Source organism: Methanoculleus horonobensis (genome assembly GCF_001602375.1).
Classification (GTDB): domain Archaea; phylum Halobacteriota; class Methanomicrobia; order Methanomicrobiales; family Methanoculleaceae; genus Methanoculleus; species Methanoculleus horonobensis.
The window spans coordinates 1-57,363 of record NZ_BCNY01000008.1; the positions used below are offsets into that span (position 1 = coordinate 1).

Genomic DNA, 57,363 nt, shown 5'->3' on the forward strand with positions numbered 1-57,363 from the left:
GAGGGGACAGGGGAGGGGGGAGCATCCCCCCTCCCCACCTGACGGTGGTCGAACTCCGTTCCTCGAAGCCTGACGGCTTCTCGAACTCCTGTCCTGCGGACAGTCGTTCTCCGGAACGTCGTCCTCCCCGTCAGCCCCACCCCCAATCGCGATATGCGACTGGCCGAAGGGCAGGAGCATGAGCACCATAGGTGCGCATTCCACTGGAAAGCCGTGCCAGAGGGTGCGATAAGTTCAACGTCCTAGATCTAACCAGAACTCCGCGGAAGTCCGGCTCCCTCACCCCTCCCGCACAAAAGAAAAAAAATTATACGAATTTCACGCCGACGTCCCGCATCTTATTGAACCGGGCGATGTTGAGGAGGAGGGGCGTCACGCTCTCGACGATGGATGCGGCCGCAAGCGGTCCCCCGTCATAGGCGCGGAGGCTCGAGATGTTGTTGACGATCTCCATGACCTTCTGCTTCGCACCGTCGTCGTCGCAGCAGACGGCAACCGAATAGTCAAGTTCCTCGTCGAGCATCTTCCACTTGTTCGCGGCGATGTTGTTGAACGCGGCGCAGACGGTCGCGCTCTCGGGGAGCATCCCCTCGATCATCATCGCCGCCGAGCCTTCCGGCGGAGGAGCGTAGTAGAAGTAGTTCGTACGCTCGATCGGGTTGACGGGGCTGACGACGATCTTTCCCTCGAACCCGGTCAGGGTGTTCAGGGTGGGAGTCACGTGCTTGAAAGGTATCGCAAGGACGACGATATCCGCCTCATCGACCGCACGCTGGTTGGAGACGCCCGCGAGGCTGCACTCCATCCCCTGCACCTGCAGGGTCTCCCGGCAGGTCTCGCAGGTCGCGACGGCCTTTATCTCCTCACGCGATCCCACGATCACGTCGTACTTCGGCGAGAGCCGGAGTGCCATGCCCTCCCCGATGTCACCGGTTCCTCCAACGATCCCGATCTTCACTGCTCCACCAGCGGTTTTAAGATGCTTTCGAGTGTGCCGAGATCCTGAACGCCCACCAGTTTCCGAACGAGATTCCCGTCTTGCTCGATAACGAGCGTAGGTACGAACTGGATATCGTATTTGGCGGCATACTGCCGTGTCTGTTCGGAATCGACACCGACGTCGATCTTTTTGATCTCGACTTGATCTCCCATCTTTGCTTTGAGCTCATCGATGATCGGTGTCTGCTGGTGGCACGGACCGCACCACTCGGCGAAAAAGTCCATTAAAACCGGTTTTCCCATAAGGCTGTACCCCGTTCAAACATTGTGTGTGAACGGGGCAATAAAGGTTGTTGTTCTTCAGCTGACAGAGCGTTTTTGCTATTATATTCGGGCAAAAGAGGTCCTTGGGCCTTACTTTGAGTGTGTCCCAACAGGAGATAAAAGTAACCTCGCCCTGAAGGTTACATCTCAGGACTGCCCTAGACGGGTTAGAATTCCTTCTATCAAACACAGTTGGCCACGCGCGTCCTTGGTAAGGGCTGCGTCAGACCCGCCTGGTCCCTGCGTGCGGCGCCTCGGTGGCATAGTGGTATCGCGCTTCCTTGGTAAGGAAGAGTTCGCGGGTTCGATTCCCACCCGAGGCTCTCTGTTCTTTCAGTCCGACCGATACTACCATGGCTCCTCGTATTCTGTCCTGGAAACGACTTTATCTCAGCATCCCTCGGTACTAATCCACATCACCGCATAGTTGGAAAGTTCCCTGGAATGGAGATCTTGCACAGACATGTTCTATACGTAGCGGAAACAGGACACGGAGGTGGAGAAAGTATTTAAATGGCGATGCTGAAATCTATTCACCCGTACTGTTTAAAAGGCGGCCGTCGGTGTGGGATGGCAAAGGACCCCCGACCCAAGAACGGCAGCGGAAAAGGTAATGTTGCAATTGCCATTTTTTACGCATGACCATATAATGGTTATCCTTTGCGCTTTGAGCACTATATAAAGAAATGTATGAAATCATGAAAAGTAAACCTAAAAAACCATCAAACAATGCTTGGATTGGGCGTGACGAAGCCGAAATCCGGGACTTGGATAAGTATTGGTCGAAGCTCAGTTGGCGTGAGCGAGACAATATCACTAGTATTGTACTGGAATCGCTGAATACTTTGGCCTTTGCCCAAGTATCTGCCGATGAAAAAGAGCGCATCAATGCTCTCCAAGAAGCATGTAATGCGTTGTGGGATGCCAACGAGAGGCCCTCAAAGATAGCAAGAATGCTTCATATCGTGCCTGAGGTTGGTTTCAAACCGCGCTACCGCGTGTGCATTTCAATAATCATGGACTTGGGATACGAAGAACTTGTGGCACTGGGAAAAAATCTCCAGATCGAGGGCATCGAATCGTTTCAAGGCAGTGTCGACGACCTCCGACGTTATTATATAAACCTCGGTGCGCACGGTACGCTGGCCACGTTCTACGCACTTCGTAATGCCCTTGGAAAGCGAGCAGCATCCCATTAGATGGGGTTCCATCCCCACCGTTTTTCCACAGAAACCGTTGAAATCAAAATTTATACGCCCGTCGCGCAGTCTCAAGCGTGATCGGCTCCCATTCACGGTCGAGCACGGTGTCCGACCATGCGAATCCGCCGGCACGCAGGAGGTTGCGGACCTGCATGCCGATCCCGAAATGCTGTAGCATCAGCAAGTCGGGGTCTTTGTAGATATCCTCGAAGATGCGCATCAACGCTCCTTCGGGGATATTCTCGATGAGATATTGAATGGCCTGTTCCCGCTCTTCGTCACTGATGCGTGCCGACATTCTCTCTTCCTGCCCGAATAAACCGCACCAGTTCCTGCGCCTGCATTATCAGTGTCATAAAAGTTACAGCCAACAGAGCGTAGAAGATTGCCATGGCAATCGGTTCGTGCCACTCCCGTCCGATAAGCCAGACCAATGCAGCGGTGATAAAGAACCGGAAGCCCCACTCTGCAGGATAGAGAAGGTCTCGCCAGTTCTTTTGTTCACTCATGAAGATGTCCTCAGAAACCATTATTCAAGATAGGGCTATATAAACATGTATGGTTAAAAAGGCTCCCGTCTATTTGGTCTCAGTTATTTGTATCACGCTACTGCTGGCCTTCTGTCTTTCTGCTGGTTGTAACGATGTTTTAGAGAGGGTGACCATTGAAGCTGCCGCACCTACCACCGTACCGACAACGGCCAGCCCAACGCCGACCTTCGAGCAACCCACCCCTACCATAGCACCAGGATCATCAGGAGACACCATTCGGATCGGTGCATTCAACATCCAGGTATTCGGCACGTCGAAAGCCTCGAAGCCCGAAGTAATGGACGTCCTCGCCAAGGTCATCCGGACCTATGACGTCGTCGCCATTCAGGAGATCCGCGACAGTTCCGGCACCGCACTTCCCGCCTTGGTCGACGCCGCGAACGCCGACGGATCGCAGTACGCTTACGTGGTCGGGGAGCGGCTCGGTCGAACCTCCTCAAAGGAGCAGTACGCCTACATATACGATACCCGGACGATCTCCCTCTCCGACGCCCACACCTACCCGGAGCCGACCGGCACGGATCCCTTCCACCGTGAGCCTTACCTGGTGGTGATGGATGCCGGCGACTTCGATGCGGTCCTTGCCGTGATCCACACGGATCCGGACGAGGCCACCGACGAGATCAACGCCCTGAGCGATGTGATCGCCTACATGAGTGCCAAGTATCCCGGCGAGCAGCAGATCGTCGTCATGGGCGACTTCAACGCCGACGGGTCGTACTTCAACGAGGACGGCCCGTGCACCCTGAAGAACAGCGGGTTTACCTGGCTCATCGGCAACGGCGTGGACACTACGACCTCCGCGACGGACTGCACGTACGACCGGATCGTCATCACCGACGATACCGGGCAGTACTTCACCGGGGACGCTGGCGTGTACCGGTTTGATACCGTCTACGGCCTGACCCTCGAGGAGACGAAGGCCGTCTCCGACCACTATCCGGTATATGCCGTCTTCAGCACCGGAGGCGGACCGGGGCCGGTGATCATTACAGAGACCCCGACCCCGACCCCGACGACCGTCGCTCCGACGAAGACGCCCACGCCGCAGCCGACCACGAAGACCCCCACACCTACGCCAGAACCGAGCAGCGCTTCGGGGGTCTCCGTCACTGGGCTCTCGCTGTCGGACGAGTGGGTGAAGATCTCGAACGGCGGCTCGACATCGGTCTCGATGACCGGCTGGAAGGTTCAGGACGATGGGGCAAAACACACGTATACCTTCTCATCGTTCACGCTGGCGCCTGGGGCCACGGTGACGTTGCACACCGGCGACGGAACGAACTCTGCCACGGAGCTCTATTGGGGGAGCGGCAGCTCGATCTGGAACAATGATGGAGACACGGCATCCCTCTACGATGCGAGCGGAAAATTGGTCGATTCGATGAGTAAATGAGAAGACCTCGCCTGAACTGCCGTCAATCCTCCGAGGTGCTGCTGAAGGCCAGCGTGTGGGGGCCCCAGAGTAGATCGCCCGGGCCTGGGCCAGTGCGAAGGCCGCGGTCGCCCGTGCGCACTCCCGGGCGAACCGCAGCAGCACCCACACCTGCAGCACAGACGCCACGAACACGCCGGTCGTCAGCACGCAGTAGACCGCCAGGCCGAGCGGGTGAGGGTACATCCACGTAGCCAGCCAGACCACCACGGCACCGATGAAAAACCTGAGCACTCGCTCGCCCGGGTAGGGCAGGGTTCGCTAGGTAGCTAAATCGACCATAGGAGGCATTTCGACCTCCTGGATGAAAAAGAGCGTAGTTTAAGAGGAGGGGGATTACGCCGTCGCGCGCGGAGCGAACTTCTGCAAAAGGTGCTCCCACTACTCCGGCTCTTCCTCGCGAACCCGGGCGAGCGCCTCAAACACCTCTCGATCCTCGTCGAGGATCCGATCTAGGATCCCCTTTAACTTCGGGTTGAGGTCCGGAGGGGTCTTTTCCCCCTTCCTCTCAGATGGCATACTTTTATAGTGGGGTGGGAAGGGCAAAATTGTTCCGCCCCCCTCACTCCCCTCCCCACCCTGCCGTAAATTGTTTGATCTCTTGCCGGGCTTCCGCGGGCCATCCGAGACCCGCATAATGCCTAAGCATCGTCTTGATGTCATGTCCAAGGGAGAGGCTGATTGACCCCTCCCGGTGCGAATGGCTCGCTATCAACCAAGATGCCCACGTCTTCCTCGTCATTTTCGGGGCTATTCCATCACAGTTTGCGAGCTGCCCCTCTGCGACCGCCCTCCCCGCCGCCCGGGCGAGAGTCTCGGTCCAGGCCTGGCGGCTTATCGGCCGCAGGTCTTCGGGGTTCTGCCGGCGGTACGCGAGTAAAGTCTCAACGGCTTGAACCCCCGCGGTGCTCAGGAGCACCGTCCTCTCAGCCTGTTTCACGCGCCTTTTCAATACGCTTCCCCTAGGGAGATCAATGGCCCTTCGGCTCGGTTTGTACCAACTAGGGTGATCCAAGAACCTATCAAATTCGACTCCTCGCATCCCAGTATATAAAAGACCATCAAGGCGCAGTTGATCTTTAAACGAGAGATACGAACGGATTGCTCTGTACTCAGATGGGTAAAGGACCCTGGTCTCCTGTTTGATAATCGGATCTGGAAGCATTAGATAGTGATCGAAGCATGATCCGATAAACAATGTCTGTGGTTGTCATGCTATGATAAGATGACAGGGAGGTGAACAGAATGGAAACCCCCGAGGGGGGATCCGGGGTGTGGAGATCGGAGCAAGTGGGGTAGTTGCCTGTCATAATGCCTATCGTGACAGGTAGGGAAAAAGATGCATGTGCAGATTTTCTAGCAATCATCCTCCAGAGGCAGCATATATTCCCTCATTGGTTGACCCCCCAGCATCCAAAGAGGGGGAGGTCTGAGAATTAATGGTGCTCCCATCCTAACTCTGAGGGGGCCAGCCCATCACCACGGATGCCCTCTGCGCCGCCTGGCCCTATGGTTCTGTGCTCAAGTAACAAACCGTTACTGCGCACTCCCTGCCCACGGGTTGTCCTGCAACCCCTCCAGCGGGTGACCCGACCCCCTCTTGACCATCACATCTCAACCTCGCCCCACGCTGTGGGACCCTCCCCCTTTTGGATATCGTCACCGAGGGGTTGTAGAGTCTATAAGTATAAGTCTACTTATACAAAATACGCATATTAGACGCAGGAAAACCAGGTAGACAAAAAGAGTGAGTTGGAAAGTCGTGCCCGGCAACCCCCTGGATAGCCCCTGGATAAAAGAACGGTATGAGCGCCTCTACGGGACGTTCAGGAATTCACAGTTCACAACAAAGGATGCAGCCCGAGAACTGGGAGGAGAGGATGAACGGACCGTGAGGGTCTTCTTCTCTGAAATGAACCGGGCGGGGCTGATTGAGAAAGAGAAGGATCCTGAAGACAGACGGCGAGTCCGTTATCGGTTCCTTCCGGCAGCGGAGTCTCTCAACTACGAAGTATCACTCCCGGGCGGCCCTAGATGCCGGCGCATCAGGCCGCCTGCATCCACAGGCCGAACACCCGCCAGCGACCTTCTTGATAACTTCGATGAGTTCATTGATGCTCTCACCCATCAGGCCGAGATCTTTGACCTGATGGCTGCATTCCGGGTCAGGACACTCGAGGACCTTCACGACTTCTTCTTCCTTCTGACCCTCGGGAAGATCATGAACCTCGTCGAGGGTTCCGGCTACGAGGTGGATATCACCGCTGATGATCTCCTGGAGGGAGGATCCGATCCGCTGGAGGAACTGATCGAGGTTGCGACAGAGGAGAGGCTGCTCACCGGGTTCCGGTCTGCCTGGAACCGTGAGGAACTCCAGGCGTTCAGTTCCCGGATGCGTCAGCGGCTTGCCAGCCGGGCCGGGCCAGAGTTTGCTCCGGATTCATTTCTGGAAGATGATCTCCCCGCCTTCATGGATCTGTTTCTCTCAACCGGGAGATATGATCTGGATGAATACTTCGATGTTGACCTGTTCCTGCATCTCTATGCTACCTGCTACCCCATCATCCGGGATGCCCTGCCGCATGCCCCTCCTGAAGTCCTGGATCTTCTCGTCCGGCTGGTCAATCCCCGGCCCGGGGAGAATGTCTGTGATCCTGCGGGGTGTGACTTTATTCCGCTGCTCCGGGCTTACCAGCATGTGGAGGAGCTGGAGGGGGAAGATCCGGCAGCATCGCTGTTTTACGGGCAGATCTTTGCCAGTGACCCGGAACTCCCGCCGGGAAGATCGCTATGGTACAGGCTGTATGCCTGCTGTCGGGTCCTCTGCAGCACCCCGGACGCCACCGTAGGCGTGACGACCGGGAATACTCTGCTCACCGCACCATTCAGGAGATTAACCGACCTTCAAGAGACGGCGTTTGACTGTGTCATCTCGACACCGCCGTGGGATCTTGGCGGTTACGGGAAGGAACGACTGAAGAAGACGGATGCCTGGTGGAGGCGGTTCCCATGGGGTGTTCCGTCGGGGAGAAGTGCTGACTGGGCGTTTGTGCAGGTTGCCGTCTCGATGGCAGGAGACGGGGGGCGAGTGGGTGTGGTCGTCGACCGGTCCGCACTGAACCGCGAGGGCGAGGACGAGAGGATTCGATCTGCGCTCATCGAGGAGAACCTTATTGAATGCGCTGTTCTCCTTCCAGAGCAGATCTATACAAAGACGCAGTTCCAGACCTGCAATGATCAGTGCGCCATCCTCCTCCTGCGAAAGGGACAGCGGCTGCAGGCTGATCCTCCCGAACCGGGAACAATCCTCTTCATCAATGCACAGGCACTGCATGAGAACCGGGTTGACGGATCACCGCTGCAGAAGTTGACGGAGAACGCCATCGACGAGATCCTGTTGGTATATGAACGATCCGTCGAGGGGGAACATTTCAGCCGACGGGTGGCGCACGATGAGATCCGTGCCAACGGGAGTTCGCTTGATCCGGAACGCTACGTTCCTGCCGAGGATGGTCTGGACTATGAATGTGCAATGCTCCGGAACCTCGTCCTGGACGCTGCATGGGGCATCAGTAGCGGTTCGGTGACCGGGCAACGGGTGCGGGTGGTTCGTGCACGGGATATCGATCCCGACGGGGAGATCCTCTCTTCCTCCATATCCCGGGAAACCATCGACCCCGCCACGCCCGACGGGGCACGCCTCGAAAAGGGTGATGTTCTGATATCATTCTGGGGTGCCGTGCCCACAAAGATCGCGATGTATGAAGGGATCCCCACCACCATCTACCCCCACCGCGAACTTCTGCGGCTCAGGCCCGATCCCCGGAGGGTGCTGGCTCCTTATCTTCTCAGCCTGCTCAGGATTCTCAAAGACACCCGGCACTTCCGGAGCAACGACAGAGATTCTCTCTTAGAGGAGGTTCTTGACCTGGCGATCGTCGTCCCGCCGCACTCGCGGCAGGCAGAGATCCGGAAGACCCTGGCGAATAACCCGGGCATGCAGTCGTTCATCGCCGGACTTCTGACGGCGGCAAACCGTGAGAGCGAGTAGGCTGGCTCTCTAAAAAAGAGGGTGCGTCAGGCCTCGTCTGGCCGGGCTCTACGTCCAGCTGGAGAGGAGTTGCATCCTCTGCCGGCATCTATCCCGCTACAGACCCGTGTCTCCCGGACGACCCGCCACATGGCGGCCTGAAGGGTTGAGGCAGAGCCGGTGGGTTCGCTGGCTGCCTGGAGAAATGACATGACGAGCGCACCCGGGACAAGCGCGTTGAGTGCAACGTTATGTGGCGGCAGGTATGACTCCTCCCAGGTGCTCTGTGCAAAGACACCGAGGAACACCAGTACACCCTCCGCGTCACGCATGTAGAGCGCCATGACGGCCTTTGCCTCGCAGAATATCTCCAGTTCATCCATTCTCTGCCGCAGAGCACCCTCTGCATCCACAAGCGTGATCCCGGGGGAATCGAGAAGTTCGATCTCCGGTTCGGGGGCGTACGGGACGACGAAGTATTCGTGGCAGGCCCCTGGTGCCTCCCCTAGGTGACTGCGGAGCACCGGCCCCGCTTCGGTCACGGTGAGGATGCCCGTAACCTCAGTGTACTGCTTGGTATACTGATGGATCTCCTCCGCTTCCTGCTGCTCAGTGCAGTACTGCACCATCTGCGCCAGAGAGGGGAATGTCCTGAACCTCCACCGGGTTACTGAGGAATTGATCAGCCTCATACGGTACCTCCGATGAGGGAGTCCGCCTGTGCATAGGCCCGGGCCGGGATCTGCGTATGCGTATGTTTCATCTGCTCACTCCCGTTCAGACAGGTCCTTCTTCATCACCGAGAGGCGATGGATCTTCCAGACGAGGTCATGCATCTCCCCCTCGAGCAGTTTGACGGGCAGGCCGAGCTCGCGTGCTTCATTGTAGTGAATGCAGAACCCATGGTCTATATACCCGTAGACCAGTTTCTCCGCAATCGCATTCACCTCCTCGGGAGTACGCTCTGCCTTCTGCATCCGTAAGGTGCGAACCAGGTACTCTTTAGAAATCTTCGGGGCGGCGATGATTCTTCCCAGGCTCAGGGGGAAGTGAAGGCGCTCTAGCAGGCCTTCGGCAAGATGCTCGTCACCATACTGGAACTCGCTCCGGATCAGCTGGAACGTCTCGATGATGTTGAGACACGAGAGCCGCTTGCCATCATCCGCAAATGGGTTGTCCAGAATCTGCGGATCCAGCGGGCCGAGTTCGGCCACCGGTGTCATGGAGATCGTGTCGGCAGCGCAGGCAATGAGCATTGCAGCGCTCTTCGCCCACCGGGGAACGATGACATTGAGCGATTCGTGGCCGATTGACCGGAAGAGGCAGGCGAGGTTGAACGCTGCCTCGCTGTACCCTCCGCTGGAGAAGAGGATCACGTTGAATCGGCCGTCGCAGTCATCCCCGATCGCCCGGAGTTCGTCGTAGACATCGTCGACTGTTCTCGTGTCGAGCACTTTTGTATAGAGGACATAGTACGTCTGGCCGCCGGAAAGGGTCTTCAGGGCCTGCAGTGTATCCTGGATCTCCGCATCCAGTTTCTCGGCGATTCTGTCGGCTTTCTGTCGCTCCCGTTCCCTCCATGCCGTTCTGCTCGACTCTCTCAGCGAGGCCGTGTCTTCCCCGCCATCGGTGGAGAGCAGCCCCATCATCTGCAGAACGCTCCCCGTACATCTCCCCTTTGTGCCGGTCACAGGCTGTTCGGTCATCAAGTCTCCTCCGCCCCCCTGTTACCTGAAGAACTCCTCGATATTCCGTGCAACCTTTGCCGCCCCGCGGGACTGTCCGGTGAGAGCCCGGTCGTAGGTTTCGGCAATCTCTGCCGATGAGCGGAGGGGCGATGTGGGGTACCTGATGCTCCCTGTGGTTATGTTCCGACAGTTCTCTGCGATCCGGCTGCACCCTTCTCTGTCGACGATTTTCATCGGTTTCTTTAACTCCTGCCCCGGGTGGGGCGTGGATATCGTCAGTGCCGGCGGCTTATGGGGGTGATGTGTAAGTGGGTTTATGGAAATGGGTGCAGAGTATGCGAAGAGGAGGGATGCCCTGTACCCTTGGGGATGGGGATCCGATCTTAACTTGAGAACATCTGTCAAAAAGGTGAGTAAATTTGAAACTAAATTATTCGTGATCCCTTCTTCCTATTGGCTTCAGGACGATTGCTAGGTTATCATAATACTCCTCGTCAATAGGGTAATCAATATCATCTTCTCCTGTAAACGTAAACGTTCGGTACTCATCCTCAGTTTCCGGCAAAATGAAGATCTTACTGAATTGCTTTCTAATTTCTTCATCGTCCTCGTCAATATCGCTAACTTCTTTAATTGTAGTATTAATTAGGTTCAGATTATTAAATTTGGAGAGCCTTGCCTCAAGCTCTTCAATATCACATGTATCCCACATTTCGAGGATACTATCAAGTTCTGCAGAATTGTCATATATTTCGAATTCATATGTTTCCTCGCGATAGACCGGCGTCCAGATCCTCACTATTGCTTTTGCCATTATATCACGAATGAGATTAACTCCTTCGCACTAGATAATGGTATGTTTTCTTATCTGGATAAGTCAATTTGAGTAAAAGGAAGTATTAATGCGATATAATGTTCCATAAATTTTTGATACACATATCTGGGAGATTTAGTGTTAAAATCCTCTTTATGCAACAAGCGGTTTATTTAAGGTTATTTCCTTTTGACCCACTGGAATCGTAATGGACAATTTGAAAACTGTGGCTGATTTTGAACCCTCAGTCCCAGATTACATTATAAAATATGGATATATTCCTCATTTGATGTTTTATCCTAGATCGCTTTAGAGCCGCCCTATGTTTTTAAGTATTTTATAATCTTCACTGCAGATTGGTTTCCTAACAGTTATTGGCCAGTCTGATCTGCATGATTCTGGCCACTTTTCACCACCAAAATGACAATATTTTTCTGGATCATTTGAACCCCCTGGGTGACTGCGGTGACAACTGGAGCAGAGTGGCCTGAAATAGTTAAAGGGTATCTGAGTTCCACACCGAATGCAAAATCCCTCGCCTGTTTTATCATTTGGAACATCGTCATCAGAGTCGTCATTACCGGATTCTCGACAGTAAATTGCCCAAATGTCTTTAGCGACGGGGATTTGTCTTTCACTTAAATCATTTCCGTTTCTTTTACGCTTGCCAAAACCATATGCAAATTGCTTGTGTCCCGAACTAAGATAACCCATTTGGGATATTTCAAACCATTGATCTGCTGTAATCTGCTGGACATCATCTTCGTCCACTAACATCACCTCATAGATTAACTGATTAAAGGCCCTGAATGAGGCATTGTCAATAGGGGGCATATATATATGTCGGTTTTATTCCATTAATGTGCGAATATCCATAATTTAATGGAAACCTTTAAGGCCTAGTGATGTGGCAAATGAGGCTCTCCCCGAAGAGACATTCAAACTACAGGCTTATCTGGTGTATTGAGAAAAGAAGAAAAACCCCAACAGATGGATAAGCCCATCCTGACAGTTTTGAGCCGTCTCAATCTACGAAATCATATCTGCCTGTTTGAGTGCATCATTCAATCGTGTAAGGAGCACTAAAGTGGCGTTTTTGTCAACCTCACTCTCGTCTGTGTAACTGTTCGTGTAGATGCATGCTGGACATCCAGTTTCACAACGGCAGTCTTTGATCAAGCGGTAGGACATCGTGAGGATCTCACAGAGTAACTCAGCAACCTTCTCCGATAGACCAATGCCCCCCTCATAGTTGTCATATATAAACACTGTTGGCTTTCCAGTTACTGCCGCCTGGTATTCAGCGTGGACGCTGACATCATGTGCATCACAGAGGATAAAATATGGTAATACGGTCGGAATCACGTTTTCCAACCCTCGCAGGCCTTTTTCGAATTCTTCAACACTGGTAAGACCCATTTCTGGGACAGAGAATGGAATTGTAAACCAAGTCGCTTTAGTTTCAAACTGAAGTGGCGGGAGATCTAACGGTTCTTCACCTATAACCTTCTCATGCCTAATGATTCGGTAGCAGGTGTACGTCTCACTGATCCTGACAGTACCAGTACAAAGATCAATGGAATTGAGTTGAGCCTGAGAGCCAGGATGAATCACACTGAGATTGACCCCTTTAACCGCCTTGGTATAGTAATCGACGTCTTCCTGCCGGATTTTAATTATCATGTTCTTAAGGTCAAAGTCTTCAACGAGATGGGGTTGGCTATTGTGAAGGAAAACTGCGCCCGGATGGGCCTCACGAAATGCCTGAGTGAAATCGAGCCTTTCAAGCAGTCGGTTGCCGTACATAAGCCGGAAAGAGTCCGACGATATTGCGTTCAACTTGATAGCGCCATGGATCCGGGTTTCACCATCTGCGTAAACCCATCCAGACTCAGTACTCGCAAGGTCGCCCTGTGCATTTAATTCTTCAAGCACCTCTTCAAGATTGCCCTCAAAAAATTGATTGTCATGATGTACGTCAAGAGCGATCTCCTGTGCAGCACAGAGGAGATGGTTCGCTCGAATATACTTGTTTTCAAGGTCCAAGACGGCATTTTCGTGTGGACGCGTAAAGAAGTCTTCTGGGTGACGAATGAAGTGCTGCTCGAGCGGATTGCTGAAGGCAACCATGATGGCGACAGACTCAGTTGCTCGCCTCCCCGCCCGGCCTGCCTGCTGCCAAGTAGACATCATTGTGCCAGGGTAGCCTGAAAGGATGACGCAGTCAAGTGACCCAATGTCAATGCCAAGCTCAAGAGCGTTCGTTGAGACAATCCCAAGGAGATCGCCATCCTTGATCTCCTGCTCTATTTGCAGTCGATCCTCGGGAAGATACCCCCCTCGATATGACTTCACTCGCAGAGCTAAACGAGGATAGTCATCTTGAAGCGCTTCTCTTGTCCACAGTGCAATAAGTTCAACCAGCTGACGTGAACGAGTGAAACATAGTGTTTGTACCTCCATTGTGACACACGCCGTGAGGATTTTTGCCGTCTCGTTATGCGTGGACAGCGTAACCGTGTCTCCTTTCGCAGTTTCATTTTCAGGGTTATAGAGGACAAAAAACTTTGAACCTCGGGGTGATCCGTCACGACTGATATGCACAACTGGATGACCAATGAGCTTCTCAGCAAACTCCTCTGGATTTGCAATGGTAGCAGACGATAGGATGAACTGTGGCTTTGCACCGTAAAGGGCACAGATCCTGCGCAGCCTTCGGACAATAAGGGCGACATTCGATCCAAAAACACCGCGATAGGTATGTGCCTCATCGATGACGATGCACTTAAGATGCGTAAAGAAGGAGGCCCATTTGTCATGGCTCCCTAACATGTAGTGCAGCATATAAGGGTTCGTCAGGATTATTTTCGAACTACAACGAATACGACCGCGCTCATCACCTGGCGTATCCCCGTCATAGCGACTGGCACTTACAACAATCCGTGTCGCCTGTTCAAATTCCTTTAGTGTTTTGTATTGATCATTAGCCAGCGCTTTGATAGGATAGATATAGAGGGCAGTCGCGCGCGGATGTTTCAGTAGCATTTCAAAGATTGGGATATTGAATGCCAGTGTTTTCCCACTCGCAGTAGGCGTCGTGAGGATGATGTGCTCCCCCTCACGGATTCGTTGGATTGCATCACATTGATGGGTGTAAAGTCGGATGTTCTGCTGTCGCAGGTACACTGTAAGGGGTTCAGGAAGTGGAGGAGATACATCTCCATAGAGAGGCTCGTGTGGAGGGATCTTTTCAATGTGGGCGATCTTATCTTTGAACTGCTTATTATTCAGAAGATACCGCAATACCTTCTCTGCTTTTTTTAGGCGTGGATTAAGTGGCGACGAGAAGGATGTGGGAGCAGTTGCATCCTCCGGCTTCTCCAATTCAGTAATCCGCTTGGAAGGGTCTTCACAGGGATAACAACGTTTGGGTAACTTGGAAACCATTCCAGATTCCAGTAGCACCTCATCCCGTTTCAAAACGGCTTCGGAGAACGTTGGATCAAGTTGAAGAGCACATTCAAAGCAACGAAGAGCTGCATCGACTTCCCCCGCCTTGAGTTTTTCCAGCCCAAACCTGTACCAGGTGTCGCTCTCCTCATGTGTATCACGGATCTTCATCCATTCACTTCCTCAAACGATCAGTAATGGTCAAAATGAGTTATGCAGAGTTATCTGCCTCGTTTTCGCATGCGGGGTGTCAATCATCGGAATAGACCAATATCTGCTGGTATGACACACTCTTCAGTTCATCCTCAAGGCCGGCATCGAACGCAACCTTCGGTTTACTCTTGTAGATGAAAGTGAGTTCATTTGTGGCTCGGAGATGTTCGAGAATAGTTCGCATCTCTTCATACATTGGATACCGGCCCGATCCTGTGAGAGTCACCCATGCCCGGGCTCGGGTCAACGCGACGAAGAGGCTGTTTCGCAAGGGAATGCTCTCATCATTTCGGGCAATGGTATCAAGTCCGAGGATATAGACCATGTTCCCTTCATTTCCCTTTACCCTATTGATGCCCGACACCGTGACGCAGTTTGTCTCAGAGAATGTGTCCGGGTTTCGACCGAGATCAAGTTTGTTTTTCCCGGAAGCTGACGAGATATATGTGTCAATATCACGATCCATGAGCTCTTTTGCGATGCTGCGTACGTCATTGTTCGACCTGCTGTTCAGGGATACCACCAGAATATCTTCAGGACAGAGCCCATAGAGGGTTAGATCACGGTGTATTGAGCGCGCTATGAAAGAAAATTCTTCCTCCCGCCTATCAAAGAGTTGGAGATCAACGAGAGGCCCCTCCCAGAGATCAGGAATGATATTTGCCGCATACTCTTTTGGACGGGAGATCGTTACTCGATGGTTACTCTTAAACTCCCCTTGCACATCGTAACCGAGTGCGTTCCACTCGCCCTTCGTGGTCGGACCGGCAAGCATGCCTTCACGGAAATAGAGACCCATCCCTATTGCATGTGCAGCCATGAGGATAGGGGCGGGCGTCCGGTAGCATTTGCGCATGATAACACTCTTACGAAGAGTGAAATCCTCTCCAAATATCTCTTTTGATGACGGGATCTTGACGCTACTGGTATTCTGGTATTCATCGTATGCCCAAATTAACCGCCTCTTCTTCGGGTTTTCACAGTCAACTGGGCGCAGGGATTGATATGCCATCCAGAAGAAAGGCTGTTTCCCCTGATAAAGAAGGTCTTCTTGGTCGATAACGAAGTCTTGGCCTTCATCAATGAGTATAGCATCGAAGAGGGGGTCTACAGGGAAGTTTTTACTCTCGTGTAACTGTAGAAAACTTTTGCATGCCTTTGCAAACACTTCATTTGGGAGTAAGCGCTGATTTTGATCCTCCTTGAGCTGATCGGGAGAAAAGAAGTCGATATCATAATGGTTACAGAGGGTTCGATAGAAGCCCATCTTGCCAGCGCTCCCCCATGCGTGAAGTACCTTTAGCGTGCTATTGGGGTCATGCGGATCAAAATCACCACCATTCATCCGGCAGTAAAACCGCACCCAATACTCGATGTATTCGTAGAGAGAACGCGTGAAAAAGGTATATACGATCTGGAGGTCCGGCCACTGACAATGCATGTACGCTGCCTTCTGGCAGAGGATGTGGGTCTTCCCTGAACCTGCTATGCCGCGAAACCTCTGTGGCTCGGATACTGCTTCTTTGGCTAATTGTTCAACTTCAAGGTCGCCTTGAATAAATTGTGTTTTTAATTTTTTCAATGCCTCTGTTCGAGATACACTGTTTTGTTCTTCAATGTTCACTCTCAACCTCCAGTGCTCTCTCCTTCGAGGGCGAGGCATACTCTCTCAGGAAAGACTCTCTGAAATATACTGATCTTAGTCCTAAGGTATTTTAGCCATTCGTTTGCTCCCTGATAGCCCCTCACAAGGCGATGTTCGGCAGCGCTCACACTCACCCAAACAAGCGTACCATGAGTTTTACGCCATCACTATGCAGGGAATAGTTCTTACTCTCGGAGCTCACAGAAGACCATGTATGAGCCCTTCTCTAATTACAATAGCGGAAGATCGAAGGGGGTTACATCACTTCTAGCCAACACACAGACCGGCAGATTTTTTCCTCAACGATCTACTGAGCAGTGCTGCGTGTATCCGCAGTTCCCTGCCTGTCAGTGAGGCCATATAGGCACCCAAGGATTCACAACCCCGGGGTGCCAATTGGACAAACGAAGTGAAACGACTATAAACAGCCAGTAAGGCAGTATACTGTGTTTTAGGCAAAAACACATGTGGGTACCTAAAATACCCAACTATTTATCCCTTCTTCAATTACTTAATTTTTTAGTTTCAACGAACTAGATGAATTCTATAGAAGAGTCATAACCCCAGCACCAATTCCAAGACCAAGAAGCATACTTACAATGGCGGCTATGATTACCATCCGGTTCGATCCGCTCTCTGCCACCTGTCCCCGCAGTTCGTTCAAGGTTGCAGTCTGCTCTTCCACAACCCGTTGGCTCTCGGTGTGCTTTTGCTCAGCAGCACTGAGCCGGTCTCTATAGATACTCTCAACATCCTGCCGGATATCCGCTGTACTCTTCCCCGCTACTTCGATCTGTCGCTGGAGTTCTAGGATCGTTTTGGATGACTGTTCGCTCGCTCTTTGCATCAGATCTAACTGTTGCTTGAGGTCCGTGACCCTACCCTCATAACCCTTCTCGATGTCCTTCCGAAGATCGTCAGTACTCTTGTTGGAACTTTCCATCTGCTTCTGAAGGTCCTTGATCAACTCAGCCTGCCGCTCCTCGGTCTTCTGTGCATCGGTGCGCTGCTGCTCAACTGCTTTATTACCATTTTCAACCTGCTGTTGCAGGTCTTTGAGGCGCTCCTCGTAGGTCTTCTCAAGATCCTTCCGAACCTCTTCTGCACTTCTGCCAGCCTCTTTGATCTGTCCCTGGAGGTCTTTAATAATCTCGACTTGTTGTCCCTCGGCTTTCTTCGCATCTTCAAGCTGCTGCTCGAGGCGTTTGACCATCTCATTGTACTGCTTCTGGACCTCATTGAGTGCTGCCGCTTTCGACCGCGACAGCTCCTCGAACGTCTCCTCCACCATCGCTTTGAGCCAGGTACCAAAGGCAGTAGGCGTGGTGAATGCATGGCAGGCAACCCGCTCGAGGAAGGGGTGGTCAACCTCGTGTCCAAGAGCGGTTAAAACAGGCGTCTGCATCGCCACTACTGTAGCAGCCAGATTGAGATCGTCAAAGACTTCCAGACCCGACCCCCCACCGCGGATCAGGGCAATATAATCGTAGCCTTCTGAATCGAGCTGGCATAACAGGGTTATGATGGCCCCAGGTGAAGAGAACTTCCCGCGATGTGTGGTCACATCGTAGTGATCCAGTGCAGTGCCAACTGCTGAGGTAACATCTTGATCAACAATCCCCGTCTCTCCATAGATGGCTGCAATCTTTGGCTCAGTTCCTTGAACAATGTGAGATTTTATATTCCAGCGAGGATCGGGCAACGCCTTCTGCTGGTGCTGTTCAAGCACTTCCTGTCGTCGGAGGACTTCTGGATCAACCGTCCGCTCCTCCTGGCAGACCACTCCCGTGGCAACAAATGTGACCTGAATACCGCCGTACTTGTTGATCTTCCTTGTGAGGTATCCCTTCAGCGTACAGATCCCATCCGGAGTGAGTTGATCGCGAATCGAGGGAGTCACTTTGAGAGTTAAACTCTGATCGCCGATTTCGTCCTTCAGCTCATCGTAGTAGTATCCGCTGTATATCTTGGGCCCCTTCATTCCAAAGATGCCCCGGACGGCGACTGTTTTAAGCTCTTGAGGGAAAACGATAGCTGCATTATAGGCATTAATCAGTCCTCCCGGGCTGAACGGAAGGCTTCCCACTTCAGAACGAAGCACATTCATTCCAGTCTCATTCGATGTGCCATTCGTCGTGGTTGATGCGGGCAGGAGAGAGGTCTCGGTTTTGGTCTCAGGAGAAGGAGTTGCGCCCATCACCATCGCTTTGGCAGGGGGCACACCCACAGATACATTAATGCCCTGTTTCGGGCGGATTGGTGGAGGGAGTATTCCTTTAGTTTGACAGTATTCCTGAATAACTTCCGTGAATGCCGGCCCATACTTCCTCTGCTTATATGGACCGACGCCAAAGATGTGAATAAAATCATCCAGTGTTTGAGGATAGTACATCGCCATCTGGATGAGGCTCTCTTCTTTGAAGATCTGATATGGTTCTTTTCTGAATTTGCGTGCCAGTGTTTCGCGGACCCCAAGGAGTCGATCAAAGAGTTCGAGGTCATGTGTGGCTCTGCTGTCAGTTTTGCCGGGGTCTGTTGATAATGAGTCCATGATGTTGCACCTGCAGTAAATAAGCCTTGTATGGCGTTATTTGTGAGAGCGGATTGATAACAGGTTCATTTTAAACATTTAAGCAACAAAAAGATGTCGAAATTTCTCCCCAATTCCCTTGAATATTTCAATGATCTCGAAGACCTCCATAGTCCCTTTAGGAAGTCCTCATTTTTTTGCTGCACATAACATTATATGCCGCACAGGGTCTGATGCGCGTATAATCTGTCACGATCCGCTGGCCTAGGGCGGCGGCTCGGCCCTCAATTTTGGCCTTCCGTCCTTGGCGTACGGAGGGGGAGGGGTGCCGGCTCCGGTCCCAAAAAACATCCTAACAATAAATCTGCATATGCAGAAAATACGGAGATAACTGCCTGGGAGCGGGGGCAAGTCCCCCTGAAGAACTAAGAGCCGCAAAAACTAAGATCTGGGCCCTTTCAGCCTATTCCCCTATTTTTCCCACCCCCATATTTGCGATTTAAGGTGAGGTATTTTTGGGACGATGAATCACACGGGCCCATGCAAGATCCCCCGCCACAGCGACGACACGGGGGTGCGTGTGAGTCCATCCGCCCCATCACCATCATCATAGTGCGTCTTCCCGGGAGGGTATAGAGGGCGAGGATCACGAAGAGACCTTGGAAACCAATGAGATCGAGCACCACGACCCAGAGCGCCCCGTGACCGACTGCAAGGCCGAAGAGGTAGGAGCCGAGCGTCATCTCGATGGCGCTGACTAGGACGACTCGGGCCGGATCCCGTATCACGATGCAGAGGATAGCGAGGATGACCTTGAGGCGACCCGGAGCAAGTTCCGAGCCTCGATACCTATTCCAAAATGGCGCAGATTTAGCCAGTCTGGATCTTTCGAGATCTCATTGTATATTTTCAACAGCACCTATTCAGGAACATTTTCGATAATGCGTTGAACGCTCTCGTCCGCTCTTCATCACTGAGGATGAGGTACATTTTCTCGCCTCCGTGAGGTGTAGAACTTCACCACGAGCCAGATCTGGATCACCAATGCTCCAGCCCCCGCGATGACAAACACATAATACGTGGCCTCAAATGGGAAGGCATCGGACCAATAGGGACTTATGGTACGTATCAGCAGGGCCACGATAAAAAACCGGAACGTCCATTCAGCGGGGTAGAGGAGATCTCTGGCGATCATTTTTGGCTCCTATGGGGCTTACGTCACACGGGGTTAAAAAAATAACTTTCTGATGTTCGAGCATTTCAAAGGAGATCTTGCCATATCAGTGGTTTGTAGATATGGAAGAGAGATACCAGCCCGGCTACAGGGCTATTTCGAAGCATTAATCCCGGCTTGGACATACAGGTAGTTTCAGGATACCAAACTTGGGCCTACAGATCATTTAGGGCACGGAAGTCGCCGATCAGAGGCAATAGTTCATGCTACGACTGGAAGATATTAAGAAAGATGCGGCCGTCAACGGTATCGAGCCGGGGCAAGTCGTGCAGATCGTCACGACCGAACCTGTTGGTGAGAACGCGCTGACGGTCTATTACAGGACTGTCAATGGTCAGTTGAAAGAGCAGATGCTTTTCCGCTCCAGCGAAGCCTCTCTCTCCCTCGCGGAGGCGGGTAGGCCGTGGGCGTTCGACGCACCCGGGGAAGAGTTCAAACTTGCCGCCGAGGCCTACCGGATCGACCTCGCCTACCTCTTCGACCCGATGATGGCGGTGCATACCTCAAACGTCGAACCGCTCCCTCACCAGATCACGGCGGTCTATCAGTCAATGCTCCCCAGGCAGCCGTTGCGGTTTGTTCTGGCCGACGATCCCGGTGCCGGTAAGACGATCATGGCCGGGCTTCTGATCCGCGAACTCCTGATGCGGGCAGATGCCGAACGGATCCTGATCGTTGCTCCGGGGAGTCTCGTGGAGCAGTGGCAGGACGAGATGTATGAAAAGTTCGGCCTTGAGTTCACTATCTTCTCCCGCGACCTCGCGGAACAATCGCTCGGCGGCAACCCGTTCGACGACCACCCTCTCTTAATTGCCCGGCTCGATCAGCTCTCGCGGAACGAGGAACTGCAGGAGAAACTCGCACACACCCAATGGGACCTTGTGGTGGTGGACGAGGCCCACAAGATGTCGGCGACGTACTACGGGTCGAAGGTGAACCGGACACAGCGGTTCAGGCTCGGAGAACTGCTCGGCGCTCATACCCGCCACCTCCTTCTGATGACGGCGACGCCGCACAACGGAAAGGAGGAGGACTTCCAGCTCTTCCTCTCCCTGCTGGACTCAGACCGGTTCTATGGTAAGTTCAGGGACGGCGCTCACAAGGTGGATGTCTCGGACCTGATGCGCCGGATGGTGAAGGAGGACCTCCTGAAGTTCGACGGGACACCCCTCTTCCCCGAGCGGATCGCGGAATCGGTCACATATACACTCTCCGATGCAGAGGCCGCCCTCTACCAGCAGGTCACCCAGTACGTCCGGGAGGAGATGAACAAGGCCGACCGGATCGAGAACAACCAGCGGAAAGGTGCGGTCGGGTTTGCCCTCACCGGGCTGCAGCGGCGACTGGCCTCGAGCCCGGAGGCGATCTATCAGTCATTGAAACGCCGGCGCGAGCGGCTGAAGCGCCGCGTGGAGGAGATGAAGATCGACTCACGCGGCCAGGCGCTCGCCGAGACGCTCTTTGACGTCCGGACGAACGGCGACGTGTGGGACGCCGACGAAGAGATGGCGGCCGACGAGTACGAGGAGTACGAGGAGGAAGTCGTCGACCAGGCTACCGCCTCGCGGACAATCCACGAACTGGAGGCCGAGATTCGGATCCTCGAAGGGCTGGAGGAACGGGCACGACAGGTTGTTCGGTCAGGTCACGACCGGAAGTGGGAGGAACTCTCCCGGCTCCTGCAGGACACGCCCCAGATGCATGAGGAGAGCGGGCGGCAGCGGAAGCTGATCATCTTCACCGAGTACAAGGACACCCTCCGGTATCTGGCAGCGCGGATCCGCGGGCTACTCGGGTCAGAGGTGGCGGTGGTCACCATCGATGGAAGCGACCGGCGGGAGGAGCAGCGGAAGAAGCAGGAGATGTTCAGGAGCGACCCGGTGGTGCGGATCCTGATCGCCACGGATGCGGCCGGGGAGGGCGTGAACCTCCAGAATGCCCACCTGATGGTGAACTATGACCTGCCGTGGAACCCCAACCGGCTGGAGCAGCGGTTCGGCCGGATCCATCGTATCGGGCAGACCGAGGTCTGCCGCCTCTGGAACCTGGTGGCGGCCGAGACAAGGGAGGGCGATGTTTACCAGCGGCTGCTCCAGAAGCTGGAGACCGAGCGGAAGGCCCTCGGTGGGCGGATCTTCGACATCCTCGGGGAGGTCTTTGATGAGCGGAGCCTGCGGGATCTGTTGATCGAAGCGATCCGATATGGCGACGACCCCGAGGTGCGGGCGCGGCTCCTGCGACGGGTCGAGGGCGCCCTCGATACCGAACGCCTGCAAGAACTCATGCGGCAGAACGCTCTCTGTGAGGTGGTGATGGACGAGGGGAGGCTGTTCGCGCTCAAGGCCGATATGGAGAAGGCGGAGGCGAGGAAACTGCAGCCCTACTTCATCAGGGCGTTCTTCACCCGGGCGTTTGAGGAGGTGGGGGGCGAACTGCGGGCGCGTGAGCCGGGAAGGTGGGAGATCACCCATGTGCCTGCGGCGATCCGCGAGCGTGACCGGCAGATCTCGGGGCGTGACCGCCGGTACATGCAACCGGTGCTGAACCGCTACGAGCGGGTCTGCTTCGAGAAGGAGTACGTCCGGCTGCTCGATCGCGTGGGGGCGCCGATGGCGGCGCTGATCCACCCTGGCCACCCTCTGATGCAGGCGGCGACCGATCTCGTGCTGGAGAGGCACCAGCCGAAGCTCCGGCAAGGTGCGGTGCTGGTTGACCCAAACGATCCAGGGACGACGCCGCGGGTACTCTTCATCATCGATCACTCGGTACGAGATGGGAATGATGGGAGTCGCACGGTCTCGCGGCGGATGCAGTTCGTGGCGATCGATGACGGAGGAAGGGCGGAGAACGCTGGCTGGGCTCCTCATCTCGACCTTCAACCGATCGGCGAGGAGGAGCGGGAGCTGGTTGCCGACGTCCTCACTTCACCGTGGATCAACACCGACCTCGAACGACTGGCCCTCGCCCATGCGACCGAACGGATCGTGCCGGAGCACTTTGCCGAGGTGAAGGAGCGGCGGGAACAGACGGCCGACCGGACGATGGCGGCGGTGCAGGCCCGGCTGGTGAAGGAGATCAACTTCTGGCAGGACCGTGTCATCAGGCTGCAGGACGACCAACGGGCCGGAAAAGATGTACGGATGAACCTCGAGAACGTCCGCCGGACTGTGGACGATCTTACGACACGGCTCGCGCGACGGCAGCGCGAGCTGGCGGCGATGCGGCACGTCATCTCGGCGACGCCGGTGATCGCCGGTGGTGCACTGGTGATCCCGGCGGGGCTGCTTGCGGCTCGCCGGGGTGAGGAGACGGGTGTTGATGCCGCGGCCCGGAAGCACGTCGAGGTGGTGGCGATGCGGGCGGTGATGGATGCCGAGCGTGCCCTCGGCCACGAGGTGATCGATGTCTCGGCGGAGAAGTGCGGCTGGGACGTCACCGCACATGCCCCTGCGGGGGACGGGCGAGCGCCAATGACACGCCACATCGAGGTGAAAGGCCGGGCGAAGGGCCAGACCACTATCACAGTCTCTCGTAACGAGATCCTCTATGGGCTCAATCAGGCAGACAAGTTCGTGCTCGCGGTGGTGCTGGTGGACGGTGAGGAGTACGAAGGGCCGTTCTACATCCGGGAACCGTTCGACCGCGAACCGGGCTGGGCGGTGACGAGCATGAACCTCGATCTCGCCGCTCTCCTTAATCGGGCGGAACAACCACAGTAATATAGGAGCTTCTATGGCTGTCAGGATACCAAAAAAACTGATCGAGGTGGCGTTGCCGCTTGACGAGATCAACGCCGCATCGGTGCGGGAGAAGTCAATCCGCCACGGCCACCCGTCGACCCTCCACCTCTGGTGGGCACGGCGACCGCTTGCGGCGGCACGGGCGGTGCTGTTTGCACAACTCGTGAATGATCCGGGCTACGAGCGGGAGCTCGGCCGGGGCGTGAACAGGGAGAAGGCCGAGGCGGAGCGGAAACGGCTTTTTGAACTGATAAAGAAACTCGTCCTCTGGGAGAACACCACGAACGAGGCGGTGCTCGCGGAGGCGCGGGAGGAGATCTGGAAGAGCTGGCGGGAAACCTGCGCTCTGAACAAGAACCACCCGCAGGCGAAGGAGCTCTTCAATCCAGATAAGTTGCCGGCCTTTCATGATCCGTTCGCCGGCGGCGGGGCGATCCCGCTTGAAGCCCAGAGGCTCGGCCTCGAGGCCTGGGCGTCCGACCTGAACCCGGTGGCGGTGCTGATCAACAAGGCGATGATCGAGATCCCACCGAAGTTTGCGGGGAGACCGCCGGTGAACCCGGAGAGCCGGAAGCAGAAGCGGGTCGGCACCGAGTGGAAGGGCGCTGCGGGGCTCGCGGAGGATGTCCGGTATTATGGGAAGTGGATGCGCGACGAGGCCGAGAAACGGATCGGCCACCTCTACCCGAAGGTGCGGGTCACAGCGGAGATGGCAGAGGAGCGGCCGGATTTGAGGGAATACATCGGGGAGGATCTGACGGTGATCGCGTGGCTCTGGGCGCGGACGGTGAAGAGCCCAAATCCGGCGTATAAGGAGGTGGAGGTGCCGCTCGCTTCGACGTTCTGGCTCTCGACGAAGAAGGGGAAGGAAGCATATATTGAGCCAATAGTTGAAGGAAAATCCTACCGGTTCTCAGTGAGAGTCGGAAAACCGAAGAATTCAGATCAGATCGGAAATGGGACAAAATTGTCCCGAGGAAGTTTTGGATGTCTCCTCTCGAGCACTCCGATGAGTTACTCTTACATCAATGATGAGGCGAACGCGGGTAGAATGGGTGCCCATATGATGGCCATCGTCGCAGAGGGGAGAAGGGGCCGGATCTATCTCTCCCCAACAGTTGAGATGGAGAACATTGCCAGAACGTCGATGACGTCATGGAAGCCGGAAACACCGTGTAGGGGGACGTTTGCGAGCAACGCACAGGGGCGGCGCTATGGATTCCATACATTCGGAGACTACTTCACCCCCCGCCAGCTCGTCGCCCTCACCATCTTCTCCGACCTTGTGGGTGAGGCGCAGGCGCAGGTTCTCCGCGACGCCCTCGCCGCTGGGATACCCGACGATGGCCGAGGGCTGGAGACGGGGGGCGACAGGGCCACGGCATATGCGGATGCGGTGGCGGTGTATCTGGGATTAGGAGTAAGTCGTCTCAGCGATATTTGCAATGCGCTATGTAGATGGGAGGTGTCAAAAACCCAAGTCCGCAACCTCTTTGGCCGACAAGCGATTCCCATGGTTTGGGATTTTGCTGAACCAAACTTATTTGCGGACGCTGCAGGAGATTATGGTGTCAGTCTAAAAACACTATCAAAAGTGATTGACCGCTTTTCCTGCAACAATCAGGGATTTGGCCTCCAATCAGATGCTTCGAATCAAAAGGTATCCCAAAATAATATCGTCTCCACAGATCCCCCGTACTACGACAACATCTGCTATTCTGACCTCTCTGACTTCTTCTATGTCTGGCTCCGCCGATCCTTAAAATCAATTCTACCTTCCATTTTCGTCACGATGGCCGTCCCAAAGGCCGAGGAACTGGTAGCGACACCTTACCGCCATGGATCGGAAGAATTAGCTGAGGCCTTCTTCATGAACGGGATGACCGAGGCCATGCGCCGCCTTGCTGAACAGGTTCATCCTGCCCTCCCGGTCACGATCTACTACGCCTTCAAGCAGTCCGAGACAGCTGGGAACGACACCACTTCCCCCGGTTGGGAATCCTTCCTTGAAGCAGTGTTGAAGGCTGGCTTCGCCGTCACCGGAACATGGCCGATGCGTACCGAACTCGGAAACCGCATGGTAGGGATGGACGCAAATGCCCTCGCCTCTTCAGTCGTCCTCGTCTGCCGCCGGCGCGACCCCGCCGCCCCCACCGTCTCCCGCAAAGAGTTCCTCCGCGAACTGAAGCGGGCACTCCCCGAGGCGCTCGACGAGATGACCGCCTCCTCGATCGCCCCCGTCGACCTTGCCCAGGCCTCGATCGGTCCCGGGATGGGAATCTTCTCAAAGTACTCCGCTGTCCTTGAGGCAGACGGGACGCCGATGTCGGTCCACGACGCCCTTGTCCTCATCAACCGCGAACTCGACGAATACTTCTCCGACGCCGGAGGCGACGTCGACGCCGACACCCGCTTCTGCCTCGGCTGGTTCCAGGAGAACGGCTGGCAAGAGGGGAAGTTCGGCGAGGCCGACGTCCTTGCCCGCGCCCGGGGCACCACCGTCGACGGCGTCCGGGAGGCCGGCGTCGTCGAGGCCGGCGGCGGGAAGGTCCGGCTCATGAGGTGGTCGGAGTATCCCGGCGACTGGTCGCCGGAGGCCGACAGCCGGACGCCCGTCTGGGAGGCGCTCCACCACCTCATCCGCGTTCACCAGTGCGGCGGCGGCGAATCCGAGGCCGCCGCCCTCCTCGCCCGGATGCCCGGCCGGGCGGCGGCGATCCGGCAGCTCGCTTACCGGCTCTACACCCTCTGCGAGCGGAAAGGCTGGGCCGAGGATGCCCGCCCGTACAACGAACTGATCACCTCGTGGGGAGCCGTCGAGGCACAGACGCCCACCGTGATCGAGAAAGCACCACAAAAGACACTATCCTCCTACGGAGGCTGACGTATGAAAAACCAGAAAGAGACCATCCGAAAGATGGTCAGTTACCTCAATGATGAGGAATGGAACGGGGGGTTCTGGCTGCCGAACATCCAGCGCCCGTTCGTCTGGCGAGAAGACCAGATCGAGCGCCTCTTTGACTCCATCATGCGGGAGTACCCAATCAGCACCCTCCTCGTATGGCGCACCAAATCGCGTATCCGCCGCCGGAAGTTCATCGATAATTATAAAAATACCATCAGGCTTACCGACTTTTACGTTCCCGAAGACGACAAAACCAAACTCCTTGTCCTCGATGGCCAGCAGCGGCTCCAGAGCCTCTTCATCGGCCTCAAGGGGAGTTATGAAAAGCGCGAACTCTACTTCGACGTCCTCAGCGGCGATCTTGTTGCACCCGAGGATATCCGTTACAAGTTCAAATTTCTGGATGCTGAAAAGGCCGCCTTCCCGTGGGTCAAGTTCAAGGAGATCGTCTTCATCAATGAACTCTCAACCAAGATCGCCAAATCGATCATCAGGAACGCCGGGAGGGAGTTGACTGAATCAGAAAAAGAGCGCGTTGAAGAGAATATAGCACTGGTTCAGATGCAGTTTGTCAACAGAGATCTGATCGTCTATCAGGAACTTGACAGCGTCGATAACACTGACGCCTACCGGGAAGACGATGTCGTTGAGATCTTCATCCGTGCCAATTCTGGAGGAACACGCCTCGGCAAATCCGATCTCCTCTTCTCCCTCCTGACATCATCATGGGAGGATGCGGATGAGAGGATGGATGAACTGCTCGATGATATCAACCGTGTCGGCTACGACTTCACCCGTGACTTTATCCTGAAGACGTGCCTGACGCTCCTCAACAAAGGGGCAGCATATGAAGTCAAAAAATTCCGTGACGAGCGCATTCGGCAAGAACTCATTGACAAGTGGGAGGGGATTTCTGCAGCCATCCGCGATGTGAGAGATTATCTCTACGGCAGAACCTTCATACGGACGGACAAGGCAATGCCGTCCTATCTCGTCCTCATCCCGATCATCTACTTCCGCTACCACTTTCCCCAAAAATGGGGTGCAGTGCAGAACCTTGATGACTACCTCCTCCGGACACTCCTCAGCGGGGCGTTCAGCGGTACACCTGACAACATGATCGACCGGTGTGTAAAGGCGATCAGTTCCTCCGGCGAGTTTGATGTGAACGAGATCTTCGGTATCGTACGTGAAGACGGGCGTAGCCTCGAATTGGCGGAGAGCACCATTCTCGGGCAGTATTACGGGTCAAAGCAGAGTCATCTCATCTTCAACCTCTGGTACAGAGACTTCAACTACATACCAGCATACGAAAACAATCTTCCTCAGGCTGATCACATCTTCCCGCAATCCCTCCTGAGAAAGGTTAAAAAAGTAAATCCGAGGACAGGAAGACAGGATCTTCTCAGGTACTATCAGGAAGATCGGGACCAGATAGCCAACCTCATGCTCCTCACCGCAGAGGAGAACGGCTTTTCCGGAAAACGGGATATTCCGCCTAATGAATGGTTCGCAGAAAAGGATGAAGCCTACCTTGAGATGCACCTGATCCCGAAGAACCCCGATCTCTGGGAACTGGATAACTATGAGGCGTTCATCGAGGAGAGAAAGAGGCTTATCCTTGACAAATTCAGCCACATAATTCAGGGGGCATAAATGACCATGACATCACTCAGACCTTGGCGGGAGATCGCCGTCCCGCACGAGGATGTCCTGAAGGGCACCTTCCAGCAGGCGGAGTTTGCGGCCGACCTCTCCCGCGTGCATAAAGGCACCGCAAGCCCCGAGTATCGTGACCCGGCGCTCTTCTTCAAGCGCACCTACATCACCGAGGGGATGCGCCTCCTCCTCGACTCCGTGGTGAAACGGATCACCGGACAGGGCGGTGACCCGGTCATCCAACTCCAGACCGCGTTCGGCGGCGGCAAGACGCATACCATGCTCGCCGTCTACCACCTCGCTCGCGGCGCCGTCCCGGTCGCCGACCTGCAGGGCATCCCCCCCATCCTCGACGCCGCCGGGGTCATCGACCTCCCGAAGGCCCGGGTCGTCGTCATCGACGGAACCAAACTCTCCCCGAACATGCCGGAGACACGGGGGAACGTCAGGGTGCGCACCATGTGGGGCGACCTCGCCTGGCAGCTCGGCGGCGAAGAAGCCTACGAGCGGATCCGGGAGGCCGACGAGTCCGGCACCTCCCCGGGCAAGGAGACGCTCGCCGCGCTTATCGCTCAATACTCGCCCTGCGTCATCCTGATAGACGAACTCGTCGCTTACATCCGGCAGTTCGATGAGAAGACGAGGCTCGCCGGTGGCACCTACGACTCCAACATCACCTTCATGCAGGCCCTCACCGAGGCGCTGAAGGCGGTGCCGACCGCCGTCCTGCTTGCCTCCCTCCCCGAGTCCGACCAGGAGGCCGGGAGTCAGCGGGGTGTCAACGCCCTCCGCACCCTCGAACACTACTTCGCCCGTGTGCAAGCGCTCTGGAAACCCGTCGCCGCCGAGGAAGCCTTTGAGATCGTAAGAAGGCGGCTCTTCGCCGATATCACGAACACCACCGCCGTGGAATCCGTCTGCCGCTCGTTTGCCGAACTCTACATCGCCTCGGGGGCCGAGTTCCCCCGGGAGACGCAGGAGAGCCGTTACTACCAGCGGCTCTTCAAAGCCTACCCGATCCACCCCGAGATCTTCGACCGCCTCTACGAAGACTGGTCGTCGCTCGAGAACTTCCAGCGCACCCGCGGCGTCCTGAAACTGATGGCAAAGGTGATCCACCGGCTCTGGAAGGACGGCAACAACGACTACCTCATCATGCCCGGCAGCCTGCCCCTCTACGATGGCAACACCAGAAATGAGGCGATCTACTACCTCCCGCCAGGCTGGGACCCCGTGGTCGAGCGCGACATCGATGGCGACCGTGCGGAGACGACCGAGATCGAGAGCAGGGACACCCGGTTCGGGAGCGTGCAGGCCTGCCGCCGGGTGGCGAGGACGGTCTTCCTTGGCAGTGCCCCGGGCACCCCAAACCGCATGATGCAGGGGATCGAGCAGGAACGGGTTCTCCTAGGGAGCGTCCAGCCCGGCCAGCAGACAAGCGTCTACCGCGACGCCCTCCACCGCCTCTCCGACCGCCTCTACTACCTGAACAGTACGGAGAACCGCTACTGGTTCGACACCCGCCCCAACCTTCGGCGCGAGATGGAAGAGCGGAAAAAGCGCTTCGATGAAAAAGAAGACGTCCTCCCGGCGATCGCGGAGGGCGTGAAGAAGGCCGTCACGAAAGGGATCTTCGATGGCATCCATACCTTCACCCAAAGCGGCGATATCCCCGACGACTCCGCCCTCCGCCTGATCGTTCTCCCGCCCCATGCCCACTACGGGAAGCGCGAAGTCCAGATGGCGACGGTCTGTGCCACCGAATACCTCAAACGTCGGGGCGACCAGCCCCGTCACCGGCAGAACCGCCTCATCTTCCTCGCCGCCGACGCCGATAACGTGCGCCTCCTCACCGATCATGTCCGCTCAATGCTTGCGTGGGAATCGATCGTCTGGGACTATAAGGACAAGCGGATCGTGCTCGACAACCTGATGGGAGATAACGCAGCGAACAGCCTCGAAATCGCCCGGCGGACAGTGGCAAGGACGATCCGGGAGACCTACCGCTGGCTGCTCGTGCCGGTGCAGGAGTTCGAGGGCGGCCGGGTCTCGCCCGAGGTCGCGTGGGAGGACTACAGCATCAACCCGGGTGCCGAACGGCCGGTCGAGGAGATCGAGCGCGTTCTTAAAGAGAACGAGGCCCTGATCACCGAGTGGGCGCCGATCCATCTTGCAAACCAACTCAAACGCTGGTCCTGGACGGACGAGACTTCCGACATGAAGGCGGGCGATTTCTGGGAGAACACCTGTCGCTACCTCTATCTCCCCCGTCTCCTGAACCGGGACGTCCTGAAGCGGACGATTGAGGCCGGGGCTGACACAAAGGACTACTTCGGGCTCGCGGCAGGGAAAGACGGCGAGAAGTACATCGACTTCACCTTCGGGAAAGGCAGGCGCTCGATCGTCGTCGACGACTCCCTCCTCCTGATCGAGCCCACCGCCGCAACGGCATACGAAGAGAGCATCAGGCCGCCCGAGACTTCCGATACGCTCTCTCCGGTCGATCCGTCATCCGATGGTAGTGAAGCCCCAGACGGAAGTGGTGTCGTGACGGTCGGCCCATCTTCCGGCGGGATGGCACCCAAACCGCCAGGCGCCCAACCCGTAAAGACCCGGTTTTACGGGCGCGTGGAAGTCGATCCGATCACGGCAAAGATGACCTTCAGTCAGATCGTGGACGAGGTGGTCGCGCAGTTCACCTCGCGGCCGGGTACAGCCGTCGCGATCAAGATCGAGATCAGCGCGGTGGACACGAAGGGGTTCGATGAGAACCTGCAACGGGCAGTCCGAGAAAATGGCACTCTCCTCAAGTTTAAGTCTGCAGAATTTGAGATGGAATAGGATGACAGGAGTCAGAACTCACCTGCACATTCAGGTGAGAAGACTCCAAAGATCCGGAAGGTGCGAAAAAAGCGCAATTAACGCCTTTTCAGACTAATTCGCTCAAATTATTCTCTTTTCAATGTCGACTCACCCTCGATTTAAGACCTGGTAATTTTGGGAGGGTCTTGAGATACCTTCCGACTAGAGATCGGTCGCCAGAGCGATGATGTGGGGGGCGCGGCGAGACGGTAACTCACCACCACCGGAAAGCATCTCACAGCGATGACACCACAGGCGACGACCGCCGTGTCATTATCGTACCCCAACATTTCGTCCACGACCGGCCCAATAGCAACCAAAGTCAGGCCGACGATGATGAGGGTCAGGACAACGTACGGGATGGTCAAAACGGTCATGCCGGGGTCTCTTCCGTGTTCTGACCTGCATGTGCAGGCTCGACCTCCCAAACAACCCACATATACCTGCGTTCCGGCTGGTTCGAGTAGATTGTTGGTTTCAGGAGTACCTGGCGTGCGCGGCGCGGCCTGATCTCGCGGGTCGCCCGGGCAGGGTGACCCTGCGCCCGGATCGCGGCGGCAGCCTCCTTAGCGTCCTCCTCGTCGGCCCATACGGAGACGGCGAGGTAGGTCTGCCCATCATATTTCCGTTCACGGTACCCGGCCCCCATCCAGGCGTCCCTGACCAAAAGGGCGTCCGAGAGGCGGCTCACCGCGCCTGCCTCCTTTGATAGGCTCGGAGATCCTTCGGTCGGATCCTTGTCCAATCCCGAGGGGCCCCCCGAGTTTTATGGAGGGGAGGATTCCACTCCACGTAAACCGGCGGACGGCCTCAATCGAGATCCCGAGGACATCCGCGACCTCTCGCGGGGTTAAGAGAGGTTCCATGTCGCCCCCTCTCACATCTGCTGCCAGGCCACCCAGAGCTGCTGAGGGGCATCCTTTTCGTTCTTCTCCAGTTCGGGGGGAGGGACTTCTGAGGGGATAGCGATCGCTTCGATGATATCCAGTATCCCGATGGTATGTAGTCCTTTAAGGTATCCAGAGAAGTAGGGCACCAACCCAGAATAGTCCTTGTTCCGGGTGAGGAAGGCATCAGCCTCACGCTTGACCCATGCCGCATCAAGAGATATAGTCCGAGCCCCCCGGCTCGCGACTATAGGCTCATCCCTGACCTCGACAACGATCCGATAGGCGTTCCCCCGGGGGGGCGTAACCACATATTCCTGCCGAACCATTTTATCCTCCATTTCAATTAGTTTCCGAAATCCCAACGTGCGTAAGGCGTCGGGCGACCTGTGCGCGCGCTATCTACTGGATCCCTCCAGCCGTGTCTCAATAAGACCCGCCAGCCGTAGCCCCTCGGCGATACCGAGGAATATGGCCGGATCAAGGCTCCCGCCGATGTAGAGCCGGTGCTGGGCCTCAAGAGCCCTGAGAGTCTTGGGGGAGCGAGACACGACGCAGAGCGTCGCGGAGCGGGAGCCGTCGCGGAGCGGGTAGCGAATCCATTCGTTGCGGGCCTTTCTCCTCGCGAGACAATGGCGGAGATGAGCTCTGAGGCTCTGCATACTCCGCCACTTTGACCCGCAATACTTGCATGTGACCATGTAACACCAGGGGAGATAGAGGGAGGCACTCCTGCCTACGCAGAGGGGGTCGGCACCTGTTTTTATATATTTAACCTATGGAAGAAAATTAACCATTAAAACTAATATAGAAGTATAATTTATGACATCAGTTAGACGTACGATTACGTCATACGGGACGGTTGAGGGGCCGGGGGCGACCGCGTGGTGGGGCCAGGACGGTCGATCCACAGGCGAGATGAGGACAGGGTGGGAGTGAGGAACGCCTGCCAGAGGGGCAGGGCGGGGGTGGTCTCTACCCGCACCTGGATCATCTTTCCGTTTTGCTTAGTTCTTTTTCTCGTACACCATGCCGTTCACAATAGAGTAGTCCGAACGACCCATGCGGGCCAGGGTCCGCTCGATCTGGTCGAACCCATGCCCGGTTTCCATGACTTTCTCGTATATTTCAGTCACTTTGGCTCTCCCGCACCCGTCGCGGATCATGCCCTCGATCTCACGCTCAAGGTTCCGATCACTATGGCTCGTCCCCGCATAGAGCCAGTCGATATCGTACTGTCCGGTCTCGACGTCATAGGCCACGTCGCGAAGGCAGGAACTCATGAGCGTGATAGCCACACGGACGTCGTCTGCGGAAACAGTTTTGCTCAACCGCATCCGAGCGGCCCCCTCGGCCAGCCTGATCACCGCTTCTTCCTGACGGGGTGTGATCGGGATCGGGGCGTTGCCTCCTTGGAACCCGCCCCGCATATCGAGGTAGAATCGGTGTACTGCCTCTACTGCTGCGTCCGTGAGGGCTGGGTTAATGTCCCGGCCGAGCTTGATCCACTTTCTGAGGGTTTCGGGGTCTATAATGTCTGAGCTAGAGTCTGAGTCGCGCTGCCGGTGGTTGTCGAGGATGTGCCGCGATAGTTTGGCGTCGTTCTCCCGGTCAGCCACATCCTGGAGGGTGAAAATGAGGTCGAACCGGGAAAGGAGCGAGGGGGCCATGTTGATCTGCTCCGCGAGAGGGACATACATGTCGAACCGCCCCTTCTTCGGGTTCGCTGCCCCGAGGAGGGCACACCTAGACCGTAGGGTTGCTGATATGCCCGCCTTGGCAATCGACACGCTCTGTTGCTCCATTGCCTCGTGCAGCCCAGAACGGTCGGTTTCGCTCATCTTGTCGAGTTCGTCTACCGCCGCCAGCCCGGTATCGGCAAGAACTAGAGCGCCGGCCTCGAGCATCCACCGACCATCGCTGAAGTCATCCTTCACGGCTGCTGCGGTGAGACCCGCCTTTGTAGTCCCTTGACCACTGGTGTAGATGCCCCTTGGGGCGACCTTCACCGCGTACCTAAGGATCACCGATTTTGCAATTCCAGGGTCTCCCACCAGAAGTACATGTACGTCTCCTCTACGAGGAGTTCCGTCCGGCATCGTCTTCCGCACGCCCCCGAAGAGTTGCAGGCCGATCGCCTGCTTCACCCGCTCATGACCATAGACGGACGGGCTGATCGACCTTCCTACCATATCGCACACGTTCGGTTGTGCGGCCAGTTCCCGGATCCGCCGTTCGTCCTCCTCATCGATCCTTACCTCCGCAAATGACGTCTCTTCCATCCGAATCGAAAGACACTCAAGGAAGTACTTGAAGTCCGGGAGGTTCTGGATCCCGGCCCTCTGTTGCTGAGTCCGAAGGATTCCAGTTAGCCGCACCCGGTCCCCAGGCTGAGCGGTCCCGACGATATCCCCGGCAACGTCCACGTCAACGGCCTGAGGCTGTGCGGCTGCACCCTCCGGGTTCTCGGCCAGTTGTAGCCGCTGGTAGTCGATGAATGTTGATCGCTCCTTCACCAGATCCATCCGAGTTTTCCTCTCGCATCTCGGGCAGACGTCCGGCTCTTCGGTCTGCCGGCGGCTCTGAGGGATCGGGTCGGTGTAGGCCCCGCAGGCGCGGCATCGGTAAACTGCCTTGGTCATGTGCGCGACCGGCGGGGTGGCCCTTCGGATAATGCCGTCGAGGGTAACGAGGATGTTTGCATGGCTGGACCGGAGTTTCCCGATGGGCGTCGTATAGTTGTGGTTGCCGGGCCGGATCTCTATGAGGGAGGGATCTATCCGCCCGGCGGTCACTTCGTACTGGCATTTCTGCACCAGAGCGTCCCGGATGTACTCAATGCTCCGACCTGGAGTGACCTCCAGTTCTCGGAGCAGGGTCAGGCCAAGAGACCCGGATCGAACCAGCCGGTCGGTGTCGAGGGGGAACGAGCGCTGGTGCGGCCACAGGCGCTTCAGTTCGGCCAACTCGATCGCGAACTTCCGAGTTATGATTCCCGCCCAATCGCTGACGCGATCAGTGACCGTCACTTCGGCCTCTGAGGTCATGCGGGCCCCCTCGTGGCGACCAGGTGATCCACGAGCCACTGCACGGGGTCGGCACCGGGAGGCATCGATAAGCCGTGTCGGGCCACCAGGTCATCGGCTGCGGTCGCCGCCACGTCCCCAAGGTCGTCGGACTCAAGGACTTCTCGGAGCGGTGAGAGTTCCTCCTCTGAGAGAGTTTGCAGTGCGGTGTCGAACTCTATTTTAGCCGTCTTGATGGCCTCGAACATTGCCACCTGCTCTTGCTGCCGGTGCTCCGCGAGGTGTTCCTCGACTTCCTTCTGCTGGCGCTCGGCTGCCCGACCCTGAATACCTGCTAGAAGTTCGTCGATCTCAGCAACCTCTGTGAGCAGGGAGGTCCGGCGAGCAGCAAGGTACGTTCCCACTGCGGCCTCGACTTCGGGGCTGATACCCGGGGCGTCAGGAGCCCCAGCAGCATCGCATACCGTTCGGATCAGGCCGCGGACGGCGGCATCTGTCCGGTTAACCCCGAGCGCCCTGCTCAGGTCTAGGATCTCCTGGGGTACCCTGATGTTGATCTGGGTGAGGGGGGTCGTCATGGGACACCCCTCCAGAAACAGTAGAGAGTGATCTTGTGTATATACAGTATAATATATACAGAGAAGTCGTCTCTATACAATACTGGGGGGTCATGTACGGATATAAAAACTCTTCTCCGAACCCTCTCCAATAACCCCGAAAACGCCTCCATTCTGACCATCCCATCGGCCGATGGGTGGGCTACACGGCATATACTGTATATACAGAGCACCGTGTATATACAGTATATACAGGGGGTGAGGTTCACCCCTGCACCCCCCGCGCCGCCGCCTGGCGCCGAACGGCCGCGCAAAACTCTGTGACGGCCCAGAAAACCCGCTGCCAGTCGGCCCGGCAACCGAGTCTCTGACCGGCCCGGTGCAGGGCATCTGCGAGACGCTCAACGTCGCCAGTTTCGATCCGGCGGTCCCCAGTGCGAGGCAGGATCAGGCTGATCTCACAAGCACTCCGCCCAATCTCGATTCTGACGATTGCGTAAGGGGATACCTGTTCTCGGTTCCCGGATCCACCCACCCGCCAGATGCCGGCGGTTGCCCCTTGCCGGGGGTCGTTCACATAGCAGGCATTCCGGCCGCCCCGGAGGGCAACATCTACGACCCACGGGGCCGGCGGCGTGTATGCTCCCATCTGAGATACATTTATATCATTGAATCCCTTACCTATGGGTAGCGCACCGCGCGAACCCGTTTTAGCTCCTGTTGGTGCCCCGTGGGCTGGGGCGCCCTCACTAAATTGAGTCACTTTTATCCCCCTTTTCGCTAGAAATTGCTTATTCAGCGTCCTCCACGAGTTCAACCTCGCCGGTGCCGCGGCGTAGGAAAACGAGAGCCACGGCTTGATGATAATCTGACAATGCCCGGAACTGAGCCCGGGTCAACCGGATCGGAGCCTGAAGGGGGGTAGATGGCGTCTGCGCGGTAGTATTAAGAGTAGCAGAGGTCAACGTACAGACACCCCCGTGGTGTGGTCGTGTTCTACGGTCCCTACGCGGGTCCCTGCGGAAATGGGGCGGGCTGTGGTAGGCGTTTCCCCGTTTCCGTATACAATTTTTGCATCCAGACCTGCCCGGTGCAGGTAATCGTAAATTCCCGCCTCCGGTATCCTGAACTGCTGTCCCACCTGTGCCGCCGGGAGCTGACCGCTCCTGACCAGCGCCAGAACGGTCGTGCGCGAGACATCGAGAATCTCGGCTACAGCCGCAACGCCCAGTAGGCGTCCAAAATCCAGTTCGTTCGTGCGGTTCATGTGTTTCCTCCCCGCCCTCACACGGGCGGCTAATATTAGGTCGGGGAGTAGGGAGTTATATAGTATTCCTATGTTCTCGCCGGGGCTCCAGCCGAACCCGAAAAGGGCGTTGTAGTGGCGTCTGAATCATTATTGCAAATATGGATAAATGTCTACTTGCACTGTTTACCAATAACCTATTCTATCCTTCTTAAAATGGTTTTTGCAAATTTAAACCCAGTATAGCCCATCGACCAAATGGGAAATTCTCCCAAAATCTGGATCTGGTTTAGGAGGTCTATTTAAAGAGAGAAAGGGTATTTAAATCTTGTTAGGTGATCAGGGAGCGGAGAATAGATTTGATGAAAATGTTACGAACCTGTTACAGTCCCTGCTCCTCCCGCGCACGGGCTAGCTCCTCTCGGATCATCAATCGGAGGACATCCTGCGACGCTGAGGGATCTGAAACTGCCAGTTCTGCGATCCGATCCTCGACGCTCGCCACATCGGCCCGCATCGCGTTCATCGTCGCGATCTCTCGTTGCACCTGGTTGAGCTCTGCTCGTAAGGCGACGTTCTCCTCCCGCAGGGCGTCGAGGTGGCCACCCACAACAGCCGCCGCCACGTCGTCCGCGACTCCGACACAGACGGCCCCTTCCGCCTGCAGGTAATATTGCCGGAGCTCGCTCTCCGTATACCGGACATAGGCGTCCGTCAGGTAACCGTCATGCCCCATCATCAGCTCCACCGCATCCAGAGGGATCCGCTGCGCCATGACGGTCCGGAAGTATTTCCGGCACATATGGAGATGGATCTTAAACCGGTTCGTCTTCGGATCCTTCTCATCCAGGCCGACCTTCTCCAGGGCGCCGACGAACCCCTCCCGAACCGTGCTCGCCTGCACCGGGAAGAGCCGGTCGTCCCCCTCGATCTGCTTCTGCATATACTCCTTCCCATAATGCTTGAGCAGGCCGCGGTTCCGGTTCGCTGCAGACAGCATCCAGTCTTCCCGGACGACCAACCAGTCCCGGACGGCCGCCGCCGCCTCCCGGGAGATGAAGGTGGTGCGGGGCTCGCCGTTCTTAGGGATGTGGCCCGGGATCGCGATCCGGGCCGGCTCCTCGTCGAGGTGGAAGTCCGTGAGCGACAACTGCAGGCACTCACCAACCCGCATCCCCGAGCTGATCAGCGCCAGGAAGACCGCCTTCGCCAGGAGAGGCATGTGAGGTAGGATCCTCTGGATCGTCTCCTTGTCGAACGTCGCCTCCTGGGTCCTCGCCCGGCGGCCTTTCGGGCCTCGCCGCTTCACGGTCCGCCACAGCTCATCGTCCACCGGCACGCCGGAAAACTTGAAGAACTCCTTGACGATGGAGAGCCAGAAGATCGCCGACTTCGGCGGGGTTCTCGATGCATTGAGGGATGCCGCGAACCGTTGCAGATCGATCGCGTGGTTGTGATTCTCGGTGAAGTACTCCTCTGCAAGTTCTTCATACCGCTGTGCCTCCTCGGGCGTGGCGATCTTGCCTTCCCGCACCGGACCGTAAATAAAATCGAGGTAGCGCCGCACAGCGCTACGATAGTTGGACGCGGATCGAGGGTTGCCCAGGAGAGAAGTGAACTCCTCGATCCGACCGACTCCAGTTACCATAGATAACAGAGGGGCAGGGTTATAATACCCTTTTCGATCTGTTATCCGCACTACAGAGGTTGTTGTAGGGTTGTTATTTTGAGAGTATCGCCATGATTATCTTTCCGTACGCGGGCCTGGTGACCAGGATGCCGATCAGGACACCGAGTATGGTGATGATGGCGAAGCCTCTGAGGGTGGAGAGATCCATCAGCGCCAGCGGGAGCATGGCGATGAAGACCGTCGCGGCGGCAACGGCGATGATACCGAGCGCCCGCCCGTACCGCTTCATATAGAGGTTCGGCGACGGGACACGCCCTTCGTGGAGAACCTCGTCGGTGATGATGACGAGCTGGTCGATGCCGGTACCCACCACCGCTATCAGACCGGCGATGGTGGCGAGGTCGAGCTGGATGATGAACCGGGAGATCCCGAGCAGGATGATGATCTCTGCAAGATTGATCGCGACCATCGGGATCACGATCGAGGGCTCGCGGTAACGGTAGTAGACGACGACCGCTACCGTGAGCAGCGCGAGCAGCCCGGCAAGGGCGACCGTCATCTTGAACTGTTCGCCGAGCGCCGCCGGGACGGAACCGGACCCGACGATATCCACCTTCACCGGCAGGGCACCGGCCCGCAGGTGGATCTGGAGCGTCATCGCATCCTCGAGCCCGGCGTCGCCGGTTCCGGTGCTCGCGGAGAGCGACCTGACCGGGCCCGACCGGAGTTGTCCTGCAAGTTCCCCGGAGAGGGGGGCGCTGTAGACGGTCTCGTTGTCGAGGATCATCACGAGGTTGTGAGCATCCGGGTTGTCGACCGCTCCGGATTCGACGGCGGCCTCACGGAAGGCCTCTGCGCCCGTCTCGGTGAGCGTGAACGAGACGCCCCACCGGCCATCGAGGTCCTTCTGCGGCACGCCGACGCTGGTGATCTGGTCGCCGTAGAGGACGTGCTCGGTCTCGTTCCCGGCCGTCTGGACCCGTATCTCGAAGAGGCCCTGCTGGCCGACGATATCCTGCGCCGTCGCCATATCAACGCCGGCGAGTTCTATCCGCACGTACTGCGGGAACTCGCTTCCGGTCGGGGTGAGCAGGTTGATCCTCGCATCCTGCATCCCGAGAGCGTTCACCTTCTCGTTCAGGATCCGCTTCACCTCGTCTGCGGTGAACGGCGACACGCCCTTCTGGTAGGTTACGATCGAGGCACCCGACTGCGCAAAGATCGGTTCGAGGTCGGCACGGGTGACGCTCTTTCGGATCTCGATGTGGTTCTCGTCGATACGAATAACCTCGGTCTCAAGGCCTGTCCGCAGATCCTCCATGAGGTCTCCGACCGATCCCTCGGTCGAGAATGCCACGACCACGGACTGGAACTCCATCTGCAGCCACGAGCCGCCCTCGAGATCGAGGCCGAACTGGAGGTTCCCCTCAAGCCCTTTCTCCGGGCTCGGGGGGGCAAGATAGATGCCGACGAGGGAGCCGACGACCAGCAGGAGCACCAGGGCGACCCGCCAGTCTTTGATGAGAGTCTTGATAGTTTCGCCGTTCATTTCTTGTTCCCCCGGAGGACGTATTCCTTCAGAATTCCAGCGTTCAGCATCCAGGTGTTCATTATGTCCACAAAGAGCCCGATGAGGAGGACGCTCGCGATCTCGGCGATGATCTGGATCTGTCCCGCCGTGGCGACGACCCACATCGCGGCGATGGCTGCGAGGGTCGTGGTCGTCATGATGATCCCGGTCTTGAATGCGCCGGAGAGTTTCTCTTCGAGTTTCCCCTTGCGCTTCAGGAGGCGCGTGGTCAGCAGGATGTCACTGTCGACGGAGTAACCGATCAGCATCAGCAGGGCCGCCGTCGTCCCGAGGGAGAGCGGAATACCGATGATCTGCATGATCCCGCCGGTGATGACGATGTCGGCGAAGGCGGAGAGGACGACCGCACCCGCCGGCACGATGTTGCGGAACGCGATCATGACCACGACAGCCATGCCGATGAACGAGAAGATCAGGGCGAGAAAGGCCTGACTCTGGAGTGTCTTTCCGAACGTCTCGCCGATCTGGTCTATCTTCGAGTCGGGATACTTCTCGTTGATGAGCGCTACAAGGCTCTGGTACTGGGCACTGTCCATCGGGCCGAACTGGATGTATTTCCCGTCGCCGATTCCCTCACCCACCGACAACAGCGGATACCCGGCAAAAGTCGTCTCTATCGTCTCTCTGCTGTCGGACGTGAAGACGGTGACCGCCGTTCCTCCCGCAAAGTCGATGCCCGGCGTTATGGGCAGGCCGGTGGCAAGCGTAGTGTAGCCCAGCAGCACCCCGGCAAGGAGGAGGAGAACGAGGGGCAGCGCTACCATCTGCCGCGGAGAGTATTTGTTGACGTCGTATCTGGCAAATTCCATGCTGTATTAGTGTACGATGGTGAAAGGTTAAAGGGTTGCTCATGGATATGTGGTGGGACCCGGAATTCGCCCGGATATTACTGAAATGCCCCGGGAATTGCCCGGTAAAGGGAGGTTCCGTCCTGGGGCTGCAGGGAGTTTCTTCCCCGGGGCGTTCCCTCGTGCGGTTCGCTCGGGTGCATGCACATCCGCCGGTCGCACGGACGGCGTTCACGCTCCGGGCGTCTCTTCCATCCATATGCGCGCCGTGGAGACCGATGCGGAATGGGGGTGCCGCTTAATCGCGAGTATATCCGGTTAAAACCGTATCCGGGTTATGATATCCGGGGCTTGGGGAAACGGTGTCGGCATACCCGTCACGATTGCATTTCGTCAGACAATTGTCGTCCTCCTGGCAGAATACCCGATTTAATGATTGAAAAGAAAAGATATATATAAAATACCGAATCACAAGCACATATGAGATCACCCGGTGAGCTCAAAAAAGAGATAGAAGCTCGACTCAAAGGTTATCTCTCACGTGACCGGGATGGAATCCGACATGAGCTGCTCAACCTGTTCGTCAAAGTAAAATCTCTCACCATACCCCAGATCTACGAGAAGCTGCAGAAGCGGTTCTCGATCAGTTACCACTCCATCGCGTCCATGGTCGGCATCATAGCGTCCCGTATCGGCATCCTGCATGTGAGGCGGAACGCGGAGGGGACGAACTCCATCTACGAGCTGAAGGACCAGTACGTGGACGTGGTGGCGAGGATCCTCGGGACAGCATAATTCCCAGAAACCATACCTCTTTTTTAGCCTCAGCACCAATATGAGAGACTACCATGCAGAGCGACGTTGGGGAGCCAGGTCGATCACAGGGCATCTATGTTACGGAGGACGTCCGGTCGTATGTCCTCCAGAGGAAACGCGACTTCCGAGTGAGCACATCCTGCAGCGGACCCATCCTCCTGCCGGTATCGGTCAAGCCGCCGAAGGCGACCGACCTGCAGGTTCCGATCGGTGATTACACCGTCTATATATCGAAGTACCAGGCCCGCTACATCGATTCCATCCACAGAGGAATGATTCCTATATTCTACGAAGATTTCTAGATCATGAGCTTCGAAGAACTGGAGCACACCGCCGACGTCCTCATGCGGGTGCGGGGCACGACCTTGAACGAGCTCTTTGCCGAGGCGGGCCGGGCGATGTTCCACGTGATGTACGGCCCCTGCGAGGAGAGGGGAGTCGAACGGAGGATCGAGATCGAGGCGGAGAACCTCGAATCACTTCTGATCGACTACCTCTCGGAACTGCTCTTCGTCACCGAGGTCGAGAACACCGTCTTCTGCACCTTCGACGTCGATCTCCGGGGCACCCGGCTCTCCGCCGTCCTCAGGGGCGAGCCGTTCGACCCCGCACGGCACTCGGCCGGAACGCTCGTCAAGGGCATATCTTACTTCGGGCTCGAAATCGTTAAAGAAGAAGAGGGCTACGTGGTGGAGATCATCTTCGATATCTGAGAGGTTGCCATGCTTACCGGAATCAATAAGATCGGAGACCTCGAATGGGAGGTTCCTATCGGATACGTCCCCGATATGCGGGTGCCGGGGCGCTTTTTCCTCTCCCGGACACTGGCGGAGACGCTCGAAGAGGGAGCCGTCCGCCAGCTCGCGAACGTCGCGACGCTCCCGGGGATCGTGAAGCACTCGCTTGCCATGCCCGACATCCACTGGGGATACGGGTTTCCCATCGGCGGTGTCGCCGCGTTCGATATGACCGAAGGGGTCATCTCCCCCGGCGGGGTCGGGTTCGACATCAACTGCGGCGTCCGGCTGATCACGACGCCCCTGACCGAGGCCGATCTCGCCGGCAAGAAACGCGACCTGATCGAGCGGCTCTTCGACGCCGTGCCGACCGGAGTGGGCGCAAAGAGTACCCTGCGGGTCTCGAACAAGGATCTCTCCGCGGTCATGGTCGACGGCGCCCGGTGGGCGGTCGAGCGCGGGCTCGGCACCGAAGCCGATCTCGTCCGGTGCGAGGGCGAAGGGGCGATGCCGGGCGCCGATCCCGACGCGGTCAGCGCCAAAGCGCGCCAGCGGGGCGTGCCGCAGCTCGGGACGCTCGGCGCGGGAAACCACTTCCTGGAGGTCCAGGTGGCAAAGGAGATCGTCGACCCCGAAGCAGCGAAGGTCTTCGGGATCGCCGAAGGGCAGGTCTGTTTCATGGTGCACTGCGGCTCCCGCGGCCTCGGCCACCAGGTCGCGACCGATCATTTGCGAACGCTTGAAGGTGCGCTCCCGAAGTACGGGATACGCCTCCCCGACCGGCAACTCGCCTGCGCCCCGCTCGACTCTCCGGAAGGCCGTGCCTACTACGGGGGCATGGTCTCGGCCGCAAACTACGCCTGGGCAAACCGGCAGGTCATCATGCACGAAGCGCGGAAGGTCTTCGCGCACCTCTTCGGGATCGAGTACGACGAGATGCAACTCATCTACGACGTCGCGCACAACGTCGCGAAGTTCGAGCGCCACGACGTCGACGGGGTCTCGACGGAGGTCTGCGTACACCGCAAAGGCGCGACGCGGGCGTTCGGCCCGGGAGCGGAGGGCGTTCCCCGGGAGTATGCCGCGATCGGGCAGCCGGTGATCATCCCCGGAAGCATGGGGACGTCGTCCTACCTCCTCCACGGCACGACCACCGCAATGCAGAAGACGTGGGGGAGCACCTGCCACGGCGCAGGAAGAGTGCTCAGCCGGTCGAAGGCGAAGAAAGAGGTCAGCGGGAAGGAACTCCGTGAACGCCTCGCGGGAGAGGGCATTCTGGTGCGCGCCCACAGCGACGCCGCCCTCGCGGAGGAGGCTCCGACAGTCTACAAGCCGAGCCGGGAAGTGGTGCGTGTCGTGCACGAAGCGGGCCTCTCGGATATCGTCGCCCGGCTGGAACCGCTCGGGGTGATCAAGGGATGACCGGCAGGACGGGGCTGCTCTGGGACACGCCCCTCATGTTCTCACGCCTCATCGAGGACTGCGGCACCGCTTGCGAATCGGTCAACCCGAACATGCTTGCCTCGCCGTTCTGGCGCGGGAGGTTTGCTGCGGTCATCGTGCCGACGGGGTTTGCAAACCCGGCTTACTCGAACCTCCTCCCCGCTCTCCGGGCTGCAGAAGGCCGTATCCGCCGGTTCGTCGAGAACGGCGGCCGGCTGCTGGTCTTCGGCGCGGGATGCTCGCGCGAGGACGCCTACGACTGGCTCCCGTTCCCGGTGACTTACTCGTTTGGCTACGGGCCGCGTGCCGTCCGGTTTGCCGGGGAGAGCACCTTCAACTCCCTTTTTTCGGGGTACGACCTCGACGCCGTCGAGTGCGACGGCTCGTTCCCGGCACACGGCGGCGAGACGCTTGCCGCCACGCCCGGAGGAGAGACGCTCCTCGTCGGGAAGCCGCTCGGCGACGGGATGATCCTGGCAACCAGCATCCATGAGTACCCGTCGCGTGAATTCTTGAAGGAGTTCTCCTGCGGAGATAAGGAAACATTATTTTAGATAAACCGTGATGAACAGTATGGATACGGCCATGGATCAATACATCGTCTCTGCGTCTTCGAGCGCGCGCGATCTCGCCCCGATCGTGGTATGTATTCACGATCTGCTTGGTCGGCTGCCTGTTACGGCACGATCCCGCGACCATCCCGGGGTCAGGGTCGAGGACGGAAAGGTTGTCGACGAGGCCTATACCGGCCCGATCCTCGAGGAAGTCCTGGCGGAGAACGTAACGTTGAGGGTCAGGCCCCCGAGAGGCCCGTACAAGGGCATCCCGGTTGTGGTGGCGCCGGTAAGGGACGAGGAAGGAAGTGCAATCGGTGCAATCGGCATCGTCGATGTGACCGGCATCTTTGATCTGGCGGGTTTCATGGAGCAGAATACGGTGATCCGGAGGCAGGTCTGCGGCGAGGACCCGTGTCCGCTCCCGACCGAGTCGCCTGCAGCGAAAAGGTAATGGACATGAAGGACACGGCAATCAACGTACTGAAGATACTCGAAGAATCGCCCGGCCCGGTATCGGGCGAACGGATTGCAGAGCAGCTGGGCATCACCCGGTCGGCCGTCTGGAAGCAGATACGCGAACTCCGGAGGCTGGGATACGGGATATCGTCGTCCCGGGTGGAAGGCTACCGCCTCGAGGCGAAGAGCGACCGGCTCCTGCCCTACGAGATCAACAAGATACTCCGCACCCGGGTTCTCGGACGGCAGATCCGTCACTTCGACAGCACCGCCTCCACGGGCTGGATCGCAAAGAAACTTGCCGCCGAGACCGATCCCGAGAACCTGCACGGCATGGTGATCATTGCTGAAGAGCAGACCGGCGGGGTAGGAAGGCTCGGACGCGCCTGGGTCTCGCCGGCCGGCGGCATCTGGGCCACCATTCTCTTGAAACCAGGTGTCCCGCTCGACCATCTCTTCATGATCACCATGGCCGGGTCGGTCGCGATTGCCCGTGCCATCCGCAAGGAGTACGGCATCAGTGCGCTCATCAAGTGGCCCAACGACATCTTCATCGGGGACAAGAAGGTCGCCGGTCTACTCCTGGAACTTGCTGCCGAAGCGGATACCGTGCACTACGCCCTCCTGGGGCTCGGGATCGACGCGAACGTCTCTCTCGACGATCTCTCCTCGAACCTGCGGGAGACGGTGACCACGCTCCAGGCCGAGGTCGGCCATGAGGTCGACCGCGTGGCGCTTCTTGCCCGGGTGCTGCGGGAGTTCGAGCTGCGCTACCAGCAGCTCGAGGACGGCGAGTACGATTCCATCATCCGCGAGTGGAAGAGCCTCTCCCTGACACTCGACCACCGGGTGGCCATCAAGACGATCAACAAGACCTTCTCGGGGGAGGCGATCGATATCGACGAGCACGGCGCCCTGGTCATCAGGAAGGACAACGGGAAGGTAGAGCGGGTCATCGCCGGGGACTGTTTCCAGCTCTGACCTGCCGGTCGACACCCATACACTTTTTGGATCGGCGAGAAGGTCTCCCCATCGGAACGGGAATCTCCCGGGGTTATGTGATGCAGTTCGTCAGGCATCAACAGGATTTTTCTTGTCAACCACCCAAAATAAAATGGTTGACATGATGCACCGAGCCCGGATCCTCGCCTACAGCAGTACGTTCGTCGCGCTGATCGCCGCCGGGAGCTGGATCTCCATCCCGCTTCCCCCGGTTCCGCTCACGCTCCAGACCCTCTTCGTCCTGTTATCCGGGATCGTCATGAAGCGGTACGGGGTGATCCCCGTCGCCCTCTACGTCCTCCTCGGGGCGGCGGGCCTCCCGGTCTATCACAACGGCACGGCGGGCCTTGGGGTCCTTCTCGGCCCCACGGGCGGGTTCCTGGTCGGCTTCATCCCCGCCGCCCTCGTCGCCGGGCTCGCCTACGAACAGAAGTCGCCGACGACGCGGATCGCAGGGCTGATCACGGCGACCGTTCTCACCTACGTCTTCGGCGTCGCATGGCTCGCCTGGTCGGCATCGCTCTCACTTCCTCAGGCGATCCTTGTCGGCGTCGCGCCGTTCATCGTCGGTGCCGTCGTGAAGGTCGCGGCGGCATACGCCATAGGGAAACGGGTGGCATGATCCGTATCGCCGATCTCCGGCACCGGCTGCTCGACATCCCCGGCGTTGCGGTGGACGCGCGCCATATCGCCGTCATCGGGCCGAACGGGAGCGGCAAGACGACACTGCTCTCGGTCTGCTCCGGGATTGAGGAGCCTGAGACGGGGACGGTTCAACTCCTCGACCGTCCACCGTCGGCCGTGAAGGTCGGGTGGGTGGGGGAGTTCCCCGACCGGACGCTCCTCTTCTCCCGGGTCTACGACGAGATCGCGTCGACGCCCCGGTTCCGCCACCGCCCCTGCCCCGAGACGGACAGGCCGGTCCGGGCGGCCGCGGAGGTTGTCGGCATCCGCCACCTCCTCGGCAAGAAGGTCTCGGCCCTCTCCGGGGGCGAGAAGGTGCTCGTCGCGCTGGCCGCCGCCTGCGCCGGCGAGCCCGAGGTGCTCGTCCTGGACGAGGCCGACTCGCACCTGGACGCCGTGACGGCGGAGCGCGTCCGGCGCGTGGTGCGGGAGAGCGCCGCAGCCCACGTGCTCTGGTGCACGCAGTCGATGGACGCCGCGGCCACCGCGGACTGCGTCCTCTTCATGGAGAACGGCCGCGTCCGGCACCACGGCACGCCGGAGGAGGTCTTCTCCGCGCTCGAGGAGACGTGCTTTTACCCCACGCTCTGGAGGGTCCGCCGGTGAAGGTCGAACTCATGGATCTCGTCTTCTCGCGGGACTCGTTCGTCCTCCGGGGCAGCGGCACCTTCGGCGAGGGCGTACACCTGGTCAGCGGGCCGGTGGGGAGCGGGAAGTCGACGCTCGCCCTCCTGCTTGCGGGGCTGCTCCGGCCCGAGAGCGGGGCCGTCCACCGGGACGGCGTTCTCTCGGCAGATCTCCTGCTGCAGTTCCCCGAGCACCACGTCACCTGCCCGACGGTCGCCGGGGAGGCCGCTTCCTGGGGGCTCGTGCCGGAGGACGCGCTCGCGCTGGCGGAGTTGTCGGCGCGTGCGGATGACGACCCGTTCCACCTCTCCCGCGGCGAACTCAAGAGACTGACTCTCGCCTGCGCGCTCCTGAGAGATCCCGACCTGTTGCTGCTGGACGAACCGTTCAGTTCTCTCGACTGCACCGCGAAGAGGAAGGCCTGCAGGATGCTCGAGGAGCGGGATGCCGGCATCACGATCGTCTTCTCGCACGAGCGCGCGATCCTTCCCCGGGTCGACGCGATCTGGGAGATGGAGGAGGGAGTTCTCGCGGCCCGCGGCGGCGTGCCCGATGCGATCCCTTCCTGGCGGCACGCCCCGCCGTATCTCCGGTATGCCCTGGATCAGGGTGCCCGTCCCGCGAACATCAGGCTCTCCGACGCCCGGGAGGCGCTATGCAGGATCCGCGGCTGAGGCTTCTCTCCGTCGCCGTCCTCTCGCTCGCGGCGTTCGCGAGCACCGTGGGAGCCGCCGCCGCACTCGCCTGGTGGCTGCTCTTTACGCCGCGCACACGATCGCTCCCCCGGCCGGCGGTGCTGCTGCCGCTCATTGCAATGGTCGCCGCAACGGCGCTCGTCTCCGCGTGGGGCGGCGGCGCGGGGCTCTCCTACTTCTTCCGGATGACCGTGATCCTCCTCCTCGCGGCGTGGACGTATGCCGAGACGGAGGATGGAGAAGTGCTTGCCGTGGCGGTCTGGGCTCTCGGGAACCGGGTGGGGTTCGAGGTCGGGCTCGTCGCCGAGATGGGAATTTCCGGCATCTCCGTGCTCCGCCGGGAGATCGAGCAGGTGCGGACGGCGATGGCGCTGAAGGGCATCCGGCCCGGCGTCCGTTCGATCGTTCCGCTCGCCGTCACCCTCATCGTCACAGAGATCAGGCGGGCCGACGAGATTGCGCGCCTGCTCGTGGTGCGGGGGTACACGATCGGGGGGAGGATATGCCCCCGGTTCAGGGCTGATCCTCTGGACGCCCTGGCCGCAATAATGGCCGTAATACCCGCCCTTTTATCGACTCTCCCTCTTCGCGACGTTTTTATATTAGTAGGATGAATTTTTGAGAGGCTTTATCGATATCTTCTCAGCCCTTCGAGGTGTACAATTCGATGTGTGCTGCCAAATTAGATTCACTCAATATTACCGATACCACGCTTAGGGACGCGCATCAATCGCTCATCGCCACCCGCCTCCGGACTGAGGACATGCTCCCTCTTGCCCGGGCCATCGACGAAGTGGGTTTCTTCTCCGTCGAAGCCTGGGGCGGGGCGACCTTTGACAGCTGCATCAGGTTCCTCAACGACGATCCCTGGGAACGTCTCCGGGTGCTGAAGGCAGAGCTCCGGCGCACGCCTATCCAGATGCTCCTGCGGGGCCAGAACCTCGTGGGCTATCGGCACTACCCCGATGACGTGGTGGAAAAGTTCGTAGAGGCGTCGGCGCGTAACGGGGTCGACATCTTCCGGGTCTTCGATGCGTTGAACGATGTCCGGAACATGAAGAAAGCGATGGCGGAGGTCAAGAACGTCGGAGCGCACCTGCAGGGCGCGATCTCCTACACGACGAGCCCCGTCCATTCCGTCGCGACGTTCGTTGAGATGGCACAGGATCTCTACTCGCTCGGCTGCGACTCGATCTGCATCAAGGACATGGCCGGCCTGATCATGCCGCATGATGCCCGCGACCTCATCACGGGGATCAAGAAGACGGCGGACGTCAAGGTCTGCCTCCACTCCCACTGCACGAGCGGCGTCGCGCCCCTGAGTTACCAGGCGGCGATTGATGCGGGCGTGGATATCCTGGATACGGCGATGTCGCCGTTCGCCCTCGGCACCTCCCAGCCTCCGACGGAGAGCGTCGTTGCAAGTGTTGCCGGGACGGCGCGCGACACCGGAATCGATCTACTCCCGCTCCGGAAGGTCAGGAACATCTGCCGCGAGATGCGGGAGAAGTACGAGCCGCTCTTCAACTCCATCGCTGATCGGGTCGACTCGGACGTGCTGATCTACCAGCTCCCGGGCGGGATGATCTCGAACCTCGTCTCGCAGTTGAAAGAGCAGGACGCGCTCGACCGTCTGGAAGAGGTGTTCCGCGAGATCCCCCATGTAAGGGAGGATCTCGGCTATCCGCCGCTCGTTACGCCGACGAGCCAGATCGTGGGTACCCAGGCGGTCTTCAACGTCCTGATGGGCGGGGAGCGCTACCGGAACGTGACGAAAGAGGTGAAGGACTATGTCCTCGGCCTCTACGGCCGTTCTCCCGCCCCGATCAGCCCCGAGATCAGAAGGACGATCATCGGCGACGAGAAACCGGTCACGGTTCGTCCGGCAGACCAACTCGCGCCCATCTACGAGCAGATGAAGAAGGAGGCGACGGAACAGGGCCTCATCACCCGGGAGGAGGACGTCCTGACCTACATCCTCTACCCGAGCGTCGCACCGTCGTTCCTCCGGGGCGAGCGCCAGCCCGAGGCGATCCCCGAGAAGGCGCACGCCGCACCGGCAGGGGTTGCGGAGATCCCCCGCTCCATGGAGGTGGAGGTGGACGGCGAGATCTTCTCCGTTAGGATCGTCACCGTCGAGGGAGGCTCGGTCGCGGCCCCGTCGGCTGCAGCCGCGTCGGCCAGGGCTCCCCGCGGGGACGTCGCCGGCGGTGTCAAGAGCAATATGCAGGGCATGGTTCTGAAGGTGATGGCCCAGCGCGGGAGCGCCGTGAAGAAGGGCGACACGCTCATCGTCCTCGAGGCGATGAAGATGGAGAACCCCATCCCCAGTCCCCGCGACGGCACGGTCTCGGAGATCTTCGTGGACGCCGGGGACGTCGTGCAGAACGGCGACGTACTGATGGTCATTGAGTGAGAGGCTGGCTGGCGCGATGAAATACTTTGACAAGATCCTGATTGCCAACCGCGGCGAGATCGCCATCCGGGTCATGCGTGCCTGCCGGGAACTGGGCATCGACACGGTCGCGATCTACTCCGAGCCGGACAACAACGCGCTCCACGTCAAGTACGCCGACGAGGCGTTCTGCGTCGGGGAGGCGCACCCGTCGAAGAGTTACCTCAACAAGGAGCGGATCTGCGACGTGGCGAGAAAGACCGGGGCCGAGGCGATCCACCCGGGCTACGGGTTCCTCGCGGAGAACGCCGGGTTCGCGAAACTGGTCGAGGAAGAGGGCCTGACATTCATCGGGCCGTCGTGGAAGACGATCGAGGCGCTGGGCTCGAAGATCGGGTCGAAGCGGATGATGCGGGAGGCCGGCGTCCCGGTTCTTCCGGGCACGCCGGAGGGCGTCACGAGCGTCGAGGAGGCAAAGAAGGTCGCCGCCGAGATCGGCTACCCGGTGATCGTGAAGGCGAGCGCGGGCGGCGGCGGTATCGGGATGCACATCGCCGAGAACGAGGGCGAGCTCGAGGAGGCGATCGACAAGGGGATGCGGATCGCCCAGTCCGCCTTCGGCGATCCGACGATCTTCGTGGAGAAGTATCTCACGAAGCCGCGCCACATCGAGATCCAGGTTCTTGCCGACGCGAAGGGGCACACCGTCCACCTCTACGACCGCGAGTGCTCGATCCAGCGCCGGCACCAGAAACTGCTCGAGGAGGCGCCCTGCCCGATCATGACGCCCGCTCTCCGGGAGCAGATGACGGCGTCGGCCATCGCCGCGGCAAAGGCGGCGAACTACAAGAACGCCGGCACGGTGGAGTTCCTCTACGCGAACGGGAACTACTACTTCATGGAGGTGAACACCCGGCTGCAGGTGGAGCACACGGTGACGGAGTTCATCACCGGGATCGATATGGTGAAGCAGCAGATCGCGATCGCGGCGGGCGAAGACCTCGCGATGGGCCAGGAGGATATCGGCATCCGGGGGCACGCGATCGAGTGCCGGATCAACGCGGAGGATCCGCTGAACAACTTCGCCGCCGATCCGGGCAAGATCGTCCGCTACCGCTCCCCGGGCGGCCCGGGAATCCGGGTCGACTCCGGCATCCACATGGGCTACACCATCCCGGCGCACTACGACTCGATGATCTCGAAGCTCTGCGCTCTCGGCTCCGACCGCGAGGAGGCGATCCAGCGGATGCGCCGGGCGATCTACGAGTACGTCATCCTGGGCGTGAAGACGACGCTCCCGCTCCACTACGCGATCATGCACAACGCCCACTTCATCGCCGGCGACACCCACACGCACTTCCTGCAGGAGGAGCACATCGCGACGAGCCTGCGCCGCTACCTCCACGAGGAGGAGGCGCGTATGCAGACGCTGGCCGCCTCGCTCCGCCAGGGGAAGCACGTGGCGGCGATCACGGCGGCGGTCGACGTCTATATCCGGAAAAACACGAAGTAACCCTTTATCCAATTTTTCCGGGGAGCCATAAGGTTTATTTGTCAATACAGCATTGTTATACTGCACTTTGTATGCTGCGGTGGCCTAGTCGGTTAGGGCGCCAGACTCATAGGGTTTTTGAGAAGACGGTGCGTCCAAGCCTGGGACATCTGGAAATCGTGGGTTCGGATCCCACCCGCAGCATTTGTTTTAGAAAGTTTGTAATCTGATTTTAGAGGAATGCTTTTCCTTCGAGATTGCTCTCTTTACGATCACTACCTCACTCTTGAGACAAAAAGGATTTTTTCCGTACGATTACAGTCTCGGGTCGTTTTATTTGCCCCCTTGATGCCCATCCCTCGCTCCTTGAGGGGCGATCCTCATCAAGTACACCAAGATTAACAATTTTGATATAGTTGGTGTACTAAATAGGGAATATGGGAGACGGCAAGTGACAATTGAGAGACCGTTTTGACCCGCCATAGAAACCTCCGCCACACCCGGATCAACTTGTTATATATATTCATACAACAACCCTGAGATCATGTCTGCAAGCGCCGGCTCGAGCCACTCTCCCACACTCGATACGATCAAAATGGTCGAAGACTTCATCCGGGAGCACAGCGGCGAATACCGCCGTCGGGCGCTCTGGGAACGCCTGCCGCGGAAAGTCATGTATCAGACGTTCAAGACGATCATCGAGTATCTCGTGGAGTCGGGTAAGATCGCCATCGATGCACAGAGCAAGGTCTGCTGGATCCACGACCCGGAGTTTACCCGGCGGTACCTGGCCCGTGAAGACCTGCGGATCCGATGAAGGCGGCAATCTTGCCGACACAAAGGTGAAAGAAGCCTTCGAGGCTCTGTCGGCATCAACCCGAACAGAAGATCGGGAACTGGTCGCTCTCCTGAACAGGGCCTTCGAGGCGATATCCGCCAACGCTTTTTGCGGCGTTCAGGTTCCAAAGAGGCAGATCCCCGATGTATATCGACAGCGAGATCCTCCGGTAAAGAACCTCTGGAAATACAACCTATCTCGATCCTGGAGATTGATGTATACCGTGACCAGCGACGGTGACATCATTGCGGTCGTCATCGAGTGGCTGGACCATACCGGCTACGATCGCCGGTTCGGGTACTGAGCGCAACTCCCTGGAGAATGTTTCGGAGTATCCGTTGACCAGTGTACCGGGGTGGCGACCGCGTAGCTATCCATCCCGGGAACGGCAACATTCATCATCTCCTCACCCTCAGGTACGATCAGGAGGCGAGCAGAACCCGTATGGCGGCCCGGACACAGTGTGAGGAGAAGAGCATCTTTGTCACCCGGCTCGAGGCAGTGCTCCCGCTGCTCCGGGAACGGTTCGGTGTGACGAAGATCGGCATCTTCGGGTCTACCGCCCGGGGCGATGGCCGGCCGGAGAGCGATGTGGACGTGCTGGTCGAGTTGTCGCCGGACCACCTCACGTTCCGGAACTTCATGGCGCTCGCAGATTTCCTGGAGGAACTCTACGGGCGGAAGGTCGACCTGCTCACCGTCGGCGGGCTCGACCCACTCATCCAGCAGGATGTGGAGGGCGAGGTGGTCTGGTGTGAAGCGTGACTCCGTGTACCTCGCCCACATCCTTGAAGAGATGGAGTTTCTCTAGACCTACTTCTCTGACCGTTCCTTCGAGGAGATCGTCCAGGATGAGATGATGAAGCGATCGGTTCTCCGGAGCCTTGAGATCATCGGGGAGGCGTCGAAGAACCTCTCACCCGGGGTCAGGGCACGATATCCCGACATTCCCTGGAACGGTATGGCGAGGATGCGGGACAGACTGATCCACGGTTACTTCAGCGTCAGGTGGGAAATCGTCCTGGATGTGGTGCAGAACGAGGTTCCGGCAGCCGAACCGAAGATCCGGGCAGTCTATTCGGCGTTGCTCGCAGAAGAGGCAGGTAGCCGATAACCCGGTTCATCTTGTAAGATCGGGCTCCCGGATGTTCTTCTCCTCCGGCACGGCGATGCCTCCCTCGTGAGGGACGGTAGGGAGGCGGCAATCGTCGCCGGTAGGGCAGATGGATACTGCTCCTGGCAATGCATTATAAAATCCGCATCCTCACGCATTGCCGACAACGAACTGCACATCCTCCTCCAGCCCGGGATCGTACCTCGTCGCATTCTCAAAACACAGCGCCGCTTCGTCGGTCTTATTCATGTTCGTCAGAATGACTCCTTTCAGGTACCAGGCCAACCCGTATTCCGGGTCCAGTTCAAGCGCCTTATTGCAGCTCTCCATCGCTTCGGCGTACTGGCCGTAGTTGTCGTTGTAGTACATTCCCCTGATGCACCACGCCTCGGCATTGTCCGGCTCCGCCGCAACCCGGTTATCGTAGTATTCCTGGTTTTTGGTTATACAGCCGCTGGTAAACAGAATAAGTATCAACGCACAGCAGAGGCATGCGGTCGGCGACGGAGCCTTCATAGAGCCGTATTGAACCCGGCGGTTAATCAAACCTCTGCCGCTGCCGGAAACGGGGAAGGGTATCTTCGCCCTTGCCACCGAGTTCTTCAGGAACCTCGGCGCCATCGTGGTCTTCGCGTACGTCTTCGCGATCGTCATGGACTTCGGCGAGACCGGGGTCTGGTGGGGGATCGTCGTCGGCAACATCCTCGGCGCGTTCTTCGGATACGGCTGGGCCCGGATCTACATCGCCCGTCTCATTGCCGTGAGCCGGAAACCAGGCGCGGTCGCCGCCTGAACGGCGGGCCGGCCGCGGCATTCACGCTCGATGTCGGGCGGCGAACCCCTCATCGCCGCCTCCCGGCAGGAAGTGTCTGCATCCTCCGCACAAAGGTATTTTATGTATGACAACAGATTAAATGAGGTAAACGGGGCGTGAAAACGCAATCGATGCGTCTGCCGTCTCCGTTCGTGCGCACCCGTGCGAGGGTTGCCAAGCCAGGTCAAAGGCGCTAGGTTGAGGGCCTAGTCTCGTAGGAGTTCGTGAGTTCGAATCTCACCCCTCGCATCCGTTTTTCAAACGTCTTATCCCGAGATTGCTTTCCGCCGGAGCCGTCGCGGTTGCCGGAGCATAGCCGTCCATAGAACGCAGACGAACCTGCACGCCGTAGCATCCCCCTCAAGAATGGAGAAGAGAAGAGAATAGTGCCCCGGAGGCTTATGCCAGCACTTCGTGCCGTTGCTGGCAGCGTTCCTGGAGTTTGTTCCACTCGTCCGGGTGCTCCTCCGCCCACTCGAGGATCGCATCGACAATCCGGCCCCGCGACTCGGAATCCCCCCGGTAGTCTACCAGGATGCAATTAACCACCACTTCGATCTGTTCTTCCTGATGCTGCCCAACTTCTGCCATACTGACCCCTCCTGATACACCCCCGGTGCTCACACCGGATGGAGATTCGACACCATATAATCCTGATCCTCCCCTGCCAGCGGCGGCCGTAAATCCTCCGATTTTCCAAAACGATCTGCCGGAACAACTCTTTTGCCCTCCGGCCGCTTTCGGCACCGCCGCCGCAGGGGTTATCGTGCCCTGGAGGAGAACAATACGGGAAGAATCATGAAACTCGGCGTGCTCTTCTCCGGCGGGAAAGACTCCATGTTCGCCTGCTGGAAAGCGATGCAGAAGGAAGAGGTGGCCTGCCTGATCACGGTCGTCTCCAGAAACCCGGAGAGTTACATGTTCCACACCCCGAACATCCGCCTCGCCGCACTGCAGGCCGAAGCGGCGGGCCTCCCTCTCGTGGAGGTGGGGACGGCGGGTGAGAAGGAGGAAGAACTCATCGATCTCGAGCGGGCTCTCCGCACCGCCAGGGAACAGTACGGGATCGAAGGGGTCGTCACCGGGGCTATCCTCTCGGTCTACCAGGCAGCGAGGGTGCAGCGGGTCTGCCGGGAGCTGGGCCTCTGGTCGTTCAACCCGCTCTGGCTCGCCGACCAGGAGGCATACATGGAAGAACTGATCGATGCCGGCTTCAGGGTCGTCATCGCGGGCGTCTTCTCCTCGCCCTTCGACGAGTCCTGGCTCGGGCGGGAGATCGACCGCCGCACCCTCGACGAACTCCGGGCGATCGCCCAAAAATACCAGGTCACCCTCACCGGCGAAGGAGGGGAACTCGAGACGTTCGTCGTGGACGCTCCCTTCTTCGCTCAGAGGATCGCGATCGAGGAGGCGTCGAAGGTCTACCGGAACTACAACGGCGTTCTGCGGATCGAGCGTGCGGGGCTGGTGGCGAAATGATCCTGCTCATCGACCTCTGCTACCGGGACGGCTCGCTCTCCCGTGACGAGTTCGTCGCGCCGGTCGAACGGCTTCTGTGCCGGAACGGGGTGGCGTCTGTAACCCGCCACTATACCGCCGTCGGCGCATCTGACCTCGATAGCGCGGATGCGGCGATCCTCTGCGGCACGGCGCTGATGGATACCGGATATCTGGAGCACCCGGAACTGTTCCGGTGGCTTCTTACGTTCGAGCGCCCGGTGCTCGGGATCTCCTCCGGCATGCTGGCGCTCGCGGCGGCGTTCGGCGGCGGTGTCGACCCGTGCCGCGAGATCGGGATGACCGACATGAACGTGCTCGCGCCCGACCCGCTCTTTTCCGGGCAGGAGGTGTTCCCCGCCTACACGGTGCACGATTACGCCGTGCAGGTTCCCGGGGAGTTCGTAGCGCTCGCCGCCTCGGACCGGTGCGTCCAGGCGATCCGGCACCGTTCCCTCCCCCTCTACGGGCTCCTCTTCCACCCCGAGGTCAGGAACGAGTGGATCGTCGAGCGGTTCTCTAGGCTGGCCGGCCGTCAGAGCCCGTAGCGGTTGATCGTGTTGATCAGGGCCGCGAACCCTTCCATCTCTTTATCGAGGACTTCCATCCGGGTCATGCCCATGCTCGTCTCCGCGTCGGCGGTCAACGACTCGGGGCCGCGCACCACCTCGCGGTCGACGCCGTCGGCGGAGAGGATCTTTTGAGCCTCGGCATCGTGGACGAACGCCCTGCCGGGGAGGATTACGACGTCTTCGAGTTTCGATAGGTTCACCCCGGCGAGGTCGTCGGCGGTGATGAGGCAGGCGATCTCCTTCTTGACCGCGACGACCCTCGAGGTCGAGCCGCGGATCGAGAGGAGCCGCTGGATGAAGGGGGCCGCGATGCTCCCGGTGATCACCGTCGCACGCTTCCGGACGCGGGGGAGTTTTTTGAGGAGGTCGGGCTCGTGGAGGATTGCGAACGGCGAGCCGATCGAGGGGTCGCCGAGCGGCGTCCCGCTGATCTTCATCGAGAACCGGTCGTTCAAGTCCGTCACCATCTCGTGGAACTCGTCGACGGTGTGAACCCGCTGCCCCTCGAGGATGGGCGCGTTGCCGAGGATGAGCCCCTGGTCGGTCCGGTTCGCGAACCGCATCAGGATCAGCCCTTTTGCGCCGCGCTCCTCCAGCCAGGCGCAGGTATCTTCGAGAGCTTTGCCGTCGTTGACGCCGGGGATGACGACCGCCGCGGCGTAGACGTCGATTGCGCCG

The 57,363-nt window shown here is 58.2% G+C and carries 53 protein-coding genes, 3 tRNA genes and 1 pseudogene (1 of these 57 only partly in view); 30 read left to right on the forward strand and 27 right to left on the reverse strand.

Annotation, left to right across the window (positions count from 1 at the left end):
- Positions 1–307 precede the first annotated feature (307 nt).
- Both npdG and MCUHO_RS01170 read right to left on the reverse strand, forming a co-directional pair.
- Positions 308–958, reverse strand: coding sequence for an NADPH-dependent F420 reductase (npdG, locus tag MCUHO_RS01165; protein WP_067072491.1), 651 nt, complete (start codon positions 956–958; stop codon positions 308–310).
- On the reverse strand, positions 955–1,242 hold the full coding sequence (locus tag MCUHO_RS01170; RefSeq protein WP_067072493.1) for a thioredoxin family protein: 288 nt from the start codon (positions 1,240–1,242) through the stop codon (positions 955–957). Before MCUHO_RS01170 ends, npdG begins: the two co-directional genes overlap by 4 nt.
- 272 nt (positions 1,243–1,514) lie before the next feature.
- Here MCUHO_RS01170 and MCUHO_RS01175 point away from each other — a divergent pair.
- Positions 1,515–1,586: transfer RNA gene (locus MCUHO_RS01175), tRNA-Thr, on the forward strand.
- Between the two features lie 363 nt (positions 1,587–1,949).
- Positions 1,950–2,462 carry a hypothetical protein gene (locus MCUHO_RS01180; RefSeq protein ID WP_153019970.1) on the forward strand — a complete coding sequence of 171 codons (513 nt, stop codon included), beginning with the start codon at positions 1,950–1,952 and terminating at the stop codon, positions 2,460–2,462.
- 43 nt (positions 2,463–2,505) lie between these two features.
- Here the strand turns inward: MCUHO_RS01180 and MCUHO_RS01185 are convergent, their stop codons facing one another.
- Both MCUHO_RS01185 and MCUHO_RS01190 read right to left on the reverse strand, forming a co-directional pair.
- A complete protein-coding gene (locus tag MCUHO_RS01185) occupies positions 2,506–2,763 on the reverse strand; it encodes a hypothetical protein (RefSeq protein WP_067072497.1) in 258 nt (85 codons plus the stop codon).
- Positions 2,744–2,974 carry a hypothetical protein gene (locus tag MCUHO_RS01190; protein WP_161485858.1) on the reverse strand — a complete coding sequence of 77 codons (231 nt, stop codon included), beginning with the start codon at positions 2,972–2,974 and terminating at the stop codon, positions 2,744–2,746. The genes MCUHO_RS01185 and MCUHO_RS01190 overlap by 20 nt, the downstream gene beginning before the upstream one ends.
- 49 nt (positions 2,975–3,023) lie before the next feature.
- On the opposite strand from MCUHO_RS01190, the gene MCUHO_RS12890 reads away from it, so the two are divergent.
- Positions 3,024–4,412 carry a lamin tail domain-containing protein gene (locus MCUHO_RS12890; protein ID WP_084385853.1) on the forward strand — a complete coding sequence of 463 codons (1,389 nt, stop codon included), beginning with the start codon at positions 3,024–3,026 and terminating at the stop codon, positions 4,410–4,412.
- Positions 4,413–4,832: 420 nt separating this feature from the next.
- Here MCUHO_RS12890 and MCUHO_RS12705 read toward each other — a convergent pair whose 3' ends face one another.
- A complete protein-coding gene (locus tag MCUHO_RS12705; protein ID WP_161485859.1) occupies positions 4,833–4,970 on the reverse strand; it encodes a hypothetical protein in 138 nt (45 codons plus the stop codon).
- Positions 4,971–6,600: 1,630 nt separating this feature from the next.
- Between MCUHO_RS12705 and MCUHO_RS01205 the strand changes: the two genes are divergently transcribed.
- Positions 6,601–8,502: an N-6 DNA methylase gene (locus tag MCUHO_RS01205; protein WP_161485860.1), complete on the forward strand. Its 1,902-nt coding sequence runs from the start codon at positions 6,601–6,603 to the stop codon at positions 8,500–8,502.
- A gap of 26 nt (positions 8,503–8,528) precedes the next feature.
- Here MCUHO_RS01205 and MCUHO_RS01210 read toward each other — a convergent pair whose 3' ends face one another.
- The 9 genes from MCUHO_RS01210 to MCUHO_RS01255 form a co-directional block, all read right to left on the reverse strand.
- Entirely contained in the window at positions 8,529–9,173 is a 645-nt protein-coding gene (locus MCUHO_RS01210; RefSeq protein ID WP_067072507.1) for a hypothetical protein, read from the reverse strand.
- Between the two features lie 75 nt (positions 9,174–9,248).
- A complete protein-coding gene (locus MCUHO_RS01215) occupies positions 9,249–10,187 on the reverse strand; it encodes an SDH family Clp fold serine proteinase (protein WP_067072509.1) in 939 nt (312 codons plus the stop codon).
- A gap of 21 nt (positions 10,188–10,208) precedes the next feature.
- On the reverse strand, positions 10,209–10,403 hold the full coding sequence (locus MCUHO_RS01220) for a hypothetical protein (RefSeq protein WP_067072511.1): 195 nt from the start codon (positions 10,401–10,403) through the stop codon (positions 10,209–10,211).
- Positions 10,404–10,599: 196 nt separating this feature from the next.
- Positions 10,600–10,983: a hypothetical protein gene (locus MCUHO_RS01225; protein WP_067072514.1), complete on the reverse strand. Its 384-nt coding sequence runs from the start codon at positions 10,981–10,983 to the stop codon at positions 10,600–10,602.
- 309 nt (positions 10,984–11,292) lie between these two features.
- Positions 11,293–11,754, reverse strand: coding sequence for a hypothetical protein (locus MCUHO_RS12505; protein ID WP_153019972.1), 462 nt, complete (start codon positions 11,752–11,754; stop codon positions 11,293–11,295).
- Positions 11,755–12,012: 258 nt separating this feature from the next.
- Positions 12,013–14,604 carry a DEAD/DEAH box helicase gene (locus MCUHO_RS01235; RefSeq protein ID WP_067072518.1) on the reverse strand — a complete coding sequence of 864 codons (2,592 nt, stop codon included), beginning with the start codon at positions 14,602–14,604 and terminating at the stop codon, positions 12,013–12,015.
- 79 nt (positions 14,605–14,683) lie between these two features.
- Positions 14,684–16,270 carry a DEAD/DEAH box helicase gene (locus tag MCUHO_RS01240; protein ID WP_161485861.1) on the reverse strand — a complete coding sequence of 529 codons (1,587 nt, stop codon included), beginning with the start codon at positions 16,268–16,270 and terminating at the stop codon, positions 14,684–14,686.
- Positions 16,271–16,835: 565 nt separating this feature from the next.
- The gene (locus MCUHO_RS01245; protein WP_067072523.1) at positions 16,836–18,842 is read right to left on the reverse strand and encodes an exodeoxyribonuclease VII large subunit; all 2,007 of its coding nucleotides are present in this window, start codon (positions 18,840–18,842) and stop codon (positions 16,836–16,838) included.
- A gap of 949 nt (positions 18,843–19,791) precedes the next feature.
- On the reverse strand, positions 19,792–20,016 hold the full coding sequence (locus tag MCUHO_RS01255) for a hypothetical protein (RefSeq protein WP_067072527.1): 225 nt from the start codon (positions 20,014–20,016) through the stop codon (positions 19,792–19,794).
- A gap of 242 nt (positions 20,017–20,258) precedes the next feature.
- Here MCUHO_RS01255 and MCUHO_RS01260 point away from each other — a divergent pair, with 242 nt between their 5' ends.
- From MCUHO_RS01260 to MCUHO_RS01275, 4 genes are read left to right on the forward strand one after another with little or no spacing between them, the layout of a single operon-like run.
- Positions 20,259–23,774, forward strand: a complete 3,516-nt coding sequence (locus MCUHO_RS01260; protein WP_067072529.1) for a helicase-related protein — start codon at positions 20,259–20,261, stop codon at positions 23,772–23,774.
- Positions 23,775–23,787: 13 nt separating this feature from the next.
- The gene (locus MCUHO_RS01265) at positions 23,788–26,679 is read left to right on the forward strand and encodes a DUF1156 domain-containing protein (RefSeq protein WP_067072531.1); all 2,892 of its coding nucleotides are present in this window, start codon (positions 23,788–23,790) and stop codon (positions 26,677–26,679) included.
- A gap of 3 nt (positions 26,680–26,682) precedes the next feature.
- Positions 26,683–28,356: a GmrSD restriction endonuclease domain-containing protein gene (locus MCUHO_RS01270; protein ID WP_067072533.1), complete on the forward strand. Its 1,674-nt coding sequence runs from the start codon at positions 26,683–26,685 to the stop codon at positions 28,354–28,356.
- Between the two features lie 6 nt (positions 28,357–28,362).
- The gene (locus MCUHO_RS01275) at positions 28,363–31,200 is read left to right on the forward strand and encodes an ATP-binding protein (RefSeq protein WP_235808115.1); all 2,838 of its coding nucleotides are present in this window, start codon (positions 28,363–28,365) and stop codon (positions 31,198–31,200) included.
- Between the two features lie 394 nt (positions 31,201–31,594).
- Here MCUHO_RS01275 and MCUHO_RS01285 read toward each other — a convergent pair whose 3' ends face one another.
- The 10 genes from MCUHO_RS01285 to MCUHO_RS01330 all read right to left on the reverse strand — a co-directional run bounded on the left by MCUHO_RS01285 (position 31,595) and on the right by MCUHO_RS01330 (position 40,967).
- Positions 31,595–31,912 carry a hypothetical protein gene (locus tag MCUHO_RS01285; protein WP_067072541.1) on the reverse strand — a complete coding sequence of 106 codons (318 nt, stop codon included), beginning with the start codon at positions 31,910–31,912 and terminating at the stop codon, positions 31,595–31,597.
- Positions 31,851–32,087, reverse strand: coding sequence for a helix-turn-helix domain-containing protein (locus tag MCUHO_RS13120; RefSeq protein ID WP_153019974.1), 237 nt, complete (start codon positions 32,085–32,087; stop codon positions 31,851–31,853). The genes MCUHO_RS01285 and MCUHO_RS13120 overlap by 62 nt, the downstream gene beginning before the upstream one ends.
- Before the next feature lie 11 nt (positions 32,088–32,098).
- The gene (locus MCUHO_RS01290) at positions 32,099–32,449 is read right to left on the reverse strand and encodes a hypothetical protein (protein WP_067072542.1); all 351 of its coding nucleotides are present in this window, start codon (positions 32,447–32,449) and stop codon (positions 32,099–32,101) included.
- A gap of 57 nt (positions 32,450–32,506) precedes the next feature.
- Positions 32,507–32,770, reverse strand: a complete 264-nt coding sequence (locus tag MCUHO_RS01295) for a hypothetical protein (RefSeq protein ID WP_153019976.1) — start codon at positions 32,768–32,770, stop codon at positions 32,507–32,509.
- Positions 32,771–33,115: 345 nt separating this feature from the next.
- Positions 33,116–35,155, reverse strand: a complete 2,040-nt coding sequence (locus MCUHO_RS01300) for a minichromosome maintenance protein MCM (protein WP_067072545.1) — start codon at positions 35,153–35,155, stop codon at positions 33,116–33,118.
- Positions 35,152–35,712 carry a hypothetical protein gene (locus MCUHO_RS01305; RefSeq protein ID WP_067072547.1) on the reverse strand — a complete coding sequence of 187 codons (561 nt, stop codon included), beginning with the start codon at positions 35,710–35,712 and terminating at the stop codon, positions 35,152–35,154. The genes MCUHO_RS01300 and MCUHO_RS01305 overlap by 4 nt, the downstream gene beginning before the upstream one ends.
- Positions 35,713–36,652: 940 nt before the next feature.
- Entirely contained in the window at positions 36,653–36,958 is a 306-nt protein-coding gene (locus MCUHO_RS12185) for a helix-turn-helix domain-containing protein (RefSeq protein WP_084385855.1), read from the reverse strand.
- Positions 36,959–37,319: 361 nt separating this feature from the next.
- On the reverse strand, positions 37,320–38,585 hold the full coding sequence (locus MCUHO_RS01320) for a tyrosine-type recombinase/integrase (RefSeq protein WP_084385856.1): 1,266 nt from the start codon (positions 38,583–38,585) through the stop codon (positions 37,320–37,322).
- A 73-nt stretch (positions 38,586–38,658) separates the two neighbouring features.
- Positions 38,659–40,116 carry a preprotein translocase subunit SecD gene (locus tag MCUHO_RS01325; RefSeq protein ID WP_067072552.1) on the reverse strand — a complete coding sequence of 486 codons (1,458 nt, stop codon included), beginning with the start codon at positions 40,114–40,116 and terminating at the stop codon, positions 38,659–38,661.
- The gene (locus tag MCUHO_RS01330) at positions 40,113–40,967 is read right to left on the reverse strand and encodes a protein translocase subunit SecF (RefSeq protein WP_067072553.1); all 855 of its coding nucleotides are present in this window, start codon (positions 40,965–40,967) and stop codon (positions 40,113–40,115) included. Before MCUHO_RS01330 ends, MCUHO_RS01325 begins: the two co-directional genes overlap by 4 nt.
- A 459-nt stretch (positions 40,968–41,426) precedes the next feature.
- On the opposite strand from MCUHO_RS01330, the gene MCUHO_RS01335 reads away from it, so the two are divergent.
- The 18 genes and pseudogenes from MCUHO_RS01335 to MCUHO_RS01420 form a co-directional block, all read left to right on the forward strand.
- Positions 41,427–41,741 carry a DUF2551 domain-containing protein gene (locus tag MCUHO_RS01335; protein WP_067072554.1) on the forward strand — a complete coding sequence of 105 codons (315 nt, stop codon included), beginning with the start codon at positions 41,427–41,429 and terminating at the stop codon, positions 41,739–41,741.
- Positions 41,742–41,794: 53 nt separating this feature from the next.
- Positions 41,795–42,064 (forward strand): hypothetical protein, encoded by a 270-nt coding sequence (locus MCUHO_RS01340; RefSeq protein ID WP_067072555.1) that lies wholly within the window; start codon positions 41,795–41,797, stop codon positions 42,062–42,064.
- A 3-nt stretch (positions 42,065–42,067) separates the two neighbouring features.
- Positions 42,068–42,475: an archease gene (locus tag MCUHO_RS01345; RefSeq protein WP_067072556.1), complete on the forward strand. Its 408-nt coding sequence runs from the start codon at positions 42,068–42,070 to the stop codon at positions 42,473–42,475.
- 9 nt (positions 42,476–42,484) lie between these two features.
- Entirely contained in the window at positions 42,485–43,921 is a 1,437-nt protein-coding gene (locus MCUHO_RS01350) for an RtcB family protein (RefSeq protein WP_067072558.1), read from the forward strand.
- Positions 43,918–44,496 carry a hypothetical protein gene (locus MCUHO_RS01355; RefSeq protein WP_067072561.1) on the forward strand — a complete coding sequence of 193 codons (579 nt, stop codon included), beginning with the start codon at positions 43,918–43,920 and terminating at the stop codon, positions 44,494–44,496. Before MCUHO_RS01350 ends, MCUHO_RS01355 begins: the two co-directional genes overlap by 4 nt.
- Positions 44,497–44,515: 19 nt before the next feature.
- Entirely contained in the window at positions 44,516–44,950 is a 435-nt protein-coding gene (locus MCUHO_RS01360; RefSeq protein ID WP_082122739.1) for a DUF2111 domain-containing protein, read from the forward strand.
- A gap of 5 nt (positions 44,951–44,955) precedes the next feature.
- Positions 44,956–45,936, forward strand: a complete 981-nt coding sequence (locus tag MCUHO_RS01365) for a biotin--[acetyl-CoA-carboxylase] ligase (RefSeq protein WP_067072827.1) — start codon at positions 44,956–44,958, stop codon at positions 45,934–45,936.
- A gap of 133 nt (positions 45,937–46,069) precedes the next feature.
- Positions 46,070–46,579, forward strand: a complete 510-nt coding sequence (locus tag MCUHO_RS01370; RefSeq protein ID WP_067072563.1) for a biotin transporter BioY — start codon at positions 46,070–46,072, stop codon at positions 46,577–46,579.
- Positions 46,576–47,247 carry an ATP-binding cassette domain-containing protein gene (locus MCUHO_RS01375; RefSeq protein ID WP_067072566.1) on the forward strand — a complete coding sequence of 224 codons (672 nt, stop codon included), beginning with the start codon at positions 46,576–46,578 and terminating at the stop codon, positions 47,245–47,247. The genes MCUHO_RS01370 and MCUHO_RS01375 overlap by 4 nt, the downstream gene beginning before the upstream one ends.
- On the forward strand, positions 47,244–47,942 hold the full coding sequence (locus MCUHO_RS13030; RefSeq protein ID WP_067072569.1) for an ATP-binding cassette domain-containing protein: 699 nt from the start codon (positions 47,244–47,246) through the stop codon (positions 47,940–47,942). Before MCUHO_RS01375 ends, MCUHO_RS13030 begins: the two co-directional genes overlap by 4 nt.
- Positions 47,924–48,577: a hypothetical protein gene (locus MCUHO_RS01385; RefSeq protein ID WP_067072571.1), complete on the forward strand. Its 654-nt coding sequence runs from the start codon at positions 47,924–47,926 to the stop codon at positions 48,575–48,577. The genes MCUHO_RS13030 and MCUHO_RS01385 overlap by 19 nt, the downstream gene beginning before the upstream one ends.
- Before the next feature lie 53 nt (positions 48,578–48,630).
- Positions 48,631–50,379: a sodium-extruding oxaloacetate decarboxylase subunit alpha gene (oadA, locus tag MCUHO_RS01390; protein ID WP_067072573.1), complete on the forward strand. Its 1,749-nt coding sequence runs from the start codon at positions 48,631–48,633 to the stop codon at positions 50,377–50,379.
- A 16-nt stretch (positions 50,380–50,395) separates the two neighbouring features.
- Complete coding sequence (locus MCUHO_RS01395; RefSeq protein ID WP_067072575.1) at positions 50,396–51,871, forward strand: acetyl-CoA carboxylase biotin carboxylase subunit; 1,476 nt, start codon at positions 50,396–50,398, stop codon at positions 51,869–51,871.
- 73 nt (positions 51,872–51,944) lie between these two features.
- Positions 51,945–52,054: transfer RNA gene (locus MCUHO_RS01400), tRNA-Met, on the forward strand.
- Between the two features lie 391 nt (positions 52,055–52,445).
- Positions 52,446–52,667 carry a hypothetical protein gene (locus MCUHO_RS01405; protein WP_235808116.1) on the forward strand — a complete coding sequence of 74 codons (222 nt, stop codon included), beginning with the start codon at positions 52,446–52,448 and terminating at the stop codon, positions 52,665–52,667.
- Complete coding sequence (locus MCUHO_RS01410; protein ID WP_067072579.1) at positions 52,645–52,992, forward strand: hypothetical protein; 348 nt, start codon at positions 52,645–52,647, stop codon at positions 52,990–52,992. The genes MCUHO_RS01405 and MCUHO_RS01410 overlap by 23 nt, the downstream gene beginning before the upstream one ends.
- Positions 52,993–53,132: 140 nt before the next feature.
- On the forward strand, positions 53,133–53,453 hold the full coding sequence (locus tag MCUHO_RS01415; protein ID WP_067072582.1) for a nucleotidyltransferase family protein: 321 nt from the start codon (positions 53,133–53,135) through the stop codon (positions 53,451–53,453).
- Positions 53,454–53,517: 64 nt separating this feature from the next.
- Positions 53,518–53,802 (forward strand): annotated as a pseudogene (locus MCUHO_RS01420) (HepT-like ribonuclease domain-containing protein); the annotation flags it as partial.
- 150 nt (positions 53,803–53,952) lie between these two features.
- Here MCUHO_RS01420 and MCUHO_RS01425 read toward each other — a convergent pair.
- Positions 53,953–54,423 carry a tetratricopeptide repeat protein gene (locus tag MCUHO_RS01425; RefSeq protein WP_067072584.1) on the reverse strand — a complete coding sequence of 157 codons (471 nt, stop codon included), beginning with the start codon at positions 54,421–54,423 and terminating at the stop codon, positions 53,953–53,955.
- A 1-nt stretch (position 54,424) separates the two neighbouring features.
- Here MCUHO_RS01425 and MCUHO_RS12710 point away from each other — a divergent pair, with 1 nt between their 5' ends.
- A complete protein-coding gene (locus tag MCUHO_RS12710; RefSeq protein ID WP_161485862.1) occupies positions 54,425–54,595 on the forward strand; it encodes a hypothetical protein in 171 nt (56 codons plus the stop codon).
- Positions 54,596–54,780: 185 nt separating this feature from the next.
- Positions 54,781–54,865 (forward strand) — tRNA-Leu (locus tag MCUHO_RS01430).
- A gap of 150 nt (positions 54,866–55,015) precedes the next feature.
- On the opposite strand, the gene MCUHO_RS01435 is transcribed toward MCUHO_RS01430, so the two are convergent.
- The gene (locus MCUHO_RS01435; RefSeq protein WP_067072586.1) at positions 55,016–55,207 is read right to left on the reverse strand and encodes a hypothetical protein; all 192 of its coding nucleotides are present in this window, start codon (positions 55,205–55,207) and stop codon (positions 55,016–55,018) included.
- 207 nt (positions 55,208–55,414) lie between these two features.
- Between MCUHO_RS01435 and MCUHO_RS01440 the strand changes: the two genes are divergently transcribed.
- A complete protein-coding gene (locus MCUHO_RS01440) occupies positions 55,415–56,095 on the forward strand; it encodes a diphthine--ammonia ligase (RefSeq protein ID WP_067072588.1) in 681 nt (226 codons plus the stop codon).
- Positions 56,092–56,661, forward strand: coding sequence for a type 1 glutamine amidotransferase (locus MCUHO_RS01445; protein ID WP_067072591.1), 570 nt, complete (start codon positions 56,092–56,094; stop codon positions 56,659–56,661). The genes MCUHO_RS01440 and MCUHO_RS01445 overlap by 4 nt, the downstream gene beginning before the upstream one ends.
- On the opposite strand, the gene mmp10 is transcribed toward MCUHO_RS01445, so the two are convergent.
- On the reverse strand, positions 56,649–57,363 hold the 3' portion of the coding sequence (gene mmp10 / locus MCUHO_RS01450; RefSeq protein ID WP_067072592.1) for a methyl coenzyme M reductase-arginine methyltransferase Mmp10. 512 nt of this gene lie beyond the right edge of the window; the window shows 715 of its 1,227 coding nt (coding positions 513–1,227); its start codon lies beyond the right edge, outside the window; its stop codon occupies positions 56,649–56,651. The two genes, MCUHO_RS01445 and mmp10, sit on opposite strands and share 13 nt — an antisense overlap.

Bases quoted from the DNA above. Each gene is read 5' to 3' on its own strand.
- MCUHO_RS01395 (WP_067072575.1), top strand. From the start codon at position 50,396: ATGAAATACTTTGACAAGATCCTGATTGCCAACCGCGGCGAGATCGCC.
- MCUHO_RS12890 (WP_084385853.1), top strand. From the start codon at position 3,024: ATGGTTAAAAAGGCTCCCGTCTATTTGGTCTCAGTTATTTGTATCACG.
- MCUHO_RS12705 (WP_161485859.1), bottom strand. From the start codon at position 4,970: ATGCCATCTGAGAGGAAGGGGGAAAAGACCCCTCCGGACCTCAACCCG.
- MCUHO_RS01445 (WP_067072591.1), top strand. From the start codon at position 56,092: ATGATCCTGCTCATCGACCTCTGCTACCGGGACGGCTCGCTCTCCCGT.
- MCUHO_RS12185 (WP_084385855.1), bottom strand. From the start codon at position 36,958: ATGAACCGCACGAACGAACTGGATTTTGGACGCCTACTGGGCGTTGCG.
- MCUHO_RS01320 (WP_084385856.1), bottom strand. From the start codon at position 38,585: ATGGTAACTGGAGTCGGTCGGATCGAGGAGTTCACTTCTCTCCTGGGC.
- MCUHO_RS01185 (WP_067072497.1), bottom strand. From the start codon at position 2,763: ATGTCGGCACGCATCAGTGACGAAGAGCGGGAACAGGCCATTCAATAT.
- MCUHO_RS13120 (WP_153019974.1), bottom strand. From the start codon at position 32,087: ATGGAACCTCTCTTAACCCCGCGAGAGGTCGCGGATGTCCTCGGGATC.
- MCUHO_RS01440 (WP_067072588.1), top strand. From the start codon at position 55,415: ATGAAACTCGGCGTGCTCTTCTCCGGCGGGAAAGACTCCATGTTCGCC.
- MCUHO_RS01215 (WP_067072509.1), bottom strand. From the start codon at position 10,187: ATGACCGAACAGCCTGTGACCGGCACAAAGGGGAGATGTACGGGGAGC.
- MCUHO_RS01300 (WP_067072545.1), bottom strand. From the start codon at position 35,155: ATGACCTCAGAGGCCGAAGTGACGGTCACTGATCGCGTCAGCGATTGG.
- MCUHO_RS01170 (WP_067072493.1), bottom strand. From the start codon at position 1,242: ATGGGAAAACCGGTTTTAATGGACTTTTTCGCCGAGTGGTGCGGTCCG.
- MCUHO_RS01350 (WP_067072558.1), top strand. From the start codon at position 42,485: ATGCTTACCGGAATCAATAAGATCGGAGACCTCGAATGGGAGGTTCCT.
- MCUHO_RS01330 (WP_067072553.1), bottom strand. From the start codon at position 40,967: ATGGAATTTGCCAGATACGACGTCAACAAATACTCTCCGCGGCAGATG.
- MCUHO_RS01225 (WP_067072514.1), bottom strand. From the start codon at position 10,983: ATGGCAAAAGCAATAGTGAGGATCTGGACGCCGGTCTATCGCGAGGAA.
- MCUHO_RS01370 (WP_067072563.1), top strand. From the start codon at position 46,070: ATGGTTGACATGATGCACCGAGCCCGGATCCTCGCCTACAGCAGTACG.
- MCUHO_RS01290 (WP_067072542.1), bottom strand. From the start codon at position 32,449: ATGGAGGATAAAATGGTTCGGCAGGAATATGTGGTTACGCCCCCCCGG.
- MCUHO_RS01265 (WP_067072531.1), top strand. From the start codon at position 23,788: ATGGCTGTCAGGATACCAAAAAAACTGATCGAGGTGGCGTTGCCGCTT.
- MCUHO_RS01205 (WP_161485860.1), top strand. From the start codon at position 6,601: ATGGCTGCATTCCGGGTCAGGACACTCGAGGACCTTCACGACTTCTTC.
- MCUHO_RS01425 (WP_067072584.1), bottom strand. From the start codon at position 54,423: ATGGCGCCGAGGTTCCTGAAGAACTCGGTGGCAAGGGCGAAGATACCC.
- MCUHO_RS01405 (WP_235808116.1), top strand. From the start codon at position 52,446: ATGGTCGAAGACTTCATCCGGGAGCACAGCGGCGAATACCGCCGTCGG.
- MCUHO_RS01355 (WP_067072561.1), top strand. From the start codon at position 43,918: ATGACCGGCAGGACGGGGCTGCTCTGGGACACGCCCCTCATGTTCTCA.
- MCUHO_RS01385 (WP_067072571.1), top strand. From the start codon at position 47,924: ATGCAGGATCCGCGGCTGAGGCTTCTCTCCGTCGCCGTCCTCTCGCTC.
- MCUHO_RS01235 (WP_067072518.1), bottom strand. From the start codon at position 14,604: ATGAAGATCCGTGATACACATGAGGAGAGCGACACCTGGTACAGGTTT.
- MCUHO_RS01180 (WP_153019970.1), top strand. From the start codon at position 1,950: ATGTATGAAATCATGAAAAGTAAACCTAAAAAACCATCAAACAATGCT.
- MCUHO_RS01260 (WP_067072529.1), top strand. From the start codon at position 20,259: ATGCTACGACTGGAAGATATTAAGAAAGATGCGGCCGTCAACGGTATC.
- MCUHO_RS01245 (WP_067072523.1), bottom strand. From the start codon at position 18,842: ATGGACTCATTATCAACAGACCCCGGCAAAACTGACAGCAGAGCCACA.
- MCUHO_RS01190 (WP_161485858.1), bottom strand. From the start codon at position 2,974: ATGAGTGAACAAAAGAACTGGCGAGACCTTCTCTATCCTGCAGAGTGG.
- MCUHO_RS01345 (WP_067072556.1), top strand. From the start codon at position 42,068: ATGAGCTTCGAAGAACTGGAGCACACCGCCGACGTCCTCATGCGGGTG.
- MCUHO_RS01275 (WP_235808115.1), top strand. From the start codon at position 28,363: ATGACATCACTCAGACCTTGGCGGGAGATCGCCGTCCCGCACGAGGAT.
- MCUHO_RS01270 (WP_067072533.1), top strand. From the start codon at position 26,683: ATGAAAAACCAGAAAGAGACCATCCGAAAGATGGTCAGTTACCTCAAT.
- MCUHO_RS01335 (WP_067072554.1), top strand. From the start codon at position 41,427: ATGAGATCACCCGGTGAGCTCAAAAAAGAGATAGAAGCTCGACTCAAA.
- MCUHO_RS01255 (WP_067072527.1), bottom strand. From the start codon at position 20,016: ATGATCGCCAGAGATCTCCTCTACCCCGCTGAATGGACGTTCCGGTTT.
- MCUHO_RS01340 (WP_067072555.1), top strand. From the start codon at position 41,795: ATGCAGAGCGACGTTGGGGAGCCAGGTCGATCACAGGGCATCTATGTT.
- MCUHO_RS01220 (WP_067072511.1), bottom strand. From the start codon at position 10,403: ATGAAAATCGTCGACAGAGAAGGGTGCAGCCGGATCGCAGAGAACTGT.
- MCUHO_RS01325 (WP_067072552.1), bottom strand. From the start codon at position 40,116: ATGAACGGCGAAACTATCAAGACTCTCATCAAAGACTGGCGGGTCGCC.
- MCUHO_RS01415 (WP_067072582.1), top strand. From the start codon at position 53,133: ATGGCGGCCCGGACACAGTGTGAGGAGAAGAGCATCTTTGTCACCCGG.
- MCUHO_RS01210 (WP_067072507.1), bottom strand. From the start codon at position 9,173: ATGAGGCTGATCAATTCCTCAGTAACCCGGTGGAGGTTCAGGACATTC.
- MCUHO_RS01360 (WP_082122739.1), top strand. From the start codon at position 44,516: ATGGATACGGCCATGGATCAATACATCGTCTCTGCGTCTTCGAGCGCG.
- MCUHO_RS01305 (WP_067072547.1), bottom strand. From the start codon at position 35,712: ATGACGACCCCCCTCACCCAGATCAACATCAGGGTACCCCAGGAGATC.
- MCUHO_RS01365 (WP_067072827.1), top strand. From the start codon at position 44,956: ATGAAGGACACGGCAATCAACGTACTGAAGATACTCGAAGAATCGCCC.
- MCUHO_RS01375 (WP_067072566.1), top strand. From the start codon at position 46,576: ATGATCCGTATCGCCGATCTCCGGCACCGGCTGCTCGACATCCCCGGC.
- MCUHO_RS01295 (WP_153019976.1), bottom strand. From the start codon at position 32,770: ATGCAGAGCCTCAGAGCTCATCTCCGCCATTGTCTCGCGAGGAGAAAG.
- MCUHO_RS01435 (WP_067072586.1), bottom strand. From the start codon at position 55,207: ATGGCAGAAGTTGGGCAGCATCAGGAAGAACAGATCGAAGTGGTGGTT.
- oadA (WP_067072573.1), top strand. From the start codon at position 48,631: ATGTGTGCTGCCAAATTAGATTCACTCAATATTACCGATACCACGCTT.